General features: G+C 70.4%; 54 protein-coding genes and 2 pseudogenes (1 of these 56 running past the window's edge). 38 read left to right on the top strand and 18 right to left on the bottom strand.

Features of this window, described 5'->3' with window-relative positions; translation table 11 throughout:
* From AB0I91_RS18925 to AB0I91_RS18910, 4 genes are all read left to right on the top strand, one after another.
* Positions 1 to 149: the 3' portion of a LysR family transcriptional regulator gene (locus tag AB0I91_RS18925; RefSeq protein WP_499609354.1), read on the top strand. 742 nt of this gene lie to the left of the window's left edge; the window shows 149 of its 891 coding nt (coding positions 743-891); the start codon falls outside the window, past its left edge; the stop codon is at positions 147 to 149.
* An 892-nt stretch (positions 150 to 1041) separates the two neighbouring features.
* Positions 1042 to 2955: a GMC family oxidoreductase gene (locus AB0I91_RS18920; RefSeq protein ID WP_499637797.1), complete on the top strand. Its 1914-nt coding sequence runs from the start codon at positions 1042 to 1044 to the stop codon at positions 2953 to 2955.
* A gap of 84 nt (positions 2956 to 3039) precedes the next feature.
* Positions 3040 to 4206 carry a ferritin-like domain-containing protein gene (locus AB0I91_RS18915; protein WP_499637795.1) on the top strand — a complete coding sequence of 389 codons (1167 nt, stop codon included), beginning with the start codon at positions 3040 to 3042 and terminating at the stop codon, positions 4204 to 4206.
* Positions 4203 to 4769, top strand: coding sequence for a hypothetical protein (locus tag AB0I91_RS18910; RefSeq protein WP_499609358.1), 567 nt, complete (start codon positions 4203 to 4205; stop codon positions 4767 to 4769). Before AB0I91_RS18915 ends, AB0I91_RS18910 begins: the two co-directional genes overlap by 4 nt.
* Before the next feature lie 221 nt (positions 4770 to 4990).
* Here the strand turns inward: AB0I91_RS18910 and AB0I91_RS18905 are convergent, their stop codons facing one another.
* Positions 4991 to 5530 carry a pyridoxamine 5'-phosphate oxidase family protein gene (locus AB0I91_RS18905; protein WP_498783745.1) on the bottom strand — a complete coding sequence of 180 codons (540 nt, stop codon included), beginning with the start codon at positions 5528 to 5530 and terminating at the stop codon, positions 4991 to 4993.
* A 391-nt stretch (positions 5531 to 5921) separates the two neighbouring features.
* Between AB0I91_RS18905 and AB0I91_RS18900 the strand changes: the two genes are divergently transcribed.
* From AB0I91_RS18900 to AB0I91_RS18890, 3 genes are all read left to right on the top strand, one after another.
* On the top strand, positions 5922 to 6296 hold the full coding sequence (locus AB0I91_RS18900; RefSeq protein WP_498783743.1) for a hypothetical protein: 375 nt from the start codon (positions 5922 to 5924) through the stop codon (positions 6294 to 6296).
* A gap of 83 nt (positions 6297 to 6379) precedes the next feature.
* On the top strand, positions 6380 to 6607 hold the full coding sequence (locus tag AB0I91_RS18895) for a recombinase family protein (protein WP_498783763.1): 228 nt from the start codon (positions 6380 to 6382) through the stop codon (positions 6605 to 6607).
* Positions 6604 to 6756, top strand: a complete 153-nt coding sequence (locus AB0I91_RS18890; protein WP_498783741.1) for a hypothetical protein — start codon at positions 6604 to 6606, stop codon at positions 6754 to 6756. The genes AB0I91_RS18895 and AB0I91_RS18890 overlap by 4 nt, the downstream gene beginning before the upstream one ends.
* A gap of 121 nt (positions 6757 to 6877) precedes the next feature.
* Here the strand turns inward: AB0I91_RS18890 and AB0I91_RS18885 are convergent, their stop codons facing one another.
* The 4 genes from AB0I91_RS18885 to AB0I91_RS18870 are packed head-to-tail and all read right to left on the bottom strand — an operon-like array spanning position 6878 to position 12703.
* Positions 6878 to 7627 carry an SDR family NAD(P)-dependent oxidoreductase gene (locus AB0I91_RS18885; RefSeq protein ID WP_498783740.1) on the bottom strand — a complete coding sequence of 250 codons (750 nt, stop codon included), beginning with the start codon at positions 7625 to 7627 and terminating at the stop codon, positions 6878 to 6880.
* Positions 7628 to 7656: 29 nt separating this feature from the next.
* On the bottom strand, positions 7657 to 9483 hold the full coding sequence (locus AB0I91_RS18880; RefSeq protein ID WP_499637790.1) for an ABC transporter ATP-binding protein: 1827 nt from the start codon (positions 9481 to 9483) through the stop codon (positions 7657 to 7659).
* Complete coding sequence (locus tag AB0I91_RS18875) at positions 9483 to 11330, bottom strand: ABC transporter ATP-binding protein (RefSeq protein WP_499637787.1); 1848 nt, start codon at positions 11328 to 11330, stop codon at positions 9483 to 9485. The genes AB0I91_RS18880 and AB0I91_RS18875 overlap by 1 nt, the downstream gene beginning before the upstream one ends.
* Positions 11330 to 12703, bottom strand: coding sequence for a condensation domain-containing protein (locus AB0I91_RS18870; RefSeq protein ID WP_499637784.1), 1374 nt, complete (start codon positions 12701 to 12703; stop codon positions 11330 to 11332). Before AB0I91_RS18870 ends, AB0I91_RS18875 begins: the two co-directional genes overlap by 1 nt.
* 659 nt (positions 12704 to 13362) lie before the next feature.
* On the opposite strand from AB0I91_RS18870, the gene AB0I91_RS18865 reads away from it, so the two are divergent.
* The 10 genes from AB0I91_RS18865 to AB0I91_RS18820 all read left to right on the top strand — a co-directional run bounded on the left by AB0I91_RS18865 (position 13363) and on the right by AB0I91_RS18820 (position 26510).
* Positions 13363 to 15138, top strand: a complete 1776-nt coding sequence (locus AB0I91_RS18865; RefSeq protein ID WP_498783733.1) for a fatty acyl-AMP ligase — start codon at positions 13363 to 13365, stop codon at positions 15136 to 15138.
* Positions 15135 to 16838, top strand: coding sequence for an acyl-CoA dehydrogenase family protein (locus tag AB0I91_RS18860; RefSeq protein WP_499637781.1), 1704 nt, complete (start codon positions 15135 to 15137; stop codon positions 16836 to 16838). Before AB0I91_RS18865 ends, AB0I91_RS18860 begins: the two co-directional genes overlap by 4 nt.
* The gene (locus AB0I91_RS18855) at positions 16835 to 18550 is read left to right on the top strand and encodes an acyl-CoA dehydrogenase family protein (protein WP_499616809.1); all 1716 of its coding nucleotides are present in this window, start codon (positions 16835 to 16837) and stop codon (positions 18548 to 18550) included. Before AB0I91_RS18860 ends, AB0I91_RS18855 begins: the two co-directional genes overlap by 4 nt.
* A 34-nt stretch (positions 18551 to 18584) precedes the next feature.
* On the top strand, positions 18585 to 18845 hold the full coding sequence (locus tag AB0I91_RS18850) for an acyl carrier protein (RefSeq protein ID WP_498783727.1): 261 nt from the start codon (positions 18585 to 18587) through the stop codon (positions 18843 to 18845).
* Positions 18846 to 18850: 5 nt separating this feature from the next.
* On the top strand, positions 18851 to 20062 hold the full coding sequence (locus tag AB0I91_RS18845) for a cytochrome P450 (protein WP_499616812.1): 1212 nt from the start codon (positions 18851 to 18853) through the stop codon (positions 20060 to 20062).
* A 19-nt stretch (positions 20063 to 20081) separates the two neighbouring features.
* Positions 20082 to 21125 (top strand): LLM class F420-dependent oxidoreductase, encoded by a 1044-nt coding sequence (locus AB0I91_RS18840; RefSeq protein WP_498783723.1) that lies wholly within the window; start codon positions 20082 to 20084, stop codon positions 21123 to 21125.
* An 18-nt stretch (positions 21126 to 21143) separates the two neighbouring features.
* Positions 21144 to 23132 carry a carbamoyltransferase family protein gene (locus tag AB0I91_RS18835; protein WP_499637778.1) on the top strand — a complete coding sequence of 663 codons (1989 nt, stop codon included), beginning with the start codon at positions 21144 to 21146 and terminating at the stop codon, positions 23130 to 23132.
* A gap of 38 nt (positions 23133 to 23170) precedes the next feature.
* On the top strand, positions 23171 to 24358 hold the full coding sequence (locus AB0I91_RS18830; RefSeq protein ID WP_499637775.1) for a cytochrome P450: 1188 nt from the start codon (positions 23171 to 23173) through the stop codon (positions 24356 to 24358).
* A gap of 23 nt (positions 24359 to 24381) precedes the next feature.
* The gene (fabG, locus tag AB0I91_RS18825; RefSeq protein ID WP_498783717.1) at positions 24382 to 25086 is read left to right on the top strand and encodes a 3-oxoacyl-ACP reductase FabG; all 705 of its coding nucleotides are present in this window, start codon (positions 24382 to 24384) and stop codon (positions 25084 to 25086) included.
* A 983-nt stretch (positions 25087 to 26069) separates the two neighbouring features.
* Positions 26070 to 26510: a hypothetical protein gene (locus AB0I91_RS18820; RefSeq protein ID WP_499637772.1), complete on the top strand. Its 441-nt coding sequence runs from the start codon at positions 26070 to 26072 to the stop codon at positions 26508 to 26510.
* 321 nt (positions 26511 to 26831) lie between these two features.
* Here AB0I91_RS18820 and AB0I91_RS18815 read toward each other — a convergent pair whose 3' ends face one another.
* The 4 genes from AB0I91_RS18815 to AB0I91_RS18800 form a co-directional block, all read right to left on the bottom strand.
* A complete protein-coding gene (locus tag AB0I91_RS18815; RefSeq protein WP_499616830.1) occupies positions 26832 to 27212 on the bottom strand; it encodes a hypothetical protein in 381 nt (126 codons plus the stop codon).
* 322 nt (positions 27213 to 27534) lie between these two features.
* On the bottom strand, positions 27535 to 27858 hold the full coding sequence (locus tag AB0I91_RS18810; protein WP_498783712.1) for a hypothetical protein: 324 nt from the start codon (positions 27856 to 27858) through the stop codon (positions 27535 to 27537).
* Between the two features lie 244 nt (positions 27859 to 28102).
* Positions 28103 to 28903: an aminotransferase class IV family protein gene (locus AB0I91_RS18805; RefSeq protein ID WP_499637769.1), complete on the bottom strand. Its 801-nt coding sequence runs from the start codon at positions 28901 to 28903 to the stop codon at positions 28103 to 28105.
* Positions 28904 to 29014: 111 nt separating this feature from the next.
* Entirely contained in the window at positions 29015 to 30895 is a 1881-nt protein-coding gene (locus AB0I91_RS18800) for a condensation domain-containing protein (RefSeq protein ID WP_499637766.1), read from the bottom strand.
* Between the two features lie 879 nt (positions 30896 to 31774).
* Here AB0I91_RS18800 and AB0I91_RS18795 point away from each other — a divergent pair.
* From AB0I91_RS18795 to AB0I91_RS18725, 15 genes are all read left to right on the top strand, one after another.
* Positions 31775 to 32077: a hypothetical protein gene (locus AB0I91_RS18795; protein ID WP_498783706.1), complete on the top strand. Its 303-nt coding sequence runs from the start codon at positions 31775 to 31777 to the stop codon at positions 32075 to 32077.
* A gap of 117 nt (positions 32078 to 32194) precedes the next feature.
* Entirely contained in the window at positions 32195 to 33616 is a 1422-nt protein-coding gene (locus tag AB0I91_RS18790; RefSeq protein WP_499637763.1) for an NAD(P)/FAD-dependent oxidoreductase, read from the top strand.
* Complete coding sequence (locus AB0I91_RS18785) at positions 33609 to 33884, top strand: phosphopantetheine-binding protein (RefSeq protein ID WP_498783702.1); 276 nt, start codon at positions 33609 to 33611, stop codon at positions 33882 to 33884. The genes AB0I91_RS18790 and AB0I91_RS18785 overlap by 8 nt, the downstream gene beginning before the upstream one ends.
* Entirely contained in the window at positions 33881 to 34825 is a 945-nt protein-coding gene (locus AB0I91_RS18780; RefSeq protein ID WP_499637760.1) for a hypothetical protein, read from the top strand. Before AB0I91_RS18785 ends, AB0I91_RS18780 begins: the two co-directional genes overlap by 4 nt.
* On the top strand, positions 34822 to 35829 hold the full coding sequence (locus AB0I91_RS18775; RefSeq protein WP_499637757.1) for an LLM class flavin-dependent oxidoreductase: 1008 nt from the start codon (positions 34822 to 34824) through the stop codon (positions 35827 to 35829). The genes AB0I91_RS18780 and AB0I91_RS18775 overlap by 4 nt, the downstream gene beginning before the upstream one ends.
* Positions 35826 to 37928 carry an aminodeoxychorismate synthase component I gene (pabB, locus tag AB0I91_RS18770; RefSeq protein WP_499637754.1) on the top strand — a complete coding sequence of 701 codons (2103 nt, stop codon included), beginning with the start codon at positions 35826 to 35828 and terminating at the stop codon, positions 37926 to 37928. Before AB0I91_RS18775 ends, pabB begins: the two co-directional genes overlap by 4 nt.
* Positions 37921 to 39096, top strand: coding sequence for a beta-ketoacyl-[acyl-carrier-protein] synthase family protein (locus AB0I91_RS18765; RefSeq protein WP_499637750.1), 1176 nt, complete (start codon positions 37921 to 37923; stop codon positions 39094 to 39096). The genes pabB and AB0I91_RS18765 overlap by 8 nt, the downstream gene beginning before the upstream one ends.
* Before the next feature lie 12 nt (positions 39097 to 39108).
* The gene (locus tag AB0I91_RS18760; protein WP_499637747.1) at positions 39109 to 40509 is read left to right on the top strand and encodes a class I adenylate-forming enzyme family protein; all 1401 of its coding nucleotides are present in this window, start codon (positions 39109 to 39111) and stop codon (positions 40507 to 40509) included.
* Complete coding sequence (locus AB0I91_RS18755) at positions 40506 to 41183, top strand: methyltransferase (protein WP_499637744.1); 678 nt, start codon at positions 40506 to 40508, stop codon at positions 41181 to 41183. The genes AB0I91_RS18760 and AB0I91_RS18755 overlap by 4 nt, the downstream gene beginning before the upstream one ends.
* Positions 41180 to 41941 carry a ketosynthase gene (locus AB0I91_RS18750; RefSeq protein WP_499637741.1) on the top strand — a complete coding sequence of 254 codons (762 nt, stop codon included), beginning with the start codon at positions 41180 to 41182 and terminating at the stop codon, positions 41939 to 41941. The genes AB0I91_RS18755 and AB0I91_RS18750 overlap by 4 nt, the downstream gene beginning before the upstream one ends.
* Positions 41938 to 43476, top strand: a complete 1539-nt coding sequence (locus tag AB0I91_RS18745; RefSeq protein WP_499637738.1) for an amino acid adenylation domain-containing protein — start codon at positions 41938 to 41940, stop codon at positions 43474 to 43476. Before AB0I91_RS18750 ends, AB0I91_RS18745 begins: the two co-directional genes overlap by 4 nt.
* Positions 43477 to 43519: 43 nt before the next feature.
* Positions 43520 to 44779 (top strand): MFS transporter, encoded by a 1260-nt coding sequence (locus AB0I91_RS18740; protein WP_498783684.1) that lies wholly within the window; start codon positions 43520 to 43522, stop codon positions 44777 to 44779.
* Positions 44780 to 45235: 456 nt separating this feature from the next.
* Positions 45236 to 45439, top strand: a complete 204-nt coding sequence (locus AB0I91_RS18735) for a hypothetical protein (RefSeq protein ID WP_498783682.1) — start codon at positions 45236 to 45238, stop codon at positions 45437 to 45439.
* Positions 45440 to 45674: 235 nt separating this feature from the next.
* A complete protein-coding gene (locus AB0I91_RS18730; protein WP_499637734.1) occupies positions 45675 to 46808 on the top strand; it encodes a lycopene cyclase family protein in 1134 nt (377 codons plus the stop codon).
* A gap of 85 nt (positions 46809 to 46893) precedes the next feature.
* Positions 46894 to 47169 carry a hypothetical protein gene (locus tag AB0I91_RS18725; RefSeq protein WP_498783678.1) on the top strand — a complete coding sequence of 92 codons (276 nt, stop codon included), beginning with the start codon at positions 46894 to 46896 and terminating at the stop codon, positions 47167 to 47169.
* Here AB0I91_RS18725 and AB0I91_RS18720 read toward each other — a convergent pair.
* Positions 47120 to 47425 (bottom strand): annotated as a pseudogene (locus AB0I91_RS18720) (universal stress protein); the annotation flags it as partial. The gene AB0I91_RS18725 and the pseudogene AB0I91_RS18720 sit on opposite strands and share 50 nt — an antisense overlap.
* 167 nt (positions 47426 to 47592) lie before the next feature.
* Between AB0I91_RS18720 and AB0I91_RS18715 the strand changes: the two are divergent.
* Together AB0I91_RS18715 and AB0I91_RS18710 are read left to right on the top strand one after the other, a co-directional pair.
* Entirely contained in the window at positions 47593 to 48921 is a 1329-nt protein-coding gene (locus tag AB0I91_RS18715) for an MgtC/SapB family protein (RefSeq protein WP_499637731.1), read from the top strand.
* Between the two features lie 504 nt (positions 48922 to 49425).
* On the top strand, positions 49426 to 50025 hold the full coding sequence (locus tag AB0I91_RS18710) for a CBS domain-containing protein (RefSeq protein ID WP_498785586.1): 600 nt from the start codon (positions 49426 to 49428) through the stop codon (positions 50023 to 50025).
* 311 nt (positions 50026 to 50336) lie between these two features.
* On the opposite strand, the gene AB0I91_RS18705 is transcribed toward AB0I91_RS18710, so the two are convergent.
* On the bottom strand, positions 50337 to 50495 hold the full coding sequence (locus AB0I91_RS18705; RefSeq protein WP_499637728.1) for a hypothetical protein: 159 nt from the start codon (positions 50493 to 50495) through the stop codon (positions 50337 to 50339).
* Positions 50492 to 51100, bottom strand: coding sequence for a hypothetical protein (locus AB0I91_RS18700; protein ID WP_498785582.1), 609 nt, complete (start codon positions 51098 to 51100; stop codon positions 50492 to 50494). Before AB0I91_RS18700 ends, AB0I91_RS18705 begins: the two co-directional genes overlap by 4 nt.
* A 190-nt stretch (positions 51101 to 51290) precedes the next feature.
* Here AB0I91_RS18700 and AB0I91_RS18695 point away from each other — a divergent pair, with 190 nt between their 5' ends.
* The 4 genes and pseudogenes from AB0I91_RS18695 to AB0I91_RS18680 form a co-directional block, all read left to right on the top strand.
* Entirely contained in the window at positions 51291 to 52169 is an 879-nt protein-coding gene (locus AB0I91_RS18695) for a universal stress protein (protein ID WP_499637724.1), read from the top strand.
* A complete protein-coding gene (locus AB0I91_RS18690; protein WP_498785578.1) occupies positions 52166 to 52399 on the top strand; it encodes a DUF1918 domain-containing protein in 234 nt (77 codons plus the stop codon). Before AB0I91_RS18695 ends, AB0I91_RS18690 begins: the two co-directional genes overlap by 4 nt.
* A complete protein-coding gene (locus AB0I91_RS18685) occupies positions 52396 to 54675 on the top strand; it encodes a heavy metal translocating P-type ATPase (RefSeq protein ID WP_498785576.1) in 2280 nt (759 codons plus the stop codon). Before AB0I91_RS18690 ends, AB0I91_RS18685 begins: the two co-directional genes overlap by 4 nt.
* Positions 54672 to 54938: pseudogene (locus AB0I91_RS18680) on the top strand (Hsp20/alpha crystallin family protein); the annotation flags it as partial. The gene AB0I91_RS18685 and the pseudogene AB0I91_RS18680, both read left to right, overlap by 4 nt.
* Positions 54939 to 55187: 249 nt before the next feature.
* On the opposite strand, the gene AB0I91_RS18675 reads toward AB0I91_RS18680, so the two are convergent.
* The 6 genes from AB0I91_RS18675 to AB0I91_RS18650 all read right to left on the bottom strand — a co-directional run.
* Positions 55188 to 55487, bottom strand: a complete 300-nt coding sequence (locus AB0I91_RS18675; protein WP_498785596.1) for a DUF5655 domain-containing protein — start codon at positions 55485 to 55487, stop codon at positions 55188 to 55190.
* Positions 55488 to 55543: 56 nt separating this feature from the next.
* Positions 55544 to 55927 carry a hypothetical protein gene (locus tag AB0I91_RS18670; RefSeq protein ID WP_499637720.1) on the bottom strand — a complete coding sequence of 128 codons (384 nt, stop codon included), beginning with the start codon at positions 55925 to 55927 and terminating at the stop codon, positions 55544 to 55546.
* Positions 55928 to 56024: 97 nt separating this feature from the next.
* Entirely contained in the window at positions 56025 to 56393 is a 369-nt protein-coding gene (locus AB0I91_RS18665; RefSeq protein ID WP_499637716.1) for a DUF4342 domain-containing protein, read from the bottom strand.
* Positions 56281 to 56550, bottom strand: a complete 270-nt coding sequence (locus AB0I91_RS18660; protein ID WP_498785570.1) for a DUF1876 domain-containing protein — start codon at positions 56548 to 56550, stop codon at positions 56281 to 56283. Before AB0I91_RS18660 ends, AB0I91_RS18665 begins: the two co-directional genes overlap by 113 nt.
* Before the next feature lie 384 nt (positions 56551 to 56934).
* On the bottom strand, positions 56935 to 57375 hold the full coding sequence (locus AB0I91_RS18655) for a hypothetical protein (RefSeq protein WP_499637713.1): 441 nt from the start codon (positions 57373 to 57375) through the stop codon (positions 56935 to 56937).
* Positions 57372 to 57671: cupredoxin domain-containing protein (locus AB0I91_RS18650; RefSeq protein WP_499637710.1), on the bottom strand; the 300-nt coding region annotated here is incomplete at its 5' end. The genes AB0I91_RS18655 and AB0I91_RS18650, both read right to left, overlap by 4 nt.

The raw sequence follows: 57671 nt of genomic DNA, 5'->3' as shown, positions 1-57671 counted from the left end.
CGATCACCCACCGAACCCTCCCCGGAATCCGCACCATCCCCCTTGCCGGCCCCTCGACCTCGGTCGACCGCACGCTCTTCCTGCCCAGGCGACCGTTGAACGCAGCACAGGAGCAGCTCGCAGAACTCCTTCGCGCCACCGCGCGATGACGGTGTGGCCGCTCGATGCTTCCAACCGGGGACACCATTGGCGGTCGACGCGCTCCCGGACTGCTGCCACGGTGTGCTCAGCGTCGTCGTTCCTCGATTCGAACGGGAGTGGTTCTCGGTTCGAACAGCACCGGCGCGAATAGAGCCGGGCCGCGGCGTTGCTGGTGCGCGCCCGACTCGGCGGTGAGGCGAGGTCGACCTGATTGGACTCGACCGGGTCGACGGCGGTGACCTCGCCGTGGATGTGGATCTGCACGTGCACCGGAGGGTGGGGTCTTCCTCGGAGTCGTGAAGCGTCGCAACTCCATGATCACCGATGCGGGCTCACCCGCCGCCGTCGCCTCCGCGGAGGCCGCTCACCCCGCAAACTCCCAGTTCAGCGCGTTGCTGTCCGACCACGCAATCGCCCTGCGTCCTCGATCTGGAGAGGCAACGCTGAAAAGGCTCTTTTACTACACCCGAACGGTGGATTCACCGACAAGACCCGGTGCGGGAGACAGCGCCATATGCAAGCCTCGTGCCGAGGCCCCTTGCCGTGATCCCGGTGGATCGGCGAGCGGCGTCGGAGGTGGTCAATGGCAAAGCGGAGGGTGATTCTCGTATGCGGCGTAGGCGGACCGGCCGACAACGCGGCGAGTGGCCGCGGTTGGAGGTGGGAGCCGCTGGGGATCACTGGAATCCCTTAGCAGTTCGTCGGTGGGCGACGCGATGCCTGCTCGACTCGGTTCTTCGGCTTGAACTCGGATTCTGAGCAGGTCCTCTATTTGCCAGTGGCAGTGGCGGGCCTCGGATAGTCATTCGATCACCATCCGTTCTGACGACTGGTGGGATCTGTCACCGGAATTATTCCCGTAACCGGGTGAGGTCACCCCAGACGTGGAAAGGGGTATCAATGACATCTTTCGATGATGCAGACCAAATTATTTTCCCGGCCGGTGCCGCGACGCAGACCAGCGCCGCAGAGGCCGCGCAAGGCCATTGGGACGCCGTTGTCGTCGGTGCCGGCATGGCAGGTTCCATCGTCGCCGAGCGGCTGAGCCAAGCGGGCTACAGCGTGCTGATCCTCGAAGCCGGCCCCGGCAAGGACCTGGACCTCGCCGAGTACGAGTCGTACCTGTCGCGGTTCTACGGCGCGGTCGTCAAGGACAACCAGTCTCCGTACCCGTTCAACCCGAATGCCCGGATGCCCAGGAGCACCGACACCATGCCGGTGCGTCCGGACACGCCCCGAGACGACTTCTACCTCGTACAAGAGGACAGGTACTGCACGGACACCACCTTCACCCGGGTTCTCGGCGGCACCTCCATGCACTGGGAGGGGAAAGCGCTGCGCATGCTTCCCGAGGACTTCGACCTGCAAACCAAGTACGGCCAGGGCCTGAACTGGCCGCTCGGCTACGACGACCTGGAGCCCTACTACCGGCAGGCCGAGGCCGAACTGGGCGTAGCCGCCGAAGTCGAGGACCAGGCATACCTGGGAATGCACTTCCCTGAGGGATACGTGTTCCCGATGCACCGCATGCCGCCGTCCTACCTCGACCAGACAGTCGCCCGAGGCGTGGACGGCATGCGGGTCAACCTGGCGGACGACGATTACACCCTCCGGGTGCGGAGCTTTCCGCAGGCCCGCAACGGCGTGCCGAACGCCGCGTACGACGGCGGCAAGGGCTTCGTCCCGGTCGGCGCGGTGAGCACGAGCCAGGCCGAAGAAGGCGAGCGCTGCCAGGGCAACACCAACTGCGTCCCGCTCTGCCCCGTACAGGCCAAGTATCACGCGGGAAAGACGCTGACCAAGGCGCTCCGCAAGGGCAACGTGAAGATCGTGACGCAAGCCGTCGCGTCCAAGGTGGAGATCAACGAGCAGAACCGCCGAGTAGCCGGGATCACCATCAAGAAGTACCAGTCGCTCTACTCCGACAGCTACGAGACGTACACGGTGAAGGGCACCGTCTACATTCTCTGCGCGCACGCCATCGAGAACGCCCGGCTCATGCTGGCCTCCGACATGCAGCGCATGAGCCGCAGCAAGCTGATCGGCCGCAACCTGATGGACCACGCCTACCTGCTGTCGTGGGGCCTGCTGCCCAAGCCGGCCGGCACGATGCGAGGCACAACCTGCACGAGCGGGATCACCGACCTGCGCGGCGGGCGATTCCGCAGGACCCAGGCCGGCTTCGGCGTGGACATCCACAACGACGGCTGGGGATGGGCAACCGGCTCGCCCTACACGGACCTGGTCGAACTCGTCGACAAGCGGGGCCTGCGCGGGTCGGAGCTGCGCAGGACACTCGGGAACCAGATCTCCCGACAGCTCCTGCTGGCCTTCATGATCGACCTGCTCCCCGACAAGAGCAACACGGTCACCGTGGACGACCGGTACAAGGATGCCATCGGCAACTTGAAACCTGTCGTGTCACTCAAGATCCCGCCCTACACCATGCGTGGCGCCGCGTTCGCCCGCAAGCTTGCGGCCGACATCTTCGAGAAGCTCGGTGCCGAGGACAGGACCAAGTACGACGAGAAGAGCTACAGCGCCGTCGAGCACGACGGCCAGTGGTACAACATCGTGGGCGGCAACCACCTGGCGGGCACCCACATCATGGGAACCGACCCGGCGAACTCGGTGGTCGACCACACCCAGCACTCGTGGGACCACGACAACCTCTACCTCGTCGGGCCGGGCAGCTTGCCCTCCATCGCGACTTCCAACATCAGCCTGACCATGGCGGCGCTCGCCTTCCGCAGTTCGACCCACATCGTCAGGTACCTGCGTGCCGCGAAAGCGCCGGTCACCGTGCACAGCTAGACGGCCGACAGATCGGCGGGGTCGAACGCGACACCGGCCACCGCCGCCGCCCACGATCGGGAGAACATGTCCGTTTCAGAAGTAGTGTCCGTTTCGGAATCGGAGCCGTCCGAGGGCTCCCAGATCCAGACCATCGAAAAGCTGCACGAGTACCTCTACAAGGGGCTCCAGCTGGAGCATGCGACGCTCCCGCCCTACCTGACAGCCCTCTACTCGCTGCACCCCGGGAAGAACTCGGATGCATGGCACGTCATAAGGGTCGTGGCCGTCGAGGAGATGCTGCACCTCACCCTGGTCGCGAACGTCATGAACGCCGTGGGCGGGACGCCGGACCTCACCAAGCGCGGCTTCGTGCCGAACTACCCGACGCGCCTGCCGTCTGGTCCGGATGACTTCGAGGTGCATCTCCGACCGTTCTCGCCCGAGGCTCTCGCCACGTTCCTGAGGATCGAGAAGCCCGCGCAGGCGGCTAGCGAGGAAGACAGGTTCGTACCGGTGGACTGGGCGGCCCTCGGGCTGACGTCCAACGGCTCGGCGCCGTCATCGGACGAACTGGCGGAACTCGAGGAGTCCGGCACCGTCCTCGGTCTCGTCCCCGGAGACCCCACCCAGCGCTTCTCGAGCATCGGCGAGTTCTACGAAGAGATCATCCGCGGAATCAACCACCTGGAGGGCCAGGCCCGCAAGGTGGGGAAGACGATCTTCACCGGCAATCCCGCCCGCCAGGTGACCCCCGAGTACTTCTACTCGGGTGGCGGCGACGTGATCAAGGTGACGGGGCGGGACACCGCGGTCGCGGCGCTCACCCTCGTCGCGGAGCAGGGCGAAGGGCTGCACGGCGGCATCTACGACAGCGAGGACGAAATCGCCCACTACTACAGGTTCCAGCAACTGGAGAAGGGGCAGTACTACCAGAAGGGCGACAAGCCGAACAAGCCTTCCGGTCCGACACTGAACGTCGACTGGACGGCCGTCTACCCGGTGAAGCCGGACCTCAAATTGAAGGACCTCGAGGGGGACCCGGAAATCCTGGCGGCGGCCAAGGAGTTCAACGAGTCCTACGCCACCTTCCTTGCCAATGTCAATCTTGCCTACAACGGTCAGCCCGACCTGCTGCTCAAGGCGGTGTGGGAGATGTTCCGCATCCGCGACAGCATGAACCGCCTCATCCGCAACCCGCTCACCGGCCATCCGGGGGCGAACGCCGGCCCGACGTTCGAACTCCATACCGTCGAGGAGGAAGCACCGTGACGCAAGGAACGGCCACGGAAGACAAGCTGCGCGAATTCGTGAAGTTCTCCGCCGCGGTGACCGGGTTCAGCGAGTTCGACCTGTGGGGGACAGGCCAGGCGGAGGTGTACTACGAAACGGTCGTCAATCAAGAAGGGTGGGACGCGATCCGGAACGCGATCTCGTCCGATCCCTCCGCCGTCCCTCCCGATCCAGTGGTGCAAAGCATCATCAAGCTCTGGTACGTCGGCGTCTGGTACGGCCCGGAACTGACCGGACGTGTGGACGTGGCAGCCTGGACGGCGCCCGGCCGGAGCGGTGCGAAGCCCGCCGTCCCGGATGACAGTCGGCCCGAGGAGGGCCGGCCCTGGCAGGATGTGCCCGGGCAGCACCAGGCCGGGGAAAACGGCGCGCACGCCAGAGATGGACGCAAACCCTTGTTCGTCGTCTCTCCCGACGCCTACACCGAAGGGTTGTTGTGGCGGGCGATCGGCGCCCACCCATCCGGCGCGAAGGCGCCGGGCTACGGGTCGTGGGCCAACCCGCCCACATTCGATGACTACCAAAAGGGGCAAGTGCAATGAGCAGCACCGTACCGGATCGGGCGACCGCCGGTTGACGATGCCGTGCTGGCGTTGATCGGGCGGATGGCCCGGAGAACACCGGCTGGGGCTTCCGCAGGATCCGGGGCGCGCTGCTCAAGCTCGGCCACCGGGGCGCCGCCTCGACCGTGCGCCGCGTGCTCAAGCGCCTACGCCTACCGCCCGCACCCGAGCGCAACAGCGACACTTCGTGGCGGCGGTTCCTAGGCCGGCGGTTGTTGGTCGAGCAGCCCGACGGGGTCGGTGCTGTAGGCGACCATCCAGCTGGGGTCGATGCGATACCAGACGTTCTCGTCCCAGAACGGGTCGTCGCCGTCGCCGTCGTAGTGGTTGACGAGGTAGTCGCGGATCGCCGGCCACGTCGGGTCGCTGCTCGCCCCTTCGGGGTTCAGCGGAACGGCGTGCCCGTGCGTGAAGATGCCGAGCTGCTCGCCGCGCATGAAGGTCGCGCTGATGCCGGGTCGCGCCGCGAGATGACGGGCTTTGGCGGCCTGGCGGTGGGTGCCGAAGATCCAGCGGCCGTGCAGGAGGTGCCCGTCGGCGCCGCTGATGCGCGGCTCACCGCTCCGGGTGACCGTGGCGATGGCCAGGGTGCACATGCCTTGGCAGACTCGGACGACCTGCTCGGCGTCCAAGGTGCTTTCACCTGGCCGGATGATCGACTTGAGGTGGTTGCTGGAGTCGGCCAAAGACGTGTCGAGCAGGACTTGGAGGCTGCGGAGCTCGTCGGGAGTTTCGAACATCCGGCCAGTTAATCAGCTTCCACCGACAGTCTCGGCTCGGTGCGCAGTCGCCGACCGGGCGTGGGGGAGTCGGAGGAGGTGGTGCCCGGCGCGTGGTGCCCGGTGTCCAGGCAACACCACCACCTGCTCGCTCAGCGCCATGCAGTGCGCGCACGCCGTGCCCCAGTCCGGCACGTCGGTGGCGTAGAACGTGGTCATACCCGTTCGCGGCCGTTGATCAAGGTCTTGGCGGGTGTCGGTATGGTGCAACTGGACTCGATCGGTGCGCGGCCAGGCGGCTCGTCGACACCATCGCCACCACGTTCCAGCCCGCCGCGCACGCCGATGCAGGCGTTCACCGACCACGACCCCCTCCGGCAGCCGCCGAACACATGACCGACTGGAGGCGTACGTGTCCGTTGCGACCACTCCTCGTTCCCTGACCCCGAGCGAGAGGGCGGTAGTCGAACTGATCCTCGCCAACGACTTCCCCGGTGTAGTCGAATTGCGGGCTCAAGTCGACTTCGTGCAGGTGGTTGCGCGGTGGGCGGCAGATTCGGTCAGCGTCGACCTCGTGGTTCCGGAAGGAGCTCTCCCGGCGCAGGGTGTCAGTGGAGTGATCCCGGTGGATGCGACGGTGGTGGACGATTCGGGTGTGCCGTCCGGGGAGATCCTTCTCTGGGCGACCCGTGGATACCTTTCGGCAATCGAGTACGCCTGGTACGGAGATGAGGTGCCTCGTGCTCTTCCGGATGTCGCGCTGATCATGACGGAGGTGCGTGCGTAGCTGGTGCGGTGTCTGGACACGTCGACCCGGTAATCGGGCTGTGAAGCTCGGCGTCCGTACGCCCGCCGAGGTCCGGATCTGCTCTGGTCCCGGATCTCAACGAGCGCGGCGTCCCGTGCCCGGCCGCGCACGACGCCGAGCGCAACACCCACCGCACCAGGCGTCGCCGGACGGTCGAGACGCTCACGGTGATCCTGCAGAACCCGCGCTACACGGGCTGGCAGATGTGGAACCGGCAGGGTGTCGACCATGACCACACCACCCCGGCTGCTATACCAGCGCGTTCCGGCAACGGCGCAGTCGGTCGTTGACCAACTTCGGCTCGTTCTCGAACATCACGAGCAACTCCGCGCACGTGGCGGCGTCGCCGATGGCCGGCCTCGCGCACATGACGCGGCAGCTCCACGCCGACCAGCACGAGCGTCAGATCGACCGAAGGATCGCAGACCTCGAGCATTGACGACGACCTCGCTGCCGCACGACCGACCCTGCACCGCACGGGACGGTCGATCGACGATCCGCTCGACCACGAACGACAGGAAGACCGGCCCACCGCGGAGAATTGGTCCGCACGAGGCCCGTCAGGTGCCCTCGATCTTGCGTTGCAGGGCGTTCATCCCGATGATCCACCGATCGGTGTCCGCGGCCTTGGCACGGTAGTAACCAGCTACCTCCGGATGGGGCAGGATGAGGAACCGGTCGTCGGCGAGGGCTGTGACGACGGTGTCGGCGACCTCCTCCGGATCGATGGCGGTAGGCTCCACGAGGGAACGCATGCTCGGCCCGGCCCCGGCGAGCATGCCGGTACGCACGCCCTGCGGGCACAGCGCCTGCACGGTGATGCCACGGTGCCGGTAGGTGACGGACAGCCACTCGGCGAAGGCGAGCGCGCCGTGCTTGGTGACGGCGTAAGGGGCGGAACCGAGCGTGGTCAGCATCCCCGCCGCGGACACCGTGGCGAGGAACCGACCGCGGCCCCGCGCCAGCCAGGCCGGAAGGAGCAGCTCGGCGGCGCGGACGTGCGCCATCACGTTGACCTCCCACGCCCGCGCCCAGGAGGCCGCAGGAGCCTCTGGGCCGCCCTCGGGGGCCACGCCCGCATTGGCGCAGTACAAGTCGATGGCACCCAGCTCGTCGGTCGCCGTCGCGACCAGCCGTCCGACACCGGCCTCGCTCGCCGTGTCCACGACGACCGCGACGGCGCCGGTCTGCTCGGCCACCTCGACGACCGCGTCACCGTCGACGTCGGCCAGCACGATCCGCGCTCCCGCGGCGGCGAACCGGCGCGCCAACGCCGACCCGATGCCGCCACCCCCGCCGGTGATGACCACCCCGGCACCCCGGAGGTCGAATCCAGCACCTATTTCGATGGGACGCTCCTTCCCACTCGTACTTCGTAGGCCTGGGCCTGGGTCGCGTAGAGCTTCGCGTAGCGACCACCGGACTCGAGCAGGTCCTGGTGGCTGCCCGACTCGACGATCCCGCCGTCCGCGATCACGAGCACGTGGTCGGCCATGCTCACGGTCGAGAACCGGTGCGAGACGAGGACGGTGACCGCACCGGACTGCGCGGCGGCTTTTCGCGCGTGTCGGGCGAAGTTCTCGAACAGGTCGTGTTCGGCTTGGGGATCGACTGCCGCCGTGGGCTCGTCGAGGATCAGCAGCAGCGGTGCGGTGCGCATCATTCCGCGCGCGAGGGCGAGTCGCTGCCACTGCCCGCCGGACAGGTCGACGCCGCCGAAGATCGTGCCGAGCTGGGTGTGGAGGCCGTCGGGCAGCGTGGAGACGAACCGCGCCGCGCCCGCGGCTTCCACCGCACGGCTGATCGCGTGCGTGTCGTCGAGGGCCGACAGGTCGCCGACACCGACGGACTCCCGCACGGGCAGCTGCAGGCGGGCGAAGTCCTGGAACACGCCGCACGACACCGCCGCCCACGACCGGGGATCGATCGCGGCCAGCGGCTGCCCGTCGACGAGAATCCGCCCCGAGGTCGGCTGGTAGAGACCGGTCAGCAGCTTCACCAGCGTCGACTTGCCCGCACCGTTGATGCCCACCAGGCCGACGACCGAACCCGCGGGCAGGTGCGCGTCGAGCGAACGCAGCACCGGCGCGTCACCCTCGGCGTACCGGAACGAGACGTTCTCCAGCGTGATGCCGTCGGCAAGCAGTTCGGGCGCGGGCGTCCTGATGTCGTCGAACCCCGACGCGTAGTCGCGCAGCCAGAGGTAGTGGCCCGCGGCGCGCCCGGCGTCCGCGGCTCTGGCGTAGTTGTCGCGCAACATCCAGAGCTGCGTGCGGAGCTGGGTGGCCAGGGAGACGACGAGCACCAGCGCACCCGTCCCGATCCGCCCGGCGATCACCTCGTTGACGACCAACGCCAACCCGCCGGCCAGGCCGAGCAGGTAGCACAGCCAACCGCCCGCCTCCAGCAGCGTGCCACGCGCCAGCGCCGCGCGTTGGGCGTCGGTGACCTCACCCCACAGCCGGTCGGCCCGAGCCGACAGCTCGGGCCCCGAGCCGCTGATGCGGAGCTCCTTGGCGGCGTCCGCGTCGAGGCACAGACCGTGCAGGTTCGCCTCGAGGCGCGCCACCTCGGCGTGCTGGTCGTGGACCAGGCGCAGCGCGGACTGCCCGCGACTCGCGAGCAGCATCAGCGGCAGCGTGGTGAGCCCGAGCAGTAGCAGGGCCGGGTGCACGAGCACGAGCAGCCAGACGCTGAGGCCGAGCATCAGCGCGCAGACACCGGTTTCCGCGATCGACCACCCGTACGAGGCGAGCGCCCCGCTGCCCTTGGCGGCGAGGTAGACGCGGTCCAGGTACGCGGAACGCTCCAGGTGCTCGATCGAGGGGACGCGCGCCACGTAGCGGTAGACCTCCTCGGACAGCTCGGCCTCGACCTTGTGCACGAGGTTCACCCGCAGGTGTGCGGCGACGCGGGTCGCGATGGTCGAGGCGACCTGCGCGAACGCGACGACGACCACGGGAATGACCAGCCAGGTCAGGCCGGGGTCGAGAGCATGGCTCACCAGCCCGTCGATCAGCCACCGCTGGCTCTGGGCCACGCCCACGCTGCCGAACGCCACGGCGAGGAACACCACCGCCGTCACGATCGAGCCCGCGCGGCTGACTCGCCACGACAACGCGGCCAGATGACGGAGCACCGCGATGCTCTGCCTCGCCCGGCTCATCACGCCTCCGCCCTCGCGAACCGCGACGCCTGCAGGCGGAACAGCGCGGCGTAGCTGCCGTCCGCGGCCATGAGCTGTTCGTGGGTGCCCGACTCGGTGATCGAGCCGCCTTCGAGCACGACGATCCGATCGGCCCCCCGGACGTTGGAGAGCCGGTGGGAGATCAGCACGACCGACGCCCCGGCGGCGCCTGCGGTCACCCGGTTGTTGAACTCCTGTTCCGCCTCGACGTCCAGGTGGGCGGTCGGTTCGTCGAGCACGAGCAGTTCACGTCCGTGCGCCGCGGCGAACAACGCACGCGCGATCGCGAGCTTCTGCCATTGCCCGCCGGACAGGTCGACACCGCGCTCGCCGCCGCGCCACAGCCTCGTGGCGATCCCGTCGGGAAGCCCGGCGACGACCTCGTCGGCGCCGGCCGCCTCGATCGCGGCATGGATACCGGCGGTGTCGCCGAAGTGTTCCGGTGCCGACAACGCGACGTTGTCGGCACCGGTCGTCCCGTAGTGGATGAAGTCCTGGAACAGCGCGGTCATCCGTGCGCGCCACGCCCGGAGGTCGAGCTCGCGCAGGTCGACGCCGTCGACCAGGACGCGCCCGGAGTCGGGGTGGTGGAGCCCGGCCAACAGCTTCGTCAGCGTCGTCTTGCCCGCGCCGTTGACGCCGACGATGGCCAGCGTCTCGCCCGGCCGGATCTCGAGCGAGAGGTTGTCGAGCACCGGCCGGCCGGTGCCTCGGTAGGTGAAGGTGACGTTCTCGAAGCGCACGTGCGGGGGACGGCCGGTCGACACCAGCGGTCGGGAGCCACGGGTCGACGGAGCGTGCCGGGAGGCCATCCGGTCGAGGGCGCGCACGGCCGCCACACCGTAGTCGATGTCGAAGGCCTCCTGGCCGAGGTTGGTCAGAGCCATCACCACCCAGGCCGCGACGATGCAGCGCGCCACCGTCGCCGGGCTCTGCCCGGAAGCGCCGAGCACGACCAACGTCACGGCGGCGCTGCCGGCCGTGAGCGAGAACGTGAGGCCCTGGCGCTTCAGCACGGATGAACGGGCTTCCCACATCGGGCTGCGCGCGGCGACGTTCGCGCTTCGAAACCGCGTGAGCAGCCAGTCCGCCAGCCCGAACAGCCGAACCTCCTTGGCCGGTCCGGCCTCGGTGAGCAGCCCGGCGAAGTACTGCGCCTTGCGGTGCTCGCTCATTCGGGAGTCGTCCATGGCCGCGAGCCACATCCACTGCCGGCGGGTGAGCATCCGGATGAACAGCGAGACCGCGAACAGGCCGACCGCGAGCCACGGGAAGTGCACGGCGAGGACCGCGGCCGACACCAGACCGGTGACGACCCGGAACACGAGCGTCAACTGGCCGACCGCCGCGTTGCCGGGAGACCGGGTTCGCCAGCCGACGCCGAGGTCGCAGGCACGCTCGACGTCGTCACGGAACTCCGCGTCGGCGAGATGCCCGATCTCCTCGGGCGCCAGCGCGATCCGGCGCACCAGCAGGCGCACCGCTCCGTCCACCCGCCGTGCCGCGAGCGCGGACGGCAGCACCAGCGCGACCTGGGCCACGCGGTCGACCAGGATGATCCCCACGACCGCCAGCAGCGGCCCGAGCACCTGCGCGAACCGATCGCTCTGCGTGACCGCGCCGATCAGCCAACCCGTCGAGACAGCACCCAACGCGGCCGTCGCCACACCGACCGCCTGCGCACCGACGAGCGTTGCCACTGTCCCGACACCGGCGTGCCGCAACAAGCGCAGCAGCTTGACCCGCTCGGTGGCCATCTCGCGCAACGCGGACGGGCGGAACGCGCCGAGGGTGAACCGCGGGTCGGCCAGGCTGTCCGTCGGCATCAGGCCTGCGACCCGGCGGACGGCACGAGGACAGCCCTGGCGAGGAAGCTGTTCATGCGCTCCAGGAGCAGCGAGATGCCCTCCGTGCGCAGGAGGTTGGTCTCGACCCGCAGGATCGGTTCCCGGGAAGCGCCCTGGATCGCCCCGACCCCGAGGTTGAGGGTGGGCCCAGCCGCATAACCCGGCGCGGTCTCCTTCATCACGGGCTTTGCCGCATCTACCGCTGCCCTGGGACCCATCTGGTGGACCGCTCCCTTCAGCCCGTCCATGGGGACGATCGAGCGCACGTCGTTGAAGTGGATGAACGGGGTGTTCTCCGACGCCAGATCCAGTCGCGGGAGGAACAGCGCACCGGGGGACTGGGCGTGGCGATAGGCCTCCAGCGAGTTCCGGAACACCTCGCGCACCGCGGACCGGGGGTCGGTGCTGCCAGGTGACCACACGAGGACGGTCAGGTTCTTCAGCCGGGTGATCGAGCCTTGGCGTGCCGGGTCGGACCTGTTGGACGAATGCAGGTAGCAGCCGATTGTGTCCAGTCGGAGGGTCTGCGCGGCAGCGCGCAGGAAAGCGGTGAGGATGACACCGGAGGAGCTGGCTCCGAACATCCGTGCGATGTCATCGGCGGCACGCAGGACTGGTTCGGCGGACACGATGACGGAGCGGACGGTTCCGCCGTCGAGAACGGGAGGCCGGGGCAGCGCCTGAACCATGGCCATCTTCTCCCGCCAGTAGTTCAACGCCTGGTGCTCGGCGCGCCGCCCTTCCACGCCGGCCTCCCACTCGACCTGGTCGAGTTGCTGGAAGACCGGTTCCGGTCGCGCGGACGCACCGCTCTTCACCGCCCGGAGCTCCGAAATGAATGACGACACCACGTTCTCGCAGGCACCCGCGTCCGCGACGATCCGCGAGACGTCGAAGGCCGCATGCGTCACCTCTCCGGCTGCGGCGACGAAACCCGCGCGGAACGTGTGCCCGTTCTCGATGTCGAGCACCTCGGCGCCGACCCGGTTCCGCAGGAGCTCGTCCGTGGGCGTGTGACCGGTGCGCACGTGGTACTGGGTGACCTCCACGAACCCGCTGCCGACGACCTCTTGGCGGACGAGGCGGCCGTCGACGATGTGGAATCTCGTGCGAAGGGATTCATGTCGGCTCACCATGCGGCCTATGGCAGCGATGAAGTCGTCGACGGTGGTACCAGCCGGGACCTCCACGCTCAGGCAGATGTCGTAACTCGCGCTGGTGCGCTCGGCCAGTCCGTTGATCGAGTTCCACTGGATCTGTTGCGCCCAGCCGATGTCCCCGGAACGCCGCGAGCAGTGTGCGAAGTGAACCGGGCGAGGCTGGGCCAGGAGCGCGACCGAGGGCTCATCCATCGGCGACCCGCTCGACTGGCCGTCGGTTGTGCACGGTAACCCTCCACCTCGCCGTCTCGTCAATGCGGCAGCTGTCCAGTGTCGAATTAATTTTCAGATTATCGCCGGGAGCGTGAGCGGTCCATTGGATAACAGCGCCCTTGTCGACCAGCTGAATGCGAACCCCGGGTCCGAAACTTTCGACCCGATTCACGACAGTATCACCGAGGCTCAGCGGCCGTCAACCCAAGCTGTGCGGCCAGATGTGTGCGCGCCGGACTCTTCACCGTCGAACCGCCTTGACATGCCAGCGCGGAGATCCCTAGCCTCGATCTCGAAACATCGAGAGTAGACATCGCAACTTTCGATACCGGGGGCAGCTCATGGTGTCTCGTGCGCTGAGATGAACTCGCCGAGGCAGTCTTCCTGACACGGGCGTTTCGCCTGTATCGGACAATGGCGGACGTGGACGTCGAGTCCTCAGTGGATGGGTTCTATGCCGAGATCCGTCCTCCTCGAAGACTCCCCACGTGACTGCCTGTCGAGCCGTGCCTGACATGTCGGGTGAATTGCGTTTCCAGGCCGTGATCTCCGATCCCGCCTTTTTCCGGAAGACAGCAAGGAGGACTCATGGCGATCCGCTCAGGCCTCGGGCTGCCCCGTGAGGTGGTGGCTCGCTGATGTCCTTGCCTTCTCGAACCACCGTGCTCTCCCCGTTCGTCGAGGTGATCCGGGAACACGTGGCCGCCCGGCCGGATGCCCTGGCCGTCGCCCACGTCACCGATCCGGGAACGCCGAACGGCACCACCGCACTGTCCTACCGCGAGCTCGATCTCCGCGCACGGTGCGTGGCCGCCGCGCTCGGCCGGGTCTGCGTGCCGGGGGACCGGGCCCTGTTGCTCTTCCCCGACGGTGTCGACTTCGCCGTTGCGTTCCTGGGCTGTCTCTACGCCGGCGTGGTCGCGGTCCCGTCACCGCTGCCGGGCAGCTACAAACACCAGCAGCGGCGCGTGTCGGCGATCGCGGAGGACGCCGAACCACGCGCCGTCCTCACCACCGCGACGGTTCGCGCCGAGGTGGAGGCCTTCGCCGGGATCTCCGGCCAGGACCGTCTCCCGGTGTTGGTGATGCCGCTCGACGAGGAAGAACTCGTCGAGGCGCCGCGGTTCGACGGTCGGGCCGACTCGCTGGCTCTGCTGCAGTACACGTCGGGCTCGACCGGCAGCCCCAAAGGCGTGATGCTGACCGATCGCAACATCGTCGAGAACGCGGCGACCCTGGTGTCGACGTTCGGGATGACCGCGACGACCAAGTTCGGTTCCTGGATTCCCCACTACCACGACATGGGGCTGACGGGGCTCATCACGCCGGCGTGGTACGTGGGCAGCTCGGTGACCGTGATGAGCCCGACGGCGTTCCTCAAGCGGCCGGTGCGGTGGCTGGAGTTGGTGGACGAGCACGACCTCGACTGGTCGGCGGGCCCCGACTTCGCCTACGACCTGTGCACGAGGACGGTGACCGATGAGCAGCTGGCGGGGCTCGACCTGTCCCGCTGGCGGTACGCGTCCAACGGGTCCGAGCCGGTGCGGGCGAACACCCTCGCCGCCTTCGCCGAGCGCTTCGCACCGGCCGGGCTGCGCCCCGAGGCGCTGAACCCCTGTTACGGGCTCGCCGAGGCCACCGTGTTCGTCTCGGGAACCGGCCGCCGCACCCCGGTGGTCCGCCGGGTCGACGACGCGGCCCTGGCCGGGGGAACGCTGGCCGAGGCCGGCGGCGGCGAGCGCCCGTCGGCCACTCGTGAGCTGGTCAGCTGCGGGTCGGTGCGCGACCTGGACGCCCTGGTCGTCGATCCCGAATCCGGTGAGGTGCGCCCGGAGGGACGGGTCGGCGAGCTGTGGTTGCGCGGCCCGGGCATCGGAACCGGCTACTGGCGAAACGCCGAGGAGACCGAACGGGTCTTCAACGGCACGACCGCGGACGGTCGTTCCGGTTACCTGCGGACGGGTGACCTCGCGGTGCTCGACGGCGGTGAGCTCTTCGTCACCGGTCGTATCAAGGAACTGCTCATCACACGTGGACGGAACCTCTACCCGCAGGACATCGAGCACCTCGTCCGCGAGGAGATCCCCGATCTGCGCGGCCTGTTCGGCGCGGCCTTCGGGGTGCCGGGTGTCGACGGCGCCGAACTGGTCGCGCTGGTCCACGAGATCCGGCCCGGCGTGAAGGCGGACCGCCTTGAGGTCATCGCATCGGAGATCAGGCAGACCGTGGCGCGCGAGATCGGCGTGACCATCAGCGGGCTGCAACTGGTCCGCCGGGGGACGGTGCAGCGGACCACGAGTGGGAAGGTCCAGCGCCTGGCCGTGCGCAAGGCGTTCCTGGCCGGGGAGACGGCCCCGCTGTGGTCATCGGTCGAGCCGTCGATCCCGTTCGGTGAGCCGGAGACGGCCGCATGAAGGAGGCGATCGGCGGCACGCCGGCGAGGATCGAGGAGGCCTTGACCGCGGCGGAGGTCCCCGGCGGCCCGCTGTGGCAGGAGGACCTGCTCTCCCTCGACGACCGGCAGGCGTTCCCGGAGGACGCGGCCAAGTTCCTCGACGAGGTGGGAGCCGCCGGCTTCTACCTCGATCGCGGGCCCGGCGGACTGCTCGACCTGACCTGGTTCATCAGGCTCCTCGCCCGCCGGGACATCACGATCGCCGTCGGGCACGCCAAGACGTTCCTGGGAGCGGTGAGCGTATGGCTGGCCGGCAACGCCGACCAGCGCGAGCGGCTGGCCGCGGACATCCTCGACGGCGCCGTCGTCTCATGGGGACTCACCGAGCGCGGGCACGGCGGCGACCTGCTGGCCGGCGGTGTCCGCGCTGAACCGACCGCGGACGGCTGGCGCCTGACCGGCGAGAAGTGGCTGATCAACAACGCCACGCGCGGGCACCTGGTCTGCGTGCTGGCCAGGACCCAGCCGGAAGGTGGCGCGCGCGGGTTCAGCCTGTTCCTGTTCGACAAGCGCAAAGCCGATCCGCGCACGTGGAGTGCGCTGCCCAAGGTGGCGACACACGGCATCCGCGGAGCGGACATCAGCGGGATCGCGTTCGCGGCGGCGCAGCTCGGTCCCGAGGCGCTGATCGGCGCGCCGGGCACGGGCATCGAGACGACGCTGAAGGCCCTGCAGCTGACCCGGACCGTCTGCTGCGGGCTGTCGCTCGGCGCCGTGGAGCACGCGATCGCACTCGGCGCGGACTACGTGAGCCGCAGAACTCTCTACGGCAAGCGGCTGGCGGACCTCCCGAACATCCGGCACGAACTGGGACGGGCGGTCGCGACACTGCACGTCGCCGAGGCGGTCGTCTTCGCCGCCGCGCGGCTCGCGGCGACCGCGCCCGGCGAGATGGCCGTCGTCTCGGCAGTCGTGAAGGCGCTCGTCCCCGAGCTCTGCCAGGAAGCGATCTCCGCGGTCGGCGAGGTCCTCGGACTGCGCGGCTTCCTGTCCGCGGACGAGCCGTACCGGGCGTTCCAGAAACTGGACCGGGATCATCGCATCGTCGCGATCTTCGACGGCGGCACCGCGGTGTGCCGGAACCAGCTCATCGAGCACTTCCCCCTGCTCGCCAGAACGGCTCCCGGCGCGAGCGGGAACGGCAGTCCCCTCGCGGAGGAGACCCAGCCGCTGGGCGCGGCACGCCTGAGCGTGCTGTCCCGTCGTTGCTCCCTCGTGGATGGGCTCGACGCCGACTGCGACGTCATCGCGCGCCAAGCCGCGGCCGGCGAACTACCGGAACGGATTGCGGCGGCCGCCTCCGCCGCCCGGGAGTCGCTGCGCATCACCAGGGCCCGCATGGCGGAGCAGTCCTGGGAGCCACACCGGATCCCCCAGGAAGCCTTCGACGTCGCGCGTGACTTCGAGCTCTGCTTCGCCGCAGCGGCCGCGTGCCACCTGTGGACGCGGGGCCAACCGCGTCCGGGCGACGGCGACGCCCTGTGGGCCGCGGGACTGTGGCTCGGCGGCGCCCTCGCGGTGATAGAAGAGAAGCTGCCCCACAGATCTGGGACGGCGGACACGCACGGCGACGCGTTCGAGGCGCTGGCAGACCACCTGCTCGCGGCGGCGGGCGGGCCGGTGCCGGCACTGTTCGGAACCGGGGTGACACCGCTGTGAACCCGACTCCCGGTCCGCGGCGGCTCGCCCGCCTCGAGCACGAGTTCGGCGACCCGTTCGAGCCCGGCAACCCCCTCGGCTTCGACCGGATCCTCGACGCGGACGAGGCCGAGACCATGTTCGGGCCCGGTGAACAGGCGCTCACGGAGTTCGGTCTGAACGCGGAGTTCGTGCCGGCACGGCTCGGCGGCCGACTGGACCGCCTCGACGACCTGGTCGAGATCATGCGCTCGGTCTACCGCCGCGACCCCTGCCTCGGGCTCGGGTACGGCGCGAGCTCGCTCATCGCCGGCGTGAACATCTGGACCGCGGGAAGCCCTCGACAACAGCGGTCCGCCGCCGACCTGCTCCTCTCCGGTGGTCGGATCGCCGTCGCATACCACGAGCTGTCCCACGGCAACGACATGGCCGAGACCGAGTGCCGAGCCAGTCTCGAGCCCGGCCGGATCACGCTGAACGGCCGCAAGGAAGTGGTCACGAACATCCAGCGCAGTGAGGCGTTCGTGCTCTTCGCTCGCACCGCCGCGCGGCAGGGCGCCCGGAGCCACTCCCAGCTGCTGATCGACAAGGCGTCGCTCGACGGAGGCGATTTCGGTTACCTCCCGCGGTTCCGAACCATGGGAATGCGCGGCGTCCAACTCGGCGGGATCGAGTTCCGGGACTGCCCGGTGCCGGACTCGGCGCTGATGGGGCGACCGGGGTCGGGGTTGGAAACCGCACTGCGCTCGTTCCAGATCACCAGGACGACGTTGGTGTCGATGTTCTGCGGCGTCCTGGACACCGGGCTGGAGGTCGCACTTCGTCACTCGACCAGAAGGCGGCTGTACGGCGGTCCGGTGGTCGACATGCCGCACGTGCGATCGGTGATCGCCGGCGCGTACGCCGATCTTCTCGCGGCCGACTGCCTCGCGTCCGTGGCCACCCGCGCGCTGCACGTGCTCCCCGGCGAGACCGCGATCTACGCCCAGGCGGTGAAGTTCTTCGTGTCGAAGATCCTCATCGACGCGATGAACGACCTGTCGGAGGTTCTCGGCGCCCACTTCTACGTGCGCGACGGGGAGGCCGCCATCTTCCAGAAGCTCCTCCGCGACGTCCAGCCCGCCGGTTTCGGGCACGCCGCCCGCGCCGCGTGCCAGGTGTCGCTGCTCTCCCAGCTCCCGTTGCTGGCCCGGCGTGGCTGGGCGGAACCCGGCGTCGTCCCGGACGAGGTGTTCGTCGCCGGCCGAACCCTGCCGGCACTGGACTTCCACGCCCTCGCGATCAGCGCTGCCGGCCGGGAAGGGCTCTCGGGGGCCCTGACCACGGGCCTCGCGGCATCCCGGCCGGGCCTGCTCCGCCCGGACGTCGCCGAGGCCGCGGAGTTCTTCGCGGCTGAGCACCGGGTCCTGACCGAACGCTGCCGGGACCTCGACGTCACCTCGCTGGGAGTCGCCGCGGATCCGCGGAGCTACGACTTGGTGACCCGGTACGTCCGCGTCCTGGTGGCGAGCGCCTGCTTCGAGACCTGGCGGCGGACAACCGCCGCCGTGGACACCACGACCTTCACGGCGGATCAGCGGTGGCTCGCGGCCGTCTTGCACAGGTTGAGGAACGCGGCGTGGAACCGACCGAGGAGCCTCCCAGCCGAACTGGCGGAGTTCCTCGTGGAGGAGGCCGCCCACCGCACGACCGCACGGCGCGGCCTGGGCTTCACGGCCCAGGCACGCCCGTGACGCGCCCGATTCCGTTCCAGAGAGGGGAAACACCATGGTGTCCGCCGACTTCGACGAGGCCGAGTTCCGCGTCTGGCTCGTCGAACGCCTTGCCACGCACCTGAAGCGGGAGCCCGCCGAGATCGATGTGGACACCCCGCTCGCCGACTACGGCGTCGACTCGCTGTACGCACTGGCCATCGTCGCCGATATCGAGGACCACCTCGGTATCCCCGTCGAGGCGACGATGATGTGGGACCACCCGTCCGTTGCCGCGCTGTCGTCGGCGCTCGCCACCCAGATCGCGACCACCTGATGGCGGTGTCCGACGTAGGCAGCCCTTCCCCGCTGGCGATGCGCCGCGACCCCCACCGACCCCTGCACCCGTCACCGGAGCTGCTGGCGGTCGACGCGGCGGGCGGCATCGTGGAGATCTCGATGCCGATGGTCACCCCTGGACGGGGACGGACCTGGCTGATCACCCGGCCCGCGGACATCCACGAGGTCCTCGGGGATCCCGCGTTGTTCAGCAACGTCCTGCGCCTGCCGGCCGGTGGACCGGGCGGGGACGCCTCGCCAACGGGTCCGGGATCACTCCTCGGGCTGGATCCCCCGCAGCACACCAGGCTACGTGGCCTGCTGTCCGCGGAGTTCAGCTCCCGGCGCGTCGCGGGCCTTCAGGCAGTGGTGGCCGCCGCGACCCGGGACGCGCTGGCCGGGCTCCGCGGCCAGGAGCGGGCCGATCTCGTCACGTCGTTCGCCCAGCCGGTCCCCGCCGTGGTCATCGCCGAGCTGCTCGGCGTGCCCCCCACGGATCGGGACGAGTTCTGCCGACGTAGCGCGATCGCCATCGACACCCGCCTGCCCGCCCTGGCCAGGGCGGAGAACCGGGCGGAGATGCAGGCCTACATGAGCGACCTCGTGGCGCGGCTGCGGCGTGAGCCGGGTGACCGTGACGGGCTGCTCGGTGCGCTGATCGCTCGCCACGGTTCGAGCGTGGGCGACGCCGAACTCGTCGCCACCGGCAACCTGCTGCTGCTCGCCGGCCACGAGACGACGGCCAGTCTCATCGCGCAGAGCCTGCTGCTGCTCCTGGAGTTCCCAGAGCACCGCGAGACGGTGCTGCGCGACGAGGAGTCGCTGGTCCGGGGAGTGGAGGAACTGCTGCGGTACCTGACCGTGTTCCACTTCTCGCTGCCCAGGACCGCGCGGCGGGCGACCGTCGTCGCCGGGACCACGATCGAGGCAGGGGACCGCATCCTGTGCTCCTTCGCGGCCGCCAACCGGGACGCGCGCCGGTACCCGGACCCCGACGAGTTCCAACCGGGGCGTGCGGAAGCGCGGCACCTGGCCTTCGGCCACGGCATCCACTTCTGCCTCGGCGCCCCACTGGCCCGCCTGGAGATGCGCACCGTGCTCCCGGCGTTCTTCGAGTCCTTCCCGGCCGCCCGGCTCGCCCCGGACACCGCCGTGCGCTACCGCGACGGCTCTCTGACCTTCGGCCTGGACGCACTCCCGGCCACGCTGCGATGACGGTGGGGGAGAGGCGAGCATGAAGCTCGGCGTGAACATCGGTTACTGGGGCGCGGGCTACGCCGCGAACGGTCTGGCACTGGCGTGCGAGGCGGACCGCCTCGGCTACGACGTGTGCTGGGTCGCGGAGGCGTACGGCTCGGACGCGGCGACCGTCCTCTCATGGATCGCGTCGCGCACCCAGCGGATCGCGGTGGGATCCTCGGTCTTCCAGATCCCCGCTCGGACCCCGGCGATGACGGCGATGACGGCCGCCACCCTCGACAACCTGTCCGGCGGGCGGTTCCGGCTGGGCCTGGGCGTTTCCGGACCCCAGGTGTCCGAAGGGTGGCATGGCGTCAGGTTCGCCGACCCGCTCGGCCGCACCCGGGAGTACGTGGAGATCGTGCGCACGGCGCTGCGACGGGACCTCCTCACGTACTCCGGTGAGCACTGGACGCTGCCGATGCCGGACGGTCCGGGAAAACCCCTGACGCTCAGCATTCGACCCACCCAGGACGAGATCCCGGTCTACCTGGCCGCGATCGGCCCCAAGAGCCTGCGCCTGACCGGCGAGATCGCGGACGGCTGGCTGGCCTCGTTCTTCGCGCCCGAGTTCGCGCCCGAGCTGCTCGGCGACCTTCATGCCCGTGCCCCCGCGGATCGCGCACCCGACGTGGTGTCGATGACCCCCATCGTCGTCGGCGACGACGTGCGCGCCTGCGCCGACGCCGTGCGCTGGTACACGGCCGTGTACCTGGGAGGTATGGGAAGCAGGGAAGACAACTACTACAACCAGCTCGCACGCCGGATGGGGTACGCCGAGCAGGCCGCCGAAGTGCAGGAGCGCTACCTCACCGGAGATCTCGCCGGCGCCGCGGCGGCCGTGCCGTTCGACTTCATCGACGCCACCTCGCTACTGGGACCGGTCTCCCGCATCGCGTCACGAATGCGCGCGTTCGCCGCCGCGGGTGTCACGACCCTCACGGTGTCCCCGTTCGGCGGAAGCGCTGCCGAACGGCTGGCGATGCTCGGTTCCGCCGTGCACGCGCGGGACCTGGCCGGACTCCGAGACCCCGACTGAGAAAAGAGAGTGTGCAGCATGCTCGTACTTGGCCTGAGCGGGCATTTCTCGGGCGAAGACACCGATCTGGTGCCCAACATGGAGGGGGCCTTCTTCCACGATGCGTTCCACGACGCGGCCGCCTGCCTGATCAGGGACGGCGAACTCGTGGCCGCGGTGGAGGAGGAGAGGTTCAACCGGATCAAGAAGACCACGAAGTTCCCGATCAACGCGATTCGCGCCTGCCTGGACGTCGCCGGGGTGTCGCCGTCCGACATCGCCGCGGTCGGGCACTTCTTCGCCGAGGACCTGCTCGACGAGTCGCTCCGCGTGATCTACTCCGGCCGGCCGCAGCTTCCCGTGCCCACCGCGCGTGAGCTCGTCATGGCTCGGCTGGCGGAAGCCCTCGGGGTGGACGTGTCGGACAGACCGCTGGTCTTTACCGAGCACCACGTCGCCCACGGCATCTCTTCCTACCTCCGCTCGGGGATGACGGACGCGCTGGTGGTGGTCATGGACGGCCGCGGTGAGAAGCACTCGACGACGATCTTCCGCGGCAGGGACGGACACCTGGAGAGCCTCGCCACCTACGGTCTCGGGCAGTCGCTCGGCGGCCTCTACCTGGCGAACACCCGAGTGCTGGGGTACGGGCTCGGCGACGAGTACAAGGTCATGGGGCTCGCGCCCTACGGAGACCCCGCGACCTACCGGGACATGTTCAGCTCCCTGTACGACCTGAAGGACGGCGGCGACTTCACGCTCCGGCACTTCACCCCGAGCCGCATGTCACCCCGCCGCAAGGGTGAGGAGTTCACCCAGGCGCACAAGGACTTCGCCGCGGCGCTCCAGGAAGCGCTGGAGAAGATCGCCCTGCACGTCCTGGGCCACTGGGCCGACCAGACGGGGCTGAAGAACCTCTGCTTCGTCGGTGGCGTAGCGCACAACAGCACCCTCAACGGACGCATCCTCGACTCGGGGAAGTTCCGGGAAGTCTTCGTTCACCCGGTCTCGCACGACGCCGGGGCCGCCGAGGGGGCCGCCCTGGCCGCCGCTCTGCAGCTGGGGGCAGCCCCACGCAGACAGCCCCGCATGCGCACCGCGAGCGTGGGGCCCGACCTCGGCACCCCCGCCGAGGTCGAAAGGGAGCTCGCCTCCTGGGGTGACCTCATCGAGTACGAGCGACCGCCGGACATCGTGGCGACCGCCGCACGGCTGCTGGCCGACGGTGCGGTGCTCGGCTGGGCACAGGGCCGCTCCGAATACGGCCCGCGTGCGCTCGGCAACCGCAGCATTCTCGCCGACGCGCGGCCCGCGGACAACAAGCGGCGCATCAACGCGATGATCAAGAAGCGAGAAGCGTACCGGCCGTTCGCGCCGGTCGTGACGCCGGAGGCCGCCGGTGACTACTTCGTGCTGCCGGCGACCCGGGCCAACTACGACTTCATGTCGTTCGTGGTCGCGGTGCGCGAGGATCGAAGGGCGGAGTTGGGAGCCGTCACGCACATCGACGGCAGCGCCAGGGTCCAGGTCGTGGACCCGGCGTCGAACAGGCGGTTCCACGACCTCGTTCATCGGTTCGGCGAGCTGACCGGTACGCCCGTGCTGCTCAACACGTCGTTCAACAACAACGCCGAGCCGATCGTGCAGACCACGCAGGACGCCGTCACCTGCTTCCTCACCACCGAGCTGGACTTCCTCGTGATCGAGGACTTCCTGGTGCGCCGGCGCGGGGACGTCACGCTCGCCTTCGACGACCTGGCCCCCGGACTCCGGCCCGTCACCCGCCTCAGCCAGCGGATCAGGCACACCGCGGCAGGCCGACGCGAGGTCTCCTGCGAGATCTCCCTGGACCACCCGAAAGGCGCGACCATGGAGGTTTCCCTCGATCTCTTCACCCTGCTGGCGTCCGCCGACGGGGTGCGGACCCTGCGATCCCTCGCTGGTTCGCGCGGCATCGACCAGGACGTCAGGCACGAGTTGCACGCCCTGTGGCAGCAGCGGTTCATCACGCTTCGGCCGGCCCCGTGAACACGCACACCCCGCGGTGGCCGGTCGCCGCTGACGCCATGGCACTCGTCGATCCCGCGTTCCACGGCCGAGGCGCACCGCACGCCCTCTGGGCCGGTCTGCGCCGCGAGTCGCCGGTGATGCGGCAGACCCTGCCCGACGGACGCGCGTTCTGGTCCGTGACGTCGTACCGCGAGGCCGCCGAGGTGCTCCGGGACGCCACGGCGTTCACGTCGGAGCGCGGAACCCTGCTGTACCTGCTCGGCCGGGACGACCCGGCTGGTGGCAAGCAGTTGGTGGCGACCGATCCACCCCGGCACACCACGCTGCGGATGCCGATGCAGCGGGCGCTCGGGACCAAGCCGGTGCTGTCGATGCACGAGCGCCTGCGGAAGATCGTGTGCGACACGCTCGCGAGCCTGGCCGACGGCACGTCCTACGACCTGGCCGCGCACATGCGAGGGCTGGCCGTGGCGGTGATGGGCACCCTCATGGACCTGCCGGCCGAGGACTGGCCCCACCTGGCCGAGCTCAGCATCGCCTCCGTCGCGCCCGAGGACCCGCTCTTCGGACGGGCAGGTGCGGCCGAAGCCGTGCTCGAGGCGACACACCGCGAGCTCTTCGCCTACTTTCACGACATCGTGCGCCACCGTCGTGCCCATCCGGGTGAGGACCTGGTCAGCTTGCTCATCGGCACGGTGTGGGACGGTCGCCCGCTGAACCAGGGCGAGGTGGTGTCGAACTGCTACAGCCTGCTGCTCGGCGGCAGCGTGACCATCTCCCAGGTCCCGGCGAGCACGTTGGCCGACCTGATGGGGACGGCGACCTTGGACCAGTGGGCTGCCGATCCGTCCCTGTTGGGGAGTGGGGTGGAGGAGGCCTTGCGCTGGGCCACGCCCAACACGCATTTCATGCGGTACGCCGTTCGGGACGTGACGCTGCGGGGACGGCAGGTCAAAGCAGGTGAGGCGGTCGTCGTCTGGCTTGCCTCGGCCAACCGTGACGAGGACGTTTTCGCGGACCCGTTCACCTTCGATGTCCGGAGGCAGCCGAACAAGCACCTGGCTTTCGGCATCGGACCGCACTACTGCGTGGGGAACTCCGTCGTCAGGGAAACCCTGAAGCTGTTCTTCGCCGAGTTGTTCGGCCGATTCACCGACCTCGCCCCGGCCGGGCCAGGGGTGCGGCTGCACTCTCACACGATATCCGGCTGGGCCGCGCTGCCCATCACCGCCGGCGCACGATGACGATGACGACAGGAGATGGGAACGTGGGGCGTTCGGTACTGGTCACAGGAGGCAACCGAGGGATCGGGCTGACGATCGCGCGGCGCCTCGCCGCCGGCGGCGACAGCGTCACGGTGACCTCACGGTCGGGCGAACCGGTCGAGGGCTTGTCCGTGGTGCGGTGCGACGTGCGGGACGCGGCATCGGTGGACGCGTCGTTCAGGACCGTGGAGAAGGAGCAGGGACCGGTCGAGGTGCTGGTGGCCAACGCCGGGATCACGTCGGACCACATGCTCGCCTTCCTGAAGGAAGAGGCGTTCACCGACGTGGTCGACACGAACCTGACCGGCGCGTACCGGGCCGCGAAGCGCGCCGTGCGCGGCATGATGAAGATGCGCCGGGGACGGATGGTCTTCATCTCCTCCGTGGTGGGACTGTACGGATGGCCCGGCCAGGCGAACTACGCCGCCTCGAAGGCAGGTCTCGTCGGGCTCGCCAGGTCGCTCGCGCGTGAGCTCGGCCCGCACGGGATCACCGCGAACGTGGTCGCGCCGGGCCTGGTCGACACCGACATGGCCGCGCCGCTCTCGGAGCAGCGCAAGGCCGAGATCCTCGGCATGGTGCCGCTCGGCAGGGACGCGGCCGCGGACGAGGTCGCGGGAGTGGTGACATTCCTGACCGGCCCGGACGCGGCCTACATCACGGGTGCCGTGATCCCGGTCGACGGTGGTCTCGGCATGGGCCACTAGTTCTGCTCGGCGTGGGTGAGGTGGTCGGTGCCGTCGAGGTGCCCCGGCGGGCTGCCGTGTCGCCGACCCATTGCGCCCGCTCGAACACGTCGGCCAACCGGTCGTAGGTGCGAGCGGAGGCCAGGCTCATGGCTCCGAACTGACAGGAACACCGCCCAGTTGGTAGTGGGCCGACTCGGTTGTCCGCCGGCAAACAGCCAGGGCGAGGCCGCTTTGCCTGTGTGGTCCAATGTGGACTGTCGCTTCGCAGGTCAACACGCTCTGGCGTCCACGAGTCCGTCGCCGGAGTTTGCGTCCGTGATGTCGTGGCCTTCGTGGCAGGGGCTCGAACAACGAAAGCACGGGACCGGGTTGGTCACCCGGGGTTCGGATTCGATGCGCTGGCCGCCGAGGCGTGCGGCCGGCAGAGCACGGGCCTCGCCGCGGGCGAGGAGGTCCGAAGGCAGGTGGCGGGCGGCACGACCTGCTCGGCGGAGGCGGCGTTGTCCAGAACGAGCAGCATCCGCCGTCCGGCCACCTGGCCCGGTACAACGCGGCCAGCGCGTCCAGCTCCGCCGGAAGCACCTCCGGGTCGACGCCGAGGGCGGTGAGGAACCCGCGCGCCGCGTCGGCCGGTTCGTTCGGCCGCCCGGCGGGACTGGAACCGTGCAGGCCGACGAACAGCTTCCGTCGGGCGCCTGTCCTGTCAGGCGTTCACCTGACAGCTTCGGGTCCCAGTGCTGAATAGCATCCAGGGACGGGGCCTTCCACGAGGCGGGGACGAGAGGGATCGCGTGGGGGCCACGGCGTCGGTGCAGCAAAGCTGCCCACGAGAACCGGCACCTCCACGGCACAGGTAGTTCACGGGGGTGGGGCGCTGTCGCACCAAGCCCCGGCGTCCACTCCCGGCTCGTCAGCCTTCCGGAGATCCGCGTGGATCGGGACCCGCGTTCGGGGACGATTTCACGCAATGGGCGTTCCAAGGAGGATCAGCGATCCGTTTGGTGAAGACTTTGGCGACGGTGCTCACCCTCGCCGGCTCGTTCCTCGTGCTCGGCGGCACCGCGAGCGCCGATCCGTACTGGCAGGAGGTCACGCAGACCAACAAGTTCCACTGCACCTCCGTCAGCCATCCAACACACGATGTCACCGTCAAGTCGTGCGTGGTCGTCAACGGCGACGCCACGCAGGCCGTGGCGATCGTCGCCAATCACGGCAGCTCGGCGGTTTCCCTCGCGGCACCGAATGTGGTCCTCTACGTGAATGGGGTCCTCACCTACGACCGGGATTGCCTTTCCAGCACGCTCAACGGCGGCTTCACGCGAGCCTGTTTCGCGCCGACGCAGCAGCGACCGTGCGACGCGGTGATGCGGGCCTGGTCGAATGTCCACGTCCAGGGGTACGGCTTCGCGATCTGGTCGCCTGTCCGGCAGATGTGCACCTGACCAACGTTGAAGTCGTCTCAGCGGCTTGATTTCGCCGTCGATCAACGACAGAGGGCCCTCCGCACTGCGCGGACGGCCCTCTGTCGTTGACTCGTAGTTGGGCCGGGCTACTGCAGGAACTGCGGCACCGGGGTGTCACTGTGGACGGTCCGGGTCGAGCCGCGCATGGCGCCGTCGAGTTGGGTGGCCACCGCGGAGACGTTGCCGCGCAGGCCGACCTGGACCAGGTTCAGGCGGTACCGGCGCGGGTCGGGGCCGTCGAGGAACCGCCGATGGTCAGGAGTCCTCTCGGACGCGCCTTCGGCCGCCGGCCGTGTTCGGTCACCCCGGGCAGATCGGGTTCCGATCGAGGTAGTACGTGGGACCTCCCTGCACTTCCATCTTCCCGTAGACGCATTCGTAAGTTGCCGAGTCGTAGAAGACGAGGCGATCGCCCGCCGCAGCCGGCAGCCAGCCGCTGTAAGAGGTGTCACCGGCGTAGTACCACCACGCGAACCGGATGGTGATCGGATTACCTTCCTCCTTGTGGTACGTCATCGTGACGAGGGTGCCCTCCTCGGGGGTGCCGTCGACGCTCATGCAGAAGTTCCCGTTGCCGATGTCCTGGCAGTAGGTCTCGGCGGCGGCGGTTCCGGTCGCCGTCGCGGTGGCCGCGGCCGCCAGGGACAGGGCGGCGGCGAGTCGGGCGGTCTTGGCGAACATGAAAATCCCACTCCTCTGGTCGTTGTTCTCGATTACGTCGTCGGCAGGGGTACCGGCTCGGGAGTCCCGTGGGCGTCCCGGCCGGGGGCCGGGCGGTCAGCAGATCGGGTAGTGGTCCAGGTAGAACTCGGGGTCGCCCTGGACCTCCAGACCGCCGCCGTAGCAGTCGGACCCGGTCCGCGGGTCCCGCCACGAGGTCACCCCACCCGCCGCGACCGCCCGCCACTCGCTGCGGACTTCCGGGGGTAGTTGTGTGGCTGGTAGGAGAACCGGCCGGTGGCCGGGTCGCCGGAGTTTCTTCTGGTACCACCTCGACACCACTTCAGTCGGCTCCCCGGATTCGCCGGTGTCGTCGACGGACATGCAGCGCGGCCACCGCGGCCTGCACCGACTCGCGCATCAGGCCGGCCATCTCGTTCAACCAGTTGCTCTCCTGCTTGCTGATCATTCCGGTGCAGTCGGTGTCCGGCTCGAACATCGGCGCGTACCCCAGCACCACGATCCGTGCGTGCCGGGCCTTCGACTTGATCTCGTGGAGCAGGTCGGTGATCGCCGGGGTCGCCTCGGCGCGCAACCTCTTCGGCGAGGCCACCTTGAGCGGTTCCGCGTCACCGGCGAGAGTGCTGTCGAAGCAGTAGTCGACCAAGGTTAGCGCCGGGACCGTGGACGTTTCATCACTCGAAGTAGTGGTCTGGAGGCCGGTGCTCCGCCCGGCTCGAACAGGGGCGGTGTCGGATGCCCGACGTTGGTCGGCCGCGAGCAGTCGGGCACACCTTCGGGTGACGTCGGGAGCCGGCACGTCCGCAGGGCGGAACAGTGAGCCTTTCCAACCTCATCCGACAAGAACCCGTCCACCTCGCGCAGCCCGGCCGCGGCTCGACACGGGCCGGCTACACGACTTCGGCGGGAATGTCGGCGTACAGGTCACGCAGCCCGCCTAACACCGGGTTGACGGTTGACGACCAAGTGGTGCTGTCCACGGAGGCGACAGCTCGGACGCCGGTGGCCGCGTTCGTGGCGAAGGCGGCATCGATGCCCTCCAAGTCGCCGAGAGTCAGCGATTCGGTGGCTACCGGCTCATCGAGGGCTTGGTTGAGCAACGTCATGGTGACCCCGGCGAGGCACGCCGACTCGGGCCACACGACGCGTCCGGATCGTACGAATCCGATGTTCGACGTGGCGATCTCCGAAATGGACCCGTCGAGATTCAGGAAGAGGACGTCGTCATAGCCTTCCCGCTGCGCCGTCCTCCGTTGGTGGAGTGCGCCGAACAGGCCGATGTGCTTGACCGATGGCATCTCGCGTTGATGCGACGCGGATCGCAGTCGCAACGGCGACCCACTGCCGGAACCGGCGGGCCGCGTGGTCACCAGCACGTGAGGTGTGGCGTCGTGACCGATGGTGCCCAGGTCGAGCGCTGGATCGAAGACGGTGATGCGAACCACGGTCGTAGGACCACCGCTGCCGAGGGCGTGGCGGACGTGCTGCCTGACGCGGTCGGTGTCGAGATCAGTGCCGAAGAGCTGCCGGCAGTCCCGTGACAGCCGTTGCATGTGGAGGGAGAGGCCGCGGACGCGGCCGCGCTCCACGAGCATCGACGTGAAGTGCCCGTAGTTGGTCAGCGCGAGAGCCTTGACCTGGTCGATGGTGGCAGAGGCGCCGTTCAGCTCCACGCCGGTCAGCATTCCCATCGACGAGCCTCCGATCGGGTCGCGTCCGCGACGCCTACGACCCGACCCAGGTGGGCCGGCCGGCGACTCCTGCGCGACATCACGAACGTTCCCCGGGCAGGTCCTTGAGGGTCACGCACCACCTCCAGGTTGGAGAATGGACGACCGCACCCGCAGTCGTCCGGCGAGCGCCACGAGGCTGGTCGGCCGGCGCAGGTCCGCGACCGAGATGCCGTCGAACCCGTTGTCCCACAGGAGGGACAGCACGCGGGGGCCGTGGTGGAGGCGGCCGCCGACCGTCAGGTAGGTGCCGGCCATGGTCAGACCGACCAATCCGTTGGCCTCCGCCACCGCGCGCATGAGCGCCTGCTCGGCCGGGCCTCGCGGTGCCCGTGCGGGTCGTTGGGCGCCCGAACCGGCGACCGTGCGCCCGTCCGCCCGACGGACGACGAAGTGGTGCGGGCTCGCCATGGCGCACCGGCCGTTGTCGGTCGACAGCAGGAAGTCGCGCAGCTCCCACGGTTCCAGGTCGGCGTCGACATGGGCGGTGACCACGCCCTGGTCCTCGCGGACCTCGGCGCCGTGGATCGCCGGATGCTCGCGAAGGCGGTCGGCGAGGAAGTCCAAGTCCACCCAGACGCCGCCGATCCGGGTCCAGCGCGCGCCCGGCCGCCAGCGCTCCGGGGCAAGGGCCTCGGCCTCCGGGTAGGCGAGGTCACCGGCGGCGGAAGCGTGCACCAGGATCGCCTCGATCAGCCGGACGAGCCCCACGACGTCCCGGTCGCCCGCGATGGCCGCGTCGATGGCTGCGTGGATCTGCAGCCGCCCTTCGACGGGGGAGGCGCTGACGAACAGGTTGCAGAGGTTGTGGAACTCGTTCATCCGGCCGACGGTGACCCGCGAGCGGGTCAGCAGGGCGCGCGGATCGACGCCGGGGTCCGAAGCCTCCCAGTCGATGCCGTCGAAGCGACAGCTGACGGCTTCGGGACCCGCCAGGAACGTGCCCCGCTCGGCCTCGACCCGTCCCGCGCCTTCGTGGAACTCCAGCACGTCGAAGCCCATGTGCCGACCGCCGACGAGGATCGCCTTCCGCACCCGGCGCAGCACCTCGGACAACGACGGCTGCCCGCCGACGTCGACGAGCAGGGGCATGTCCCGGAAGACCGAGGCGATCATCTCGCCGGTGTCGGGGAGTTCCCGGAACGACCAGGTCAGGCTCAAGCCGAGCTGCGCCCGGTCGTACTGGATCGCCAAGGCGGTGTAGACGGCCGCGATGAAGACCGACGCCGGTGACGCCGCGTACGTGTGGTGCAGGATCGCCAGCGCTCGGGTCGCGGCGGGCGATTCGAGGTCCGCGAACACCACATCGGCTCCGGGCCGGCCACGGCTCACCGGCAGGGCGGACGCCGGAAAGTCCCGCAGCGTGCCGGTCCAGTGCCGTAGAGCGGACTCGACGCGAGGCCTGCCGTGTCCCCGCTCGTGCAGCGCCCGGTCGATCGGTTGCGGCACGTCGGCGCCGAGCCGGGCGGGTCGCCGCTGGTGCCGCGCCGCGAGCAGCTCGGTGAGCTCGGCGACGAGGGTCTCGGCCGCCGCCTCGTCGGCCGCGATGTGGGCCACCGCGAAGATCAGGTCGCTGTTCGCCGTGCGGCCGAACCGGATCGGGGGTTGGGCCGCAACGTCGAACGGGGTCTCGACGAAGCGGCTGCGGGAGTGTTCGTCGGCGAGGCGGGGCAGCGTCGCCAGGACGGTTTCGTGCGCGCTCTGCCGTGGCCGCCCGGCCTCGTCGGCGTCGAACGTGGTCCGGAGCACTTCGTGCCGCCGAAGCAGGTCGCCCACCACCGCGCTCACCGCCTCGTCCGGCAAACCCTCGGGTACGGCGACGACGCGCCAGATGTTGGGGAACAGCCCGTGGGCGCCGGACCGGTAGGACATCCACTCCAGCTGGCAGATGCCCGACTGCAGTGGTCCGGCGCGTCGCACCCCGCCGGAGAAGTTCGTCAGCTCTTCTCGCACGCCGCTACCCCTGTTCTGGACGGAAGATGACGCCCTCGCCGGGCGGGGAAGAGGGAATGCCGGCGCGGCGCCGAGTTGCTCGTTCAACACGTGCGGGCTTCGCCGGTCGCACGCGACTCCACACCACCGCAAGTGCGGAGCGGTGTGTCGGCGAAAACGGGAACCGTCTTGTCCCGCCGCTGTCCCTGTCGGCGAACGCCGAATAGTGGCGCGGTGGACGCGTCGGCAACATCGACAGCGAACATCAGCGAACCATAGATGGCTGGGAGGGTGCAAGCCTCAACCATTCGTCAGCTGCGTAGGTCGGCGCGCCAGGTCATCGTCAGTTCTTCCCGCCCTTTGGATGACGACCGGCAAGAACTGAGGGCCTGGACTGGCTCGCGCTACCGGCGTCGGACGCTGGATGCGGTGTGCCGCAGTGCATCGGTGATCGAGCCGATCGCGCGGCCAAACACGGTCATTTCGGACGGATGGGGCAGCATCGTGAAAGCTTCCGGTCAACCGAGTTGATCTCGGCGGACGCCCGTTACCAGCAGTTTCGCGCTGCTCGGGGTCTCGCCACGCGGGACACGGCCCCGCGCCGGATCGCCGAGGTCGACCGCGGCGGCGTCTGATTCGCTCCGGTGGACGTGCCACCGCGTGTGCCAATCGGACTCTTGATGCATTGAGTGACGTGTGGTTGTCTGACTTCCGCGGCCACGGGGGAGGTCCTGCGAGGGGGGTAAACATCTGTGGGTTTGCGGGGCGCTGATGCCCTGGATTGTTCTGCATCGTCAGTGGCTCATGCCGGCGCTGCGGGACGTCGTATCTGATGGCATCGTGGCGACGTGCCCACTCCCGTTCCCGTGCCTTCGGGATCCATGCTTCCAGGGTCGTTCCATGACGCATTCCGCGTTGTGGTGCTCGATGCAGGAGGGGGAGTTCATGGTAACGCGCGATGAAATAACCGCGATCATCGGTGAATGCATGTCCATCCAGATGATCGATGCTCCCATTGATTACGACACCGAGATCGTGATCGATTCCTTCGGTTTCGTCTGGCTTCAGCACCTGCTCGAGGAGCGCTTCGGCGTCGACCTCCAGCAGCCGGGCCGCGACGTGATCCTGAGCCTGAACTCGGCGCGCTCGGTGCACCAGTACCTGGCCGAGATCTACCCGGATCGCTTCGCCGTGACCGACTGAAGTCCTCTCGAGGGCTCGGCCACCGAGCCATCACACGCATCAGTTTCCGAGTCGCAAGGGGGTAGTCGCGTGCCGCACGGAGGTGCCGTCTCGGACGGCGGTAGCTACGACGTGGTCGTGGTAGGCAATGGCGTGCTCGGCCTGTCCCTGGGTCTGAGCCTGGTCCGCCGCGGCGTTTCGGTGGCGGTGGTGGGTGAGCGGTCGCGCCCGTACGCGGCGTCGGTGGCCGCCGGGGCGATGCTCGGATGCTTCGGCGAGGTCACCTCCTCACTGCTGGCCAGCAGCGAGGGCCGGCGGAAGCTCGACCTCGGCGTGGAGGCGCAGCAGCTGTGGCCGCGGTGGCTCGAAGAGCTGACGTCGGACACCGGCGACAACGCCGCCGACCTGGTCACGGCCGACGGCACGGTGGTCATCCTCAACACCGTCGGCGTGGCCGGCATCGACAGCGCGAACTTCCAGGCCATCCAGAGCGCGCTCACCACCTACGAGCAGAAGCACGAAGAGCTCGACGTGGACGACATCGCCTGGCTCTCGCCCGACGCCGCCTCAAGGCCCTTGCGCGCCCTGTTCATCCCCGACGAGCACGCGATCGACTCGGCCGCGCTGCTCACCACCCTCGAGGCGGCCTTCGTCGCCCGGGGTGGGGTGCTCGTCGACGGCTCCGTCACCGCACTGGATCACCTCGCCGGGCGGGCCCGCGGCGTCGTCCTCGCCTCCGGTGCGGCGCTGTCCGGCGGTGAGGTCGTGCTCGCCGCGGGGGCCGCTTCACAGGCCGTCGTTGGGAGCGTTCCCGGACTTGCGGAGCGGATGCCGCCGCTGATCTCCGGCTACGGCCTCTCGATGCTTCTGTCGGCTCCCGAGTCACCGGGGCCCCGCCACGTCATCCGCACGCCGAACCGCGCCTTCGCCTGCGGCCTGCACCTGGTCCCGAGGAACGCGACCGAGGTGTACGTCGGGGCGACCAACGTCATCTCGACCGCGCCGGTGAGCACGCCGGTGATCCGGGACGTGCAGTTCCTCCTCGACTGCGCGGCACGGCAGTTGCACCGGGACTTCTGGACGGCGGGCGTCAACCGGATCCAGGTGGGGAACCGGCCCGTGGCACTCGACGGCTTCCCGCTGATCGGCGCGGCCATGCCCGGTCTGTGGATGCTGACCGGCACCTATCGCGACGGTCTGCACCTCTCCCCGTTGCTGGCCGCGGAGCTGACGTCCAGGATCCTCGGCGATGAGCCGCGTGCGGACCTCGCCCCCTTCGAGCCGGTGCGCGCTCCGATCCAGCCGGCGAGCCGCCGCGAGATCGTCGAGTCCTCGGTCACCCACATGGTCGCCACCGGCTACGAGCACGACTGGAGGGTCCCGGTCGAGTGGCCGCGCACCATGGAGCACAGCCTGCGCATGGAGTTCTCGCGGTTCGCCGAGATGATCCACCCGCGGTTCACGCCGCCCCCGGAGATCCTCGCGGCCGCGCGCTACGCGCCCGAACTGGTGGGGATGCTCCGGAAGTTCTACGGCAACCGGCAGGCCGCTGGTGTCTGAGGGGTCCGAGATCACCGCGCTGAACCCGGACTTCGAGGCGGTGCTGAGGGAGTGCATGGCCGGCCAGCTCCCGCCCGGCACGACGCTGCACGAGGACAGCGACCTGACGGCGTTCGGGATGGATTCGCTCACCGTCGTGCGGCTCCTGGTGACCATCGAGGACACCTTCGGGGTGGTGATCCCCGACGAGATGATCGCCTTCGAGATCTTCTCCTCGCCCGGCTCCCTCTGGAACCTGATCTCCGACTCGCGGGAGGACTCCGGGTGAACGCCGACCTGCTCCGGGTCATCGCCGACCGGGCACGGCTCGTGCCCGACCGGCACCGCGTCTTCGACCAGGACGCTTCGGTCGTCCAGCGGGTGTTCCGGATCGGTGCGCCGGTCCTGTCAGCGCTCCTCGACCTCGGGTTCCCGCACCGCACGTCGGGCGAGGAGCAGTACTTCGACGAGCTCGACCTGGCCAACGCCTCCCTGGCCCTGCGCCTGCCCTCGCCCCGCTACCTCGCCATGCGACGATGGCCCGACGTGCTGCGCGCGGTGGTGGACAACCGCCCGTTCCGGTATGACGTCGAAGTCGCGGCCGAGTGCGAGTCCCCCGACCCCGGCCACCGGTGCGACTTCCGTCCGCGCGCCGAGGCGCTGGTCCTCGGGGCGAGCCCTTCCGGCGCGGCCGGGGAATTCACGCTGAGCCTGGAGGTCGGCGCCACCGGGCGTGCCGCCGACGCCCCGCCGGAGCTGGGGCGGCTCTTCGCCGAGGTGTCCGGGTTCGAGTTCTACTTCCTGCCCGAGGCCCTGCGCCGCGACCTCTCGTTCCTGGCCGAGACCTCGCTGGCCGACTGCGAACTGGCCACCTGGTTCCTCGTCCGGCGGGCGACGGAGGAGCAGTGGGAGGCCCGGCGCAGCTTCGGGCTGCTGCTGTCCAGCCCCTACTCGTTGGAACACTACTGGCCCGAGATCAGGCTGGACGGGGCCTGGACCGCTTTCGACCCCCACCTGATCAACAGCCTGGTCCGCTGGGAGGTGTTGGCGCCGGACGAGGTCTCGGCCGAACAGGCCCTGAACTCGGCCTTCTGCCGCGTCGCGGAGGACTGGATCTCCCTGGTGGAGGATGCGGGACACCCGGCGCGGATCTCCCTGCTCACCCGACGCCGACCGCTGGCCGGCGGCTCCCCGACCGCGACCACCCCCGGTCAGGAGGTGGCCCGATGAGCCGACCACGCAGCGGGATCACCCTCTTCGGCACCTGTCCTCCCTCGGTCGAGGAGCACGGCGCGGACTACCTGCGGCGGGTCCGCGAGGTGGCGGGCTGGAGCGACCGCGCGGGGTACGAAGGGGTCCTGGTCTACACGGACAACCGGTCGGTCGACCCGTGGCTGATCGCGCAGACCATCATCCAGGCCACCGCGCGACTGGCTCCGCTGGTCGCCGTGCAGCCGGCGTACATGCACCCGTTCACCGCCGCGAAGCTCGTGGCCGGTTTGGCGTACCTGCACCGCCGCCGCGTCGACTTGAACATGGTCGCGGGCGGGTTCACCGGGGACCTGCGGGCGATGGGTGACGACCTCGCCCACGACGACCGCTACGACCGGGCTGTCGAGTACTCCCTGATCATGAAGCGGCTGCTCACCTCGCGGGAACCGGTGACCTTCGAGGGCGCTTACTACTCCGTGACCGGGCTGCGCCTCGAGACCGCGCTCCCGGCCGAGCTGGCTCCCCGGTTCCTGTTCTCCGGCTCCTCCGCGGCCGGGATGGCCGCCGCGCGGGCCGCCTCGGCGACGGCTGTCTCCTACCCGGAGGAACCGGGGAAGCAGGTCGCGGCCGATCCGTCGATCCCCCAGGGCCTGCGCATCGGGGTGATCACCCGGCCGACGTCGGCCGAGGCGTGGGACGTCGCCCTCGCGCGTTTCCCCGAGGACCGCGCCGGGCAGGTCAGCCACCGGCTCGCCATGTCGCGCTCGGACTCGCAGTGGCACCGGCAACTCGCCGAGGCTGCCGATCACCACGACACGTACTGGATGCGGCCGTTCAAGAACTACCGGACCTTCTGCCCGTACCTGGTCGGTGACTACGCCGCGGTCGGGCACGAGATCGGGCGCTACCTCGACCTCGGCTACACCACGCTGATCCTGGACACCCCGGCGGAGGAACAAGACCTGGAGCACATCGCGGCGGCCTTGGACATCGCCCGGAACCGCGCCGAGGAGCACGTATGAGGACTTTGCTCATAGACAACTACGATTCCTTTTCGTACAACCTGGCGCACTACCTGGGTGAGGTCAACGGAGTCGAGCCCACGGTCATCCGCAACGACGAGCCAGGGTGGCGGCCGGAGCACCTCGACGCGTTCGACAACGTCGTCATCTCGCCGGGTCCGGGTACACCGGGTGTCCCGGCCGATTTCGGCATCTGCCGCGACGTCGTCACCTCGGGCCGGATTCCGCTGCTCGGCGTCTGCCTCGGGCACCAGGGCATCGCGATGCTGGGCGGCGGGTCGATCGCGCTGGCCCCGGAGCCCCGGCACGGCCGCAAGTCGCTCGTCCGGCACGACGGCACCGGGTTGTTCGCCGGCATCCCGACGCAGTACGAGGTCGTGCGCTACCACTCGTGGGTGGTCGACCGCCTCTCGGACGACCTCGATCCGATCGCCTGGACGCCCGACGGGGTGCTGATGGCATTACGCCATCGCCACCGCCCTCAGTGGGGGGTGCAGTTCCATCCCGAGTCCATCGCGACGGAGCACGGTCATCGCCTGCTGGCCAACTTCGCGGAGCTGAGCCAGGACTGGAACCGGCGGCACGGCCGAACCGTCCGCCCGGGACCCCCGCAGCCGGTGTCCGCGCCGCGCGTGGACACCGACCAGCGGGTGACGTACCGCCTGCTGGTCGAGCAGCTTCCGACCGACCGTGCCCCGGAGCAGGTCTACGAGGAGCTCTTCCTCGACCGGCCGTTCGCGTTCTGGCTGGACAGCAGCCGTCCCGATCCGCGTCTCGGCCGCTTCTCCGTGCTCGGGGCGGCCGAGAGCCCCACGTCGGAGGTCGTCACGGCCGATGTCGCGCAGGGCACGGTCACCGTGCGGGCGGGAGACGGCACCCGCGACGAGACCCGGCCGTTCCTGGACTGGCTCGACGACCGCCTCAAGAACTCGGAAGTCGTCGGCGGCGAGAGCCTGCCGTTCGACTTCCGCGGCGGCTGGGTGGGCTACCTGGGCTACGAGCTCAAGGCCCAGTGCGGCGCCCGCTCGCGCCACCGCTCCGAGCACCCGGACGCGTCGCTGATCTTCGCGGACCGGTACGTGGTGTTCGACCACGGCACCCTGACGACGTACCTGGTCGCCCTGCACACGGGCGACGAGGCACCGGCCCGGGACTGGCTGGCCGACACCCGCGCGCGGATCGAGGCGATCCCGGGTGCTCCCGGACGCTCGCCGGCGCGACCGGAGCCGGTCACCGAGTCGCTGTCCCTGCGCCACGACCGAGACACCTACCTGGACCTCATCGAGTCCTGCCAGCGCGCCATCACCGCCGGCGAGAGCTACGAGGTCTGCCTGACCAACATGCTCAGCGCTGACTGCACGCTGGACGTGTGGGCCGCGTACACCTCGCTGCGCCGTGACAACCCAGGCCCTTTCGGGGCGCTGCTGCGCATGGGTGAGCTGTCGGTGCTGAGCACCTCGCCCGAGCGCTTCCTGCGCATCGACGGCGAGGGGCGCGTGGAAGCCCGGCCGATCAAGGGCACGCGCTCCCGGTCGAGCTCGCCCGAGGAGGACCGCCGGCTCCGCGAGGACCTGGCGACCTCCGAGAAGGACCAAGCCGAGAACCTCATGATCGTCGACCTGCTCCGCAACGACCTGGCCCAGGTGGCGGTGACCGGCTCGGTCGCGGTCCCGGAGCTGTTCGTCGTCGAGTCCTACACGACGGTGCACCAGCTGATCAGCACCGTGACGGCGCGGTTGCGCCCCGACCGCAGCCCGGTCGACTGCGTTCGGGCCGCGTTCCCCGGCGGATCGATGACCGGGGCGCCGAAGCTGCGCACCATGGAGATCATCGACGAGCTGGAGGACGGGCCCCGCGGCATCTACTCGGGCGTGATCGGGTACTTCTCGCTGTCGGGCAGCGTCGACCTGAGCATCGCCATCCGCACGCTGGTGGCACAGCCGGGTCGCATCAGCTACGGCGTCGGCGGCGCGATCGTGGCCATGTCCGACCCGGCCGCGGAGTACGAGGAGACCGCGGTCAAGGCCACTCCGCTGCTCACCCTGCTCGACGCGCGCTTCCCGGAACGCGACACGGCGAAGGCGACGAGCGATGTCTGAGCCCGTGGCGATCACCGGCATCGGGGTGTGCACGGCTTTCGGCGCGGGCGTGGATGCCGTGCGGCGCGGGGTCTTCGGGGGTGAGGCGGCGTTCGCGCCGGTGACCCGCTTCGACACCACCCCCTACCACAACCGGTTCGCGGCCACCCTGCCGGACGACCACGCGGTCTGGGCGTCCGGCGCTCCCACGCAGCTGGGCCTTCTGCGTGCCTGCGCGCACGAGGCCCTCGACGGCGCGCGAACCCGCGCACGGGGAGCGCCCTTCCTGCTCGGGACGCTGGGTGACCGGTCAGCGGTCCTGGAGTTCTGGCGAGCCGAAGAGCGCGGAGACCGGTGGGAGGACGACCGGCTCGGCACCAGCGCGCCCGCCGCGCTGGCCGCCGCCTTGGCGCAGGAGCTCGGCTTCGGCCCGTCGCCGATGGCGTTCAGCAACGCCTGCACCTCCTCGACCACGGCGGTGGCCTACGGCGCGCAGCTGATCCGCTCGGGGCAGGCCGACCTCGTCGTCTGCGGTGGCTCGTACACGGTGTCGGAGGACATCTTCTCGAAGTTCGACGCAGGCGGCGCGTTCAGCGACAGCGGCGTGGTCCGCCCGTTCTCCCGGCAACGCGACGGCATGCTGCACGGCGACGGGGCCGCGGTCCTGGTGCTGGAGTCCGTGCGGTCGGCGCGCCGTCGCGGGGCGACGACGCTCGCGTTGCTGCGCGGGTGGGGGATGTCCGCGGACGCGCACCACCCCATCCAGCCCGATCCCGCCGGCCGCGGCATGGCGCGGGCCATGCGCGCGGCGCTACGCGTCGCCGGGTGCTCCCCGGACGACGTCGGCTACGTGAACGCGCACGGCACCGGCACGCCGGTCAACGACAAGGCCGAGACCGCGGCGGTGCACGACGTGTTCGCCGCCCGCGCGGGCGCGGTCCCGGTGAGCTCCACCAAGGGCGCCACCGGGCACATGCTGGAGGCCACCGGGGCGGTCGAGGCCGTGATCACCGTGCTGTCCCTGCGGGACCAGCGGATCCCGCCCACCGCCGGCTACCTCGACCCGGACCCGGAATGCGCCCTGGACTGCGTGCCCAACCGGGGCCGAGCCGCCGAACTGAAGTACGCGCTGTCGCTCAACGCGGCCTTCGGGGGAGCGAATGCCGCCCTGCTGTTCAGTACCGAGTGAAAGCAGACGCCGATGACATCCACGCCGCAGTGGTGGGGCGCGAACCTGCTGGAGAACGCCGACCCCGCCGCCGTGTTCGCCCGCATCGAGGGCGCCGTGACCCACGGCGAGCTGGCGGCCCGGGTGAGCGACCACGGCCGCCGCTTCGCCTCCGAGGGCATCGGCGCCGGCCGGTCGGTGGCCCTGTACCTGCCGCCGAGCTTCACGCTGATCGAGGTGCTGCTGGCGCTCTGGTCGCGCGGGGCGACGGTCGTCCTCATCGACTCACGGCACACCGCCTCGGAGTTGAGCCGGCTGCTGGAGCTGAGCCGCCCGCAGACCCTGGTGACGGCCCCGGCCGAGGTGATCGACTCGGCGCCGCCGGAGGAGTGCCGGGTCGACGTCCTGGAGCTCCCGGGCGGCCGGCCCGCGACCGGTGAGCACTGCCTCATCCAGTTCAGCTCCGGGTCGACCGGCACCCCGAAGATGATCGGCCGGTCGAGCGGGTCGATCCTCGACGAGCTGGACAGGTACGCGGCGCTGCCCGGCATGCCGACGGCCGGGGAGAGGGTCCTGGTCCTCAACTCGCCCGTCCACACGATGGGCCTGATCGGCGGAATCCTGCACGCCCTCAACGTGGGAGCCGAGACGGTGCTGCCCAGCGCGCGCGGCCTGGGGACGCTGCTGCGCGGGCCGCGGGCCGCGGGCATCCACGCGATCCTGGGCGTGCCGATGCACTTCGACGTGATCTCCAGGACCAGTGCCCTGCACCTGCCCGCGCTGCGGCTCGCCGTGTCGGCCGGCGAGCTGATGAAGCAGGAGTTGTGGTCGCGGTTCCACGAGCGCCTCGGGATTCCCATCAGCCCGGTGTACGGCACCACCGAGACCGGGATCATCACGGCCGACCTCGTCACGCCCTGCCCGCCCCCGTCCGTCGGGAAGGTCCTGCAGGCGGGCCGGGTCAAGGTCGAGGACGACGAGGTCCACGTGCACGTCGGTGAGTCCCCGTACCTGGGCCCCGGCACGGAGGACCGCGTCCGGGACGGCTGGCTGCGCACCTTCGACCGGGGAGCCTTCGCCGCCGACGGACGCCTGGAGTTGCACGGTCGCGCCGACTCGCTGGTGGTGGTCGGCGGCCTGAAGGTCGACCTGCGCGAGGTGGAGGTGCTGGTGAACCGTCATCCGGACGTCTCCGACGCCGTGGTGGTCCACGACTCGTCGATCAAGGCGTACGTCACGGCCCGGGAGGGCGGCGTCCAGGCCGCCGATCTCATCGCCTGGTGCCGCGAGCACCTGTCCGGCTTCAAGATCCCGAACGTCTTCGTCCTCTGCGACACCCTGCCCCGCACGGTCTCCGGAAAGGTGGTGCGGGACCCGGACGCCCTGCGGCACCATGCGGACGCGCACCGCTTCACGACGGAGGCTTCGCGGTGAACCTCGATCTGGCTACGCGCCTGGCCCGGCGACCGGCGGAGCGCACCGGGCCCATCGTCTGCTCGCTGCTGGGACGGGAATGGGACGTGCTCGACGGCGTCCACTGCCCGACCGACGACTTCTCCACGGCCTGGTTCACCTTCCGCCTCCCGTACGGCCCGGGCCCGTTCCTGGAGATGGGCTGTGGTGCGGGCGTCACCGCGGTCACCGCGGCTCTCAAGGGCAGCTCGCACGTGACGGCCGTCGACGTCAACGCCTCGGCCGTGCGCAACACCGAGCTGAACGCCCGCCGCCACGGCGTGGCCGACACCGTGCACACCGTCCACAGCGACCTGTTCGCCGAGGCGCCGGCCGGCGAGTTCGACATCATCTTCTGGAATTCGTCCTTCGTCGACGCGCCGGCGCCCGAGGGCGTGACGGAGGACCTCGCGCGGATCGTGTTCGACCCCGGCTACCTGATCCACCGGCGTTACCTCCGCGAGGCCCGGGACTTCCTGTCTCCGCGCGGACGCCTGCTGCTCGGCTTCGGCAGCCTGGGGAACCAGTACCTGCTCGGGCGCATCGCCGACGAGGCCGGGCTGCGCACGGAGGTCCTCGACACGGTGACCGTTCCCGGACCGGCCCGGCTCGAGTACTCGCTCCTCGAGTTCGTCCGGGCGAGGAGCGCCGCGTGACCGCCGATCCCGTCTTCACCGTGAAGGGCCTGAGCTGCCGGGCACCGTGGGGAGAACAGGCCGGCGGGCTTCCCGGCGCGGCGCCCGCATCGCTGCCCTCCATCCCCGGCTTCGGCCACTCCCGGTTCGGCCCGCTCGTCGTCGCCGTCGCCGGCGACTGCCTCGACCGCGCGCCCGGCGGGGCCGCGGGTGGCGAGGCGACGGCGCTCGTCCTTGTCGGCGGCCACGGTGACACCGAGACCTTGGACGGCGCGTCGCGCCGGTTGGCCGCCGACCGGCGCGTCGGTCCCTTGCTGTTCTTCCAGTCGGCGCCGACCGCGGCGCTCGGGCACCTCTGCCGTGTTCACGGCTTCTTCGGGCCCATGGCCTGCGTCTCGGCCCTCGGACCGGACCTCCTCCCGCGTGCCTTCTCCGTCGCCGACACCTTGTTGGGGCTGGAGGGGATCCGGGACGTGCTACTGGTAGGCGCCGAGTCCGCACCCAACGCCCGGGTCACGCGGTTGGAGCTGGACGCGCCGGCGGTGCACGCCAAGGCACCCGCCTCGGAGGCGGCCTTCGCACTGCTGCTCGCCCGACCGGTCGCCGGCGACGGAGGGCTGCGCCTTCGCGTCGACGGCCACGGCCCGGTGGAGGCCACCGGGGACCTCGGCTGGCTGGACGGTGCCATGCGGCTCTGCCAACGGGGGACGGACCTGCTGCGGCTCGGGATGGGCACCGCCACCTCGTCGGCCGGCACGTTGTCCTGGACGGAGTCATGATGCTTTACGACTGGTTCGCCGCCTCCGTCGCGCGCCACGGCACGCGGCCGGCCCTCGAGGTCGGCGGCGTACGCCTCGACTACCGGCAGCTCGCGGACATGGCGGAGTCCCTCGCGGCGCGCATCGTGCGCGAGTCGGACACCGTACCCGCGCGGATCGGTCTGCTGGCCGAGCGCAGCGTGCCCGCCTACGTGGGCTACCTCGCCATCCAGCGGCTGGGCAGATCCGTCGTCCCGCTCAACCCGGCCTTCCCGGAGGCGAGGACCCGGCACATGGTGGCGGCGTCGGGCGCCGGCCTCGTCCTGGCCGACCCCCGGTCGACCGTCCCGAGTCTCGACGGGATCCGCACGCTGACGCCAGACCCGGCACCGGACCCGGCGGAGCTGCCCCCGGTGCCGCCGCTGGCCGACGCGCCCGAGTCGGAGGCATACCTGCTGTTCACCTCCGGTTCGACCGGCACGCCCAAGGGGGTGCCGATCCGGCATCGCCACGTCTCCGCCTTCCTGGAAGCGGTCCGGGGCAGGTACGGCCTCGTTCCCGGCTCCCGCTGCTCGCAGACCTTCGACCTCACCTTCGACCTGTCGGTGTTCGACCTGTTCGCGGTCTGGTCCGCGGGCGCCACCGTGGTCGTGGCGAGCCGCAACGACCTGCTGCGGCCAGTGCGGTTCGTCGTCGACAACGCCCTCACCCACTGGTTCTCGGTGCCGTCGGCGATCAGCCGGGCGCAGGCAGGCGGACGGCTGACGCCGGACAGCATGCCGTCGCTGCGGCACAGCCTGTTCTGCGGCGAGCAGCTCACCTGGCAGCAGGCCCGGGCCTGGAAGGCGGCCGCCCCCGCGAGCACGCTGACCAACCTGTACGGGCCGACGGAACTCACGATCAGCTGCAGCGACTTCGTCGTGCCCCCGGATCCCGCCGACTGGCCGTCCTCACCTCACGGCGTCGTGCCCATCGGTCTGCCCTACCGGGGGCTCGACCACGCGATCCTCGACGGATCCGGCCGCCCGGCCGCGGAGGGCGAGCTGTGCGTCCGGGGGCCGCAGCGCTTCTCCGGCTACCTGGACCCGATGGCCAACACCGGCCGGTTCCACCCCGAGGCCGAGGCGGGGGACCCGGTGGTCGCGCCGGACCGCTGGTACCGAACCGGGGACCGGGTGACCCTGCGCGACGGCACGCTGAACTTCCTCGGGCGGACCGACCAGCAGGTCAAGATCAACGGGTACCGGGTGGAGCTGGGCGAGGTCGAGGCGGCGCTGCGTGCCCTCGCGGGCGTGGCGGACGCCGTCGCCGTGGTGTGCCACGACACGGCCGACGCGCTCGGGCTCTACGCGGTCTGCGTGGCACCGGACCGCGATCCAACCGACGTCCGCGCCGAACTGGCCCGCGATCTGCCGCCGTACATGGTGCCCCGGCGGGTCCTGGTCGTCGCAGAGCTTCCTCGCAACACCAACGGCAAGGTGGACCGCCGAGCCGCGTCGGCCCTTGTCAGCACCGAAATTGCCTCGACAGTGCTCCAACGACCAGCCACTGGATGAACGTCCAGCAACCACTCATCTCGACGACGGGGAGTCTCGTTCAATGCTCGGCCAATACCGACGGCTGTTCTCCGCGGAAGGCAGTGTGGCCTTCACGCTCACCGGAATCCTCGCCCGTCTGCCCATGGGAATGTTCGGTATCAGCGTCGTGCTCCTCGTGGCTGATACCCGCGGCTCCTACGCCGTGGCCGGGGGCGTGTCGGCGGTAGGTCTCGTCGGCGTCGCCATCTGCGCGCCGATCGTCGGGCGGCTGGTCGACCGGTACGGGCAAGCCCGGGTCGCCGTCCCGGCCACCGTGATCTCGGTGGTCGCGTGCACCGGCACGGTCCTGTGCGCCGTGTACGGCGCACCGGTCTGGACGCTCCACGTCACGTACTTCCTCTCCGCCGGCGTCCCGTTCGTGGGTACCATGGCCCGTGCCCGCTGGGTGCGCATCTACCAGGGGCAGCCGGACATGCTGCACGCGGCCAACTCCTTCGAGCGGACCGTCGACGAGATCGTCTTCATCTCCGGTCCGGCCGTGGCCGCACTGCTGTGCGGTGCGATCGGCCCCGCCGCCGGGCTGACCGCGGCCAACGCGTTGCTCTTGGTGGGCACCCTGCTCTTCGCCGCCCAGCGCAAGACGGAGCCCGCACCGCTGAAGTCCGACGAAGGCGAGCCGCGCCGCCGGCTGCGCGTGCCCGGGATCAGCGCCGCGGTCTCCCTGTTCCCCGTCCTCGGGTTGTCCGCGGGCGCCATGGAGGTCACCACGGTCGCGTATGTCGCCCTGCAGGGTTCCCGGTCGTTCTCCGGCGTGTTCCTGGCCCTCATCGGTCTCGGCTCGACCCTGTCCGGTTTGTACTTCGGCACGCGCAAGCTCAAGGGCGACACGCGCCGACGCACCCTCGCGCTCTCGGCCATCCTCTGCGTCTGCCTGCTGCCCGTCCCCCTGGTCATCGGTGGCAACCTGCTGCTGTTCGGGGTGTGGACGTTCATCGTTGGTGCGGCGTTGGCGCCGACGATGATCACGAGCATGGGGCTGCTGCAGGAGTTGACGCCGGAGGAGCGGATGAACGAGGGCATGGCTCTCGCGGACGCCGGCGTGGTGGTCGGCATGGCCGGCGGCGCGGCGGTCGGCGGACTGCTCGTCACCCACTACGGAGGCACGTCCGGCTTCCTGATCCCGACCGCCGCCGGTGTGCTCGCGCTGCTGATCGCGGGGGCCGGTGTCCGGTGGTGGAAAGCCGGCGAGCCGGCGCCGGTGCTCGAGCCCGCGGAGTCGCCGGGTGCCGAGCTGACCAAGCTCTCAGAAGGGAAACCGTGACGACCACGACCGGTGTCGGCCGGCGGTGGCCGCTGGGCCACCGCCGCCACGTCGGCGACTGAACCCCGGGCACCGGGCCGACGGTGACCGCCGCGAGGTCGGCGCTGGAGCCTGTCCGCGAAGCGGGTGGTGCTCATTTGCTCTGATTTGCGCAGCACCTGCTCGTCGGGTGCACGGCGGCCGGTACGCCACCGGGACGGGCCGCGGCACGCCATTGGTCGATCATCGCGTTGAGCGTCTCCCGCGCGTCCGGCGAGGGGCGCGGCGCTCGGGGGCCAGCCCGGAGTCCAGCCCCAGGGCGAGCGTGCGCGAGGCTTCACGCAGCCGCCGCTCGTCCTGCGGCAGGGGCCCGCCGTACAGGGCGCAGACGGCTCGCAGCGCCAAGGGTTCGGCCACGTCGGTTAGCCTGCTGGTCGGTGACCTGGCCGGATGGCTGGACACCAAGAGTCAGGTCCGGTGGCGCGGCACCGAGACCCGCTCGCCGGCCGCCGTGGTCGACGCGTCGGCAAGGCTGTGACCGTGCTCGGCGTGCCGCAGCGCGCCACCTGGGAACGCCTGCCGGGCGTGACCGACACCGACGTGCAGCGCTGGGCCGAGATGCCGGTGACCTCGGACGGTCACGGACTGCCGGCCGACGTCCTCGCCCGCGCTACAGGGTGATCCAGCTCAAGCCGATGCGTTGCCATCACGTCGCACGACGTCCGGCGAATCGGCCAACTCACTACTCTGGCGACACCTGGTAGCCGTCGAAAGCGCCACCCTCACACCAGAAGGGGTCGGAGTCGGAGCCGGAGTGGGTGACTGCACCGCCCCCAACACGCACTGTTCCGGTGAGATCGTCTCCGCCGCTGCGGGGCCGGCTGCGACCGGCACGTCCGACGGTCACGATGGGACGGTGAGCGATCCTCTCGTCATCGCCGGGGGCGGTATGAGCGGCCTGACCCTGGCCGCTTACCTGGCGCCCGCACCGGTGGTTGTCTTCGACGACGGGCACAGACCCGTCGAGGCGATGTCGTGGGCCTCTTGGAGCGACCGGCCCGGCCTGCTCGACGCCGCGGTGTCCCGGCGGTTCGACCGGATCCGCGTGCACGTCGCCGGACGGACGCGGGTGCTCGGCCTCGGCCGCTACCGGTACAGGGTGGTGCGCGGTGCCGATCTCGTGCGGGTGGTCCGGGGGATCGCCCCGGCCTGCCGGTTCCACCGGGGCCACGTGGACCGGGTCGAGGACGGGCGGCTCGTCGTGGACGGCACGCCGATGGCGGCGGCCTGGGTGTTCGACAGCGTGCTGGGTGTTGACGCGACGGTTGACGCCAGGCTCACGTTCCGCGGCTGGCACGTCCGGGTCGAACGACCGGTGTTCGACCCGGACGTGCCGACCCTGTTCGACTTCCGCACTCCGCAGCTCGGCGGTGCGAGCTTCGTCTACGTGCTGCCCGTCGACGCGCACCGGGCCCTGGTCGAGCACACGTCGTTCGTCGCACCGGACGCCACCGTGCCGCGCCAGGACGACGCGCTGGCTGAGTACCTGGACCTCCTGGGCGCCGACGACTACGCGGTCGAGCGCCTGGAAGCCGCGACCTTGCCGCTCTCCGCGCGCGCCACACCCCGGCGGCACGGCGACGTGCTGACCATCGGCGCCAAGGGTGGCCTGCTCAAAGCCTCGACCGGCTACGCCTACCAGCGCGTTCAACGCGACAGCGCGGCCATCGCCCGGTCGCTGCGCCGGCACGGCCACCCGTTCGACCTGCCCGAGCCGCCGAGGCGGTTCCGGCTCTACGACGGCACTCTGCTCGACGTCATCACCGGGCGGCCCGCCGAACTGGAACGGGCGTTCGCCGCCGTCTTCCTGCACACCACCGCCGAACCCGGGCTGCGGTTCCTGGACGAGCGCACGTCCCTCGCGCAGGAGATGCGGCTGTTCGCCGCCATGCCGAAGGCCACCTACCTGGCGGCCGTGCGCCGACGGCTCGGCGCTCCGGCGCCGCGAGGCGCGGCAGCGCTCGACAGGTGTCCTGACGACGAAGCGTGAGGTCCGGCGTGTTCGTCCAGCCGATGGCCGAGGGCGGGCGGGAACTGCTCGTCGGCGTGGTGACCGACCCCGGTTCGGGCCGCTCGTGGTGACCGGTCCGGGTGGTGTGGACACCGACCTGCTCGACGACCGGGCCGTCGCGCTCGCACCGCTGACCGAAGCGGACGTGGACGACATGCCGCAGGGGTTCCGCGCCGCACCGAAGGTGTTCCGGGAGCACGGCGAAGCGGCCGTGCGCGAGGTGCTGCCGCGCCCGACACCATGCCCGCCGCCGCGCCGGGGCCGCGTGTGCCGACCACGAGCAGGTCCGCGTTCCCGGCACCCTCGGCGAGGGCGTCGGAGGCCCCGTGGGTCGTGGTGACCTCCACGACCGGCGGGGCTGCCGGCACGTCGGCGCGGGCCTCCTCGACGATCGCGTGCAACTCCTGCCCGGGGTGCCGCCGGCGCGGCACCTCGGCGTAGGGGTGAACACCCATCGACGGCGCGGGTACGACCGAAGGCTGACGTCGCCAGGCCATCGTGGCCTCGACGGTCGTGCCGGTGCGCGTCGCCTCGTCCAGTGCCCAGCGCAGTGCCTTGCGGCTCGCGGGCGATCCGTCCACTCCGACCAGGATCATGACTTCAGCGTGTGCCCACCACGTTCGTGTCGGCAGGGACCCAGGTCGCCAGGTGCGCGGGTCCATGCGCCCTGGCGGGGCGGTGGTCTCCGGTGGACGCTAGTCGCCATGACCGCCACCGACGCCCGCGGTCCGAGCGTGCCGATCTTCGACCTGGGGACCGACCGGTGGACCTGTCGCCGGTAGCGGGCCTGGGCACGGCCCTCGCGATCGGTCTGCTGCTCGGGCTGGAACGCGAACACGCCACCGCCGGGGAGCGGTTCAGACCCGCCGGGTCCCGTACCTTCCCGCTGATCGCCCTGGCCGGCGCCCTCGGGCAGGCGCTGTCACCCGCCGTGGCAGCGGTCGGATTCGCGGCGGTCGCACTCGTGGTTCTCGTCTGGTACCGGGAAGCCCTGCGGTCCGAACGAGCCGACGTCGGCGCGACCACCGGGGTCACCGCGCTCACGGCGTACCTGCTGGGAGCGCCGGCCTGGAAGTGGCCCCAGCTCGCGGCCATCGCGGGCGTCGTGGTCGCGGTGCTGCTGGCGGCGAAACGTCCCCTGCACCGGTTCGCGACCGACCTGGTCACCGACCGTGACGTCACCGACGCGATGACGCTGTTCGTGGTGGCCTTCGTGGTGCTTCCCCTGCTGCCCGACCGGCCGTTGGGGCCGTACGGCGCGCTCAACCCCGCCAGGGTGTGGACACTGGTGCTCGCGGTGACGTTGATCGGCTGGGCGGGGTACCTCGCGGCGCGTGTACTGGGGCGCCGGTGGGGCCTGTTGGTGGTCGGTCTGGCGGGCGGATTCGTGTCGGGTTCGGCGACCACCGCGGTCCTCGCGCGACGGGCGCGCGACGGGATGCCCGCGCTCCCCGCCGCGATGGCTGTCAACGCGGCCACGCTCGTGCAGCTCCTGGCGGTGACCGCCGTGGTGAGCCCGACGGTGGCCCTGCGCCTGGTTCCCGCCGTGTGCGCGGGCGTTGTGGTGGTGTCGGCGGAGGTCGCGTGGTCGACGTGGCGTGCGCGCCCCGAACCCGCATCCGCTGTCGACCCCGTCGTGAGCAGGCCGATGTCACTGCGATCGGCGCTGGCGCTCACTGTGGTCCTTGTCGTGCTGCTGGTGGTCACCAAGGCGGCGGCCGACTGGCTGGGCGGTGGCGGGGCGGTCGCCGCGGCCGCGCTGGGAGGTCTCGCCGACGCGCACGCGGCGTCGGTCGCGGCGGCTTCCCTGGCCCCGAACGCGATCCCGGTGGACACCGCGGTGCTGGCGTGCGGAGCGGCGTTGGCGACGAACACGGGCGTGAAGCTGGTCCTGGCGCTGGCGGTCGGCGGCCCTCGCTTCGCCGGCGCGTTCGCCGTGCGGCTCCTGTCCGTGGCCGGCTGCGGTTGTACTGGGCATGGCGTGGTAGCGCGGTGTGCAGGTCGTCACGGGGCCGCCTACCCCGACCGCCGCGTCACCCGGGCGATCAGCGGGCGCGGTCGAGCATCGGCCCGCGTTCCGCGGACCCGATGACCGCGCGTGCGGCGGGGACGGCGTCGGGATTGACGGAGATCGACGTGATGCCGAGCCGCACGAGGTGTTCGGCGAACTCGTGAGGGTCCGGGCGACCGGTCCGCCCGGCCACTGGACGGTGTCGATGTCGTCGTCCGCGCCGGTGGGCCGGTCGGTCGGGAACAGCAGGTCGACCTCCATCTCGCCCTCGGGGTCGAACGGGTCGGGGTAGGCGGCCTGCGGCCCGGTCGCGACGGCACCCGATCGTGTGGTGTGGACGAACAGCTGGTCGGATCCCCGGCTGATGGTGCGGGACAGGTCCGCCGCGCGGGTGCGGCGGCGTTCACGCGCCGCCGTGAACGGCGCCGCCTCGGTGAGCGTCACTTCGTAGGTCATGAGTCGAGGTTCACCCCGCAGGCGGCTCCGGTGCGGTGGCCAACATCGCTGCGGACAGGGACCTTCGACCCCGTGTCGGAGGTCCGGTGGCACTGGGGTGGCTCTCGGCGGACGCGGACCGTGGAGGGCATGAAGGCCGAGGACCTGATGACCGAGCGCGTCATCACCGTGCACCCCGACCGGGCGGCGAAGGAAGCGGCACGGCTGCTGGCCGAGCACACCTTCTCGACGCTGCCCGTGGTGGACGACGACGGCCGCCTGGTGGGCGTGGTGACCGAGGCCGACCTGCTGCGGCACCGCATCCTGCCGGACCCGGGCACCTACGTGCACGGCCTGGCACAGCAACCGACGGCGGCCACCGTCGGTGAGGTCATGTCGATCAGGGTGGTCAAAACGGGACCGGGCACCCACGTCGCCGAGCTGTCCAAGGCGATGCTGGACCGGCACGTCCACACCGTCCCCGTCGTGGACGGCGACCGGCTCGTCGGCGTGGTCAGCAGGCGGGACCTGTTGCGCAGCATCGCCCGCGACGACGAGCTCATCGCCAAGGACGTCCGCCACCACCTGTCACTCCTGGGCGACACTCCGTGGCAGATCACCGTCGTCGACGGCGTGGTCACCCTCCTGGGTGACGGTGCGAACGAGGCCGAACGGCACGCCGCCACCGTGGTCGCGGGCGCGATCGCGGGCGTGGTGCGTGTGGAGATGCCGACGGAGGAGCTGGCGTGAAGGCGTTGCGCCTGGAGAGCTGGAAGTCCGATCCGGTGCTGGTGGACGTGCCCTAGCCCGAGCCGGGACCGGGTGAGGTGGTGGTGCGCGTCGGTGGTGCCGGCGCGTGCCACTCGCACCCTGCAACTGATGCGTGAGTTCGACACCGGCCAGTTGCCGTGGGGACCGCCGTTCGCCCTCGGCCACGAGAACGCCGGTTGGGTCACTCGCCCGGAACCGGGGTGACCGGTCGGGAGGTCGGCCAGGCGGTCGCGGTCCACGGCCCGTGGGGCTGTGGCGCCTACGCGCGGGTGCCTGCTCGGCGTCGACACCTACTGCGAGAACCCCGCCGCGGCGCCCGTGCCCGGTGGCGGCGGGGTCTGAGGTTGGACGGCGGCACGCCGGGGCCGGACATCGACGTCCGACCTGTGGACGGCGGTGAGCTTGCCGTACACCTTGGTCAACTGTCGGATGTGGACGACGGGTGTCATCGCGACCACGCACCTTCGGCCGAGGTCTTCACCGCGTGCAGCACGGCGCGCTCCAGCACGCCCATGAACGGACCTGCCAGCCTCCAGTAGCGGCGGAACCGCACCCACGCGGTCGGGTCGTCCGTGGACACCCGCATCTCGTAGGTCAGCAGCGAACGGCGTTCGCCGTAGGGCAGCACGGTGAGGGCGCACGCGACCTTGCCGTAGCCGGGCTCGGCGAAATCGGTGAAGGCCCGCGCCTCGATCTCGCGCAGCTCGATGACGGGTCGCCAGAACTTGCCCACCGCGCCGAAGACGATCTCGGAACCGGGTCGCTCACCCAGCAGCACCCAGTCGGTGCCCGCGGTCAGGTCGCCGATCGTCAGCCGGGTGGGGTGGCGCGGCACGGCGTGCTTGCGGTCGCGGATGCGGCGAGGCAGTCGGCGCACCCACTTGGCCGCGTCGAGCACCGGCTGGTGCACATCGGACAGGTCCAGTTCGCGCAGAACCTGGTACACGGTCGGCGGGTCGGCGTCCACGAGCACGTGCGCGGTGCGGGTGAAGTCCGCACGCGACAGGAACCGGTCGATCAGCAACGGCGCGGGAGCGTGGTCGGACGACGTCATGGCGGTAACACCTCCTGGGCGCGGAAGCACCTCGTGCGTCCACGGTCGCCCGGTCGCCCGTCGTCCGACAGGGACCGCGGCAGGGTCTTCCCGCGTCGGAAGGCCCTGCCCGGGTGAGACCTTCGACCGCGTTCCGCAACTCGGGGGCTGCCTAGCGTGGGAGAGAGGCCTGCGACCGTGGAGGTGCGAGATGGCCGGACCGGTGGTGGTGGGTGTGGACGGTTCGTCCGCCGCGCTCACCGCGGTGAAGTGGGCGGCCGACGAATCGGTGCGCCGACACGTCGGCTTGCGCTTGGTGCACGGCTACCTCCCCCCGATCCACGGGTACCCGGAGTTGGTGCTCGCCGAGAATGAAGTGCGCCGTGTCTTCCAGCTACGTGCCGAGCAGTGTCTGGAGGAAGCCGCGGCAGCGGCACGGGCCACGGTGCCGGACGTCCACGTCGAGTGGGAGGCCGTCGGCGCCGGCCCGTCGGAGGCGTTGATCGACCAGTCACGGCGGGCCTCGCTGCTGGTCGTCGGTTCGGAAGGGCGCGGTGGTGTCGCCGGTCTGCTGGTCGGCTCCGTGGCGGTCGCGTTGGTCGCACACGGCCGGTGTCCGGTGGTGGTCGTCCGGCACGCCGAGGCGCTGAACGGGCCGGTCGTCGTGGGGGTCGACGGTTCGCCGGTCAGCGAACGTGCCATCGCTTTCGCGTTCGAGGAGGCATCGCTCCGGGCGGCACCGCTGACCGCGGTGATCGCCTGTGACGACTTCGTGTACGACACCCCGGAAGGCTCGCTGCGGCTGGTGTCGGACTGGGACGCGGTCCAGGCGGAGCAGCGCCGGGCGCTGGCGGAGCGGCTGGCCGGGTGGCAGGAGAAGCACCCCGATGTCACCGTCGAGCGCGAGGTGGTGCGAAGTCGTCCGACGCGGGCCTTGCTGGACGCGGGGCGGGGAGCCCAACTGCTCGTCGTGGGCAGCCACGGGCGCGGTGGGTTCACCGGGATGCTGCTCGGTTCCACCAGCCAGGCCCTGATCCACCACGCGCCCTGCCCGCTGGCGGTGGTGCGCAGGACGGAGGCGGAGCGGTGAAGGCCGAGGTCGGGGACTGGGTCGTGGTCGAAGGCGTCACGCTGGGCGTGCCCACCCGGCGCGGGCAGGTGGTGGAGTTGCACCACCCGGACGGTTCACCGCCCTACGTCGTGCACTGGCTCGACACCGACAAGCAGACGCTGGTGTTCCCCGGACCGGATGCCCATGTCGTGACCGCCGAGGAGGAGGCACGGCGTGTCGCCGCGGCAACACAGGCGATCGCGCCGTGAGGAGCCGGTTCGAGTCCGCCTTCCTCGTCGTGGTCGCGGCGCTGCTCGGCGCGGGCGGTGTGTTGTGGTGGCTGGACTGGTCTGCGGCGGCGCCGGTGTGGGGTGCGGCCACGGCGGTGGCCGCGGTGCCCGCGCTGGTGTGGGCCGCCGCCGACCTGCGCGCCGGGCGGTTCGGCGCCGATCTGCTCGCCGTGCTCGCCCTCGTCGGCACGCTGGTCGTCGGCGAGTACCTGGCGGGCGCGGTGGTGGCCGTCATGCTCGGAACCGGGCGTGCGCTGGACGCCTACGCCCAACGGCGTGCCCGCCGCGACCTGAACGCGCTGCTCGAACGCGCGCCCCGACAGGCCAGGCTCCGGACGGACGAGGGCGTGCGGGTCGTACCCGTCGAGGAGGTACGACCCGACGACGACGTGGTGGTCGGACCGGGCGAGATCGTGCCGGTCGACGCGTCGCTGCTCGGCGACGCGGTGTTCGACGAGTCGGCGTTGACCGGTGAACCGGTGCCGGTGGAGCGCGCAAGGGGTGAACGGGTCCGCAGCGGCGTGGTCGTCGCCGGGGGCTCGGTGGACCTGCGGGCAGTGGCCACAGCGGAGGACAGCACCTACGCGGGTGTGCTGAGGCTGGCCGAGCAGGCAGCGGTGGGCAGTGCCGAGGTGGTCCGCGTCGCCGACCGGGTCGCGACGGTGTTCCTCCCGGTCGCGCTGGCAGTGGCGGCCATCGCGGCGCTCGTGGCGCAGGACCTGACCAGGGCGGTGGCCGTGCTCGTGACCGCCACCCCGTGCCCGCTGCTGCTCGCCGTGCCCGTGGCGATCACCGCGGGCATGTCGCGTGCCGCCCGGTCCGGTGTCGTGGTCCGCGACGGCCGGGCGCTGGAATCACTCGGGCACGCGCGCACGGTGCTGCTGGACAAGACGGGCACCGTGACCGAAGGTCACCCGGTCGTGGTCGAGGTGGTCCCCGCTCCCGGCTGGGACTCCCAGCGGGTGCTCGACGCGGCGGCCGCGGTGGAGCAGCTGTCCACCCACGTCCTGGCCGACGCGGTCGTGGTGGCCGCATCCGCAGCCGGCCGTCATCCGGTCGCGGCGGAGCGGGTCGAGGAACGCGCCGGCTGGGGTGTGCGCGGTGAGGTCGGCGGCGCGGAGGTCTTCGTCGGCAAGGTCGCGGAGCTGCCCGGATGGGCGCGTGCCGTGGCGAGCCGGGCCGCCCTGGACGCCGCCACCGTGACCTGGGTGACCGTCGACGGTGACGTGGTGGGCGGCCTGCTGGTGCGCGACCGCATCCGCCGGGATGCCGCCCGCACGGTGCGCAGGCTGCGGGCCGCGGGCCTGGGCAGGGTCGTCATGCTCACCGGTGACCGGCCCGACGTGGCGCAGGACGTGGCGGGGCTGCTCGGCTTCGACGACGTGGTCGCGAACTGCTCGCCCGCCGACAAGGTGGCTCGGGTCCGGTCCGAGCCGGGCGTGGTCGTGATGGTCGGCGACGGCATCAACGACGCGCCGGCGGTCGCCGCCGCCGACGTCGGCGTGGCACTGGGCAGCCGCAGTTCGACAGCAGCGGCGCAAGCCGCTGACGCGGTCATCCTCGACGACCGCATCGACCGCCTCGCCGACGCGGTCGAGATCGCGGCCCGCGCCCGTCGGATCGCCACCCAGAGCGCCGTCACCGGCATGGGGCTCGCCCTGGTGGCCATGGCGTTCGCCGCGGTCGGCCTGCTCCCGCCCGTGCTGGGCGCGGTCACGCAGGAAGCCATCGACGCCGCCGTGATCCTCAACGCCCTGCGGGTATTGCTCCCGTCCCACCGGCTGCGCGTGCGGCCGTCGACCGAGGCACTGCTACGACGGTTCGACGCCGAGCACGACGACCTGCGCACCGTGCTGCACGCCGTCCGCTCTGCCGGGGACGACCTGCGAGCCGGGACGACACCGGCGGCTCTGGGATCCGCCCGTCACGCCTACGACCTCGTCACACGGGTGCTGCTGCCGCACGAGCGCGCGGAGGAGCACGAGCTGTACCCGGCGCTGTCCGCCGAGTTCGGCGGCCCCGACAGCACCGCACCGATGAGCCGTGGCCACGCCGAGATCGAACGCCTGACCAGACGCGTCGGCAGGCACCTGGCCGTACCGGGCGGTCCCGGGCCGGACCAGGTCGAGGACCTGCGCGCGACGCTGTACGGCCTGCACGCCGTGCTGCGCCTGCACTTCGCCCAGGAGGAAGAGAACTACTTCGTCCTGGCCGAGCACACCCGAGCAGCCGGAAGTCGAGGAGAAAAGGGATGACGACCATCGTGAAGAGGCCCGCGGACCGGGCCATGTCGGAGGTGTTCGACGCGCTGGAGAGCGCGTGGCCGTTCGGAACGAGGCACGAGTTCCACGTCGAGGACTTCGTCGAGGAGGGCGGGTACGTGCTCCGCGCGGAGCTGCCCGGCCTCGACGCCGAGTCCGACATCGAGGTGAGCCGCACCGGCGAACTCCTGACCATCACCGCGAAGCGGGAACAGGAGACCCACGAGCGGCACCGCACGGAGTTCCGCTACGGGGCGTTCAGCCGGACCGGCTCGGCCCGACTCCACTCACCGCGGCAGCCCGGCCGGTTCACGGGTCACGACCTCGATGTCGTCGGCCCGACCATCCCGGCGACGCGGTCGTCACTCAGCACGAGCACCACGTCCGGACCTGGGCCAGCGCTGCGGGTGTGTGCCCCAAGCGCCGGCTCGTCCGGCGACGGGACGGGGATGTCTACGAGCACGCGACAGGGTTCGCGTTTCGAGGCAGGTCGAGAGCCCGGAAGCTCAACCGGCGAGATCGGCGGCCTCGCGCAGCCAAGCCGTCACCTCGTCGTCCAGTTCGTCGAGGTCGTGGACCTCCAGGTGGTGCGTCCAGTGCGCCCGGGCCGGGTGCGCGACTTCCTTGAAGCGCGCGGACGGGTCGCGGTGGTCCAGCGCGATGGACAGGACGACGTCGGCGTTCGGCTTGGCGAGGTACTGCCCTGGAATCCACAGGTACGCGAAGCCGCGCTTGCGTCGGAACGCCACCTGGCTGCGGGAAACCCGCACTTCGACGTCACCGAACCCGGCTACGGTTGAGCGCACCCGCTCGAACACCTCGGCTGCGAACGGGTGACCCGCGAAGAACGCCGCAGGCGTCGTCACGAGTCCACGTCCGGTGCGCCCAGTGCGTGCGGCAGCTTCACGAGTTGGACGACAAGGGCGATCGACACGGCGACGACGACCACCGTCAGCGCTGCCCGCGTAATGGTCGTCCACGGGATCTCGGAGTCGTCGAATCGGAACGGCCACCCGGACCGGATCCACACCAGCGCGGCCAGCGCCGCCACGGTGGTCAGCACGTCGCCCGGCAGGATCAGCCGGCGTCGGAGGAGGAGCAGGCAGGCAGTGTTGACCACCACGCCGACAGCCAGGCCGATATCAACCCACACCACCACGTCGAAAGCCTCCTCGGTGAGGAACGGGTCGGCACGCCACCCCGGCGACACGTTGATCAGGACCAGCAGGGCCACGTTGACCAGCACACCGATCAGGTAGCCGGCACTCCCGGCCGACGTGACGGCCGGTCGCGTCGATGCGCTCGGCAGGTCAGACCTCCATCGCACCCGGTGTCGCTGTCTCCTACCGTCGATCGCCCGAGTCCGGGCCGGGGACGGAGTCCGCGGGCCCCGCAGGACGAGCGTCCCGTCCCTGGTCGAACCGCAGCCTCCGCCCCTTGGGCGGCACCGCACGCCCCGGTCGATCGGCTGGGCCTGCCGTCACGGGGATCTCCATCACGGTGTGGCCCTTGTCGGTCTTGATGACCAGGTGCCGGGTGTTGCCCTCGTCGAGCAGTTCCTCCACCTTCTCGACGAGCGCTTCTCCGCGCAGGCGAGCGTCAACCGGGCAGGTGGACCGGCTTGTGGGTGATGCCCTCGATGTCGGCCGTCGCGGCGTCGAGGAGCTTGTGGGCCAGGTTGGACAGCGCCCTCGCGGTGGCCAGCTCGTCACCGATCTCCGGGACGTCGGTGTCGGCCGGGTTCAGCCTCGCGGTGCCGACACCGACCAGGTGGGTGTCGTCCCGTGTGCGCAGGCGGGCCTTGGCCCTGGTCTTCTCGTCGTGCTCGTCGATGGTGATGTCGACGCGCCACTCCTTGGTCGTGTTCATCGGGTTCTCCAGTTGGTCGGGATACCTCGTGCTCAGCCGTCACCGGGGTCGACGTGGTGCTCGATTGTCGAGTGCGGTGGTCATGGTGGGCCTCTCTCGATGGTGCTTCGAGCCTGCTCTTCGACCGCGCGACGGCACAGGGACCTTCGACTCCCACGGGTAGGGAATCCGCCGGCGTTCTCGCCGATCAGGATGGGAACGCCACAGAGGTCGGCAACGGCTTCGTCACCGGTGGCGACGGCGAGCTTCCGCATGCGTCCAGGGAAGCGCGGTCCCACGGGCGGCGACGCCTGCGGACGTCCTCATGGGGCCGGGACCTCCGTCCCCAAGGCGGCGGCTGCCGGACCGCTACGTCGCCTGCGCTGCCCTCGGGATACGGCCAGTTCATCGCTCGACCAGGACGGTCGCCAGCAATACGACGCCGAGCGAGCCGGTGAGCGCGGCGGTGGACATCGCGCGGGCGAGTTGGGGCCGGCCTCGGCTCTGAGCGATGCCGTGGAGGGAAGCGGCCACCATCACCAGTGCGAACAGCACGAGTTTGGCGACCAGGACCCGGCCGTAGCCGGGCTCGGTCAGCGACTGCCAGGTCACACCACGATGCCAGGCCAACAGCCAACCGCCGGCGATCTGCGCCGGCACGAACCCAGCCGTGGTGATCACGGCGAACCGCCGTCCCACGGCCTTGAGCACGCTCGCCCGCTCGGTCAGCCCGAGCAGCCGCCGCACCGGTGGCAGCACGATCAGTAGGACGGTCAACTGGCCGCCGACCCACAGCGCCGCGCCGGTCACGTGCACGAAGCGCACCACGGTCCAGATGTCGATCACGGGACGACCTCCACGAAGCCGTGGGCGCCATGTTCGGCGTGGCGCATGTCGTGGTCGACGAACGGGTAGCGACCGCGCTCGGGGAACGTGAGTTCGGCGAACCCGCCCTGGGCGGGTGCGAGGTCCAGCGCCTGCGCGCCACCACTGGTGCCGGGGCGCAGCGTCCAGGCGCCTTCCTTGTAGGCGGCGTCGAACTGGCCGCCGACGACGTGGAAGCTGAGCAGGTCACCGGGCCCGGCGTTGACCACCCAGAACCGGACCCGCTCACCGACCCCGGCGGTGAGGGGCGCGTGGTC

It is taken from the genome of Actinosynnema sp. NPDC049800, from assembly GCF_040656635.1.
Lineage (GTDB): Bacteria > Actinomycetota > Actinomycetes > Mycobacteriales > Pseudonocardiaceae > Actinosynnema.
The sequence above is the reverse complement of the archived record's forward strand: the minus strand, read 5'-3'. Positions and strand labels throughout refer to the sequence as shown.

Excerpts from the sequence above, each read along its gene's own strand:
- AB0I91_RS18880 (WP_499637790.1), bottom strand. The coding sequence starts at position 9,483 with ATGAGCCGGGCGAGGCAGAGCATCGCGGTGCTCCGTCATCTGGCCGCG.
- AB0I91_RS18805 (WP_499637769.1), bottom strand. The coding sequence starts at position 28,903 with ATGGGAATGCTGACCGGCGTGGAGCTGAACGGCGCCTCTGCCACCATC.
- AB0I91_RS18815 (WP_499616830.1), bottom strand. The coding sequence starts at position 27,212 with ATGTTCGCCAAGACCGCCCGACTCGCCGCCGCCCTGTCCCTGGCGGCC.
- AB0I91_RS18705 (WP_499637728.1), bottom strand. The coding sequence starts at position 50,495 with ATGACACCCGTCGTCCACATCCGACAGTTGACCAAGGTGTACGGCAAG.
- AB0I91_RS18775 (WP_499637757.1), top strand. The coding sequence starts at position 34,822 with ATGAGCCGACCACGCAGCGGGATCACCCTCTTCGGCACCTGTCCTCCC.
- pabB (WP_499637754.1), top strand. The coding sequence starts at position 35,826 with ATGAGGACTTTGCTCATAGACAACTACGATTCCTTTTCGTACAACCTG.
- AB0I91_RS18710 (WP_498785586.1), top strand. The coding sequence starts at position 49,426 with ATGAAGGCCGAGGACCTGATGACCGAGCGCGTCATCACCGTGCACCCC.
- AB0I91_RS18795 (WP_498783706.1), top strand. The coding sequence starts at position 31,775 with ATGACGCATTCCGCGTTGTGGTGCTCGATGCAGGAGGGGGAGTTCATG.
- AB0I91_RS18760 (WP_499637747.1), top strand. The coding sequence starts at position 39,109 with ATGACATCCACGCCGCAGTGGTGGGGCGCGAACCTGCTGGAGAACGCC.
- AB0I91_RS18830 (WP_499637775.1), top strand. The coding sequence starts at position 23,171 with ATGGCACTCGTCGATCCCGCGTTCCACGGCCGAGGCGCACCGCACGCC.
- AB0I91_RS18745 (WP_499637738.1), top strand. The coding sequence starts at position 41,938 with ATGATGCTTTACGACTGGTTCGCCGCCTCCGTCGCGCGCCACGGCACG.
- AB0I91_RS18765 (WP_499637750.1), top strand. The coding sequence starts at position 37,921 with ATGTCTGAGCCCGTGGCGATCACCGGCATCGGGGTGTGCACGGCTTTC.
- AB0I91_RS18865 (WP_498783733.1), top strand. The coding sequence starts at position 13,363 with ATGTCCTTGCCTTCTCGAACCACCGTGCTCTCCCCGTTCGTCGAGGTG.
- AB0I91_RS18840 (WP_498783723.1), top strand. The coding sequence starts at position 20,082 with ATGAAGCTCGGCGTGAACATCGGTTACTGGGGCGCGGGCTACGCCGCG.
- AB0I91_RS18860 (WP_499637781.1), top strand. The coding sequence starts at position 15,135 with ATGAAGGAGGCGATCGGCGGCACGCCGGCGAGGATCGAGGAGGCCTTG.
- AB0I91_RS18660 (WP_498785570.1), bottom strand. The coding sequence starts at position 56,550 with ATGAACACGACCAAGGAGTGGCGCGTCGACATCACCATCGACGAGCAC.
- AB0I91_RS18695 (WP_499637724.1), top strand. The coding sequence starts at position 51,291 with ATGGCCGGACCGGTGGTGGTGGGTGTGGACGGTTCGTCCGCCGCGCTC.
- AB0I91_RS18740 (WP_498783684.1), top strand. The coding sequence starts at position 43,520 with ATGCTCGGCCAATACCGACGGCTGTTCTCCGCGGAAGGCAGTGTGGCC.
- AB0I91_RS18920 (WP_499637797.1), top strand. The coding sequence starts at position 1,042 with ATGACATCTTTCGATGATGCAGACCAAATTATTTTCCCGGCCGGTGCC.
- AB0I91_RS18835 (WP_499637778.1), top strand. The coding sequence starts at position 21,144 with ATGCTCGTACTTGGCCTGAGCGGGCATTTCTCGGGCGAAGACACCGAT.
- AB0I91_RS18700 (WP_498785582.1), bottom strand. The coding sequence starts at position 51,100 with ATGACGTCGTCCGACCACGCTCCCGCGCCGTTGCTGATCGACCGGTTC.
- AB0I91_RS18870 (WP_499637784.1), bottom strand. The coding sequence starts at position 12,703 with ATGGATGAGCCCTCGGTCGCGCTCCTGGCCCAGCCTCGCCCGGTTCAC.
- AB0I91_RS18850 (WP_498783727.1), top strand. The coding sequence starts at position 18,585 with ATGGTGTCCGCCGACTTCGACGAGGCCGAGTTCCGCGTCTGGCTCGTC.
- AB0I91_RS18905 (WP_498783745.1), bottom strand. The coding sequence starts at position 5,530 with ATGTTCGAAACTCCCGACGAGCTCCGCAGCCTCCAAGTCCTGCTCGAC.
- AB0I91_RS18875 (WP_499637787.1), bottom strand. The coding sequence starts at position 11,330 with ATGCCGACGGACAGCCTGGCCGACCCGCGGTTCACCCTCGGCGCGTTC.